This is a genomic window from Brumimicrobium sp. (assembly GCA_023957385.1).
GTDB lineage: Bacteria > Bacteroidota > Bacteroidia > Flavobacteriales_D > Crocinitomicaceae > Brumimicrobium.
On record JAMLGZ010000001.1, the window covers coordinates 1787814 to 1845484 of the forward strand.

At 33.2% G+C, this 57671-nt stretch carries 52 protein-coding genes (2 of these 52 cut by a window edge); 15 read left to right on the forward strand and 37 right to left on the reverse strand.

Going from position 1 to position 57671, the window contains the following annotated elements; genetic code table 11:
* From M9897_07855 to M9897_07865, 3 genes are all read right to left on the reverse strand, one after another.
* Window positions 1–616: the 5' portion of a ParB/RepB/Spo0J family partition protein gene (locus M9897_07855; protein ID MCO5268792.1), read on the reverse strand. 281 nt of this gene lie to the left of the window's left edge; 616 of the gene's 897 nt are visible here — the first part of the coding sequence; it begins with the start codon at window positions 614–616; the stop codon falls past the left edge of the window.
* The gene (locus tag M9897_07860; protein ID MCO5268793.1) at window positions 606–1418 is read right to left on the reverse strand and encodes an AAA family ATPase; all 813 of its coding nucleotides are present in this window, start codon (window positions 1416–1418) and stop codon (window positions 606–608) included. Before M9897_07860 ends, M9897_07855 begins: the two co-directional genes overlap by 11 nt.
* Before the next feature lie 113 nt (window positions 1419–1531).
* A complete protein-coding gene (locus tag M9897_07865) occupies window positions 1532–1870 on the reverse strand; it encodes a PUR family DNA/RNA-binding protein (protein MCO5268794.1) in 339 nt (112 codons plus the stop codon).
* A 116-nt stretch (window positions 1871–1986) separates the two neighbouring features.
* Between M9897_07865 and M9897_07870 the strand changes: the two genes are divergently transcribed.
* Window positions 1987–2736, forward strand: coding sequence for a M15 family metallopeptidase (locus M9897_07870; protein MCO5268795.1), 750 nt, complete (start codon window positions 1987–1989; stop codon window positions 2734–2736).
* 5 nt (window positions 2737–2741) lie between these two features.
* Here M9897_07870 and M9897_07875 read toward each other — a convergent pair whose 3' ends face one another.
* From M9897_07875 to M9897_07910, 8 genes are all read right to left on the reverse strand, one after another.
* Complete coding sequence (locus tag M9897_07875) at window positions 2742–3656, reverse strand: ribonuclease Z (GenBank protein ID MCO5268796.1); 915 nt, start codon at window positions 3654–3656, stop codon at window positions 2742–2744.
* Window positions 3656–4000, reverse strand: coding sequence for an STAS domain-containing protein (locus M9897_07880; protein ID MCO5268797.1), 345 nt, complete (start codon window positions 3998–4000; stop codon window positions 3656–3658). Before M9897_07880 ends, M9897_07875 begins: the two co-directional genes overlap by 1 nt.
* 8 nt (window positions 4001–4008) lie before the next feature.
* The gene (locus M9897_07885) at window positions 4009–4938 is read right to left on the reverse strand and encodes an aspartate carbamoyltransferase catalytic subunit (GenBank protein ID MCO5268798.1); all 930 of its coding nucleotides are present in this window, start codon (window positions 4936–4938) and stop codon (window positions 4009–4011) included.
* 11 nt (window positions 4939–4949) lie between these two features.
* Window positions 4950–5504 carry a bifunctional pyr operon transcriptional regulator/uracil phosphoribosyltransferase PyrR gene (gene pyrR, locus M9897_07890; protein MCO5268799.1) on the reverse strand — a complete coding sequence of 185 codons (555 nt, stop codon included), beginning with the start codon at window positions 5502–5504 and terminating at the stop codon, window positions 4950–4952.
* A 111-nt stretch (window positions 5505–5615) separates the two neighbouring features.
* Window positions 5616–7010 carry a sugar transferase gene (locus tag M9897_07895; GenBank protein ID MCO5268800.1) on the reverse strand — a complete coding sequence of 465 codons (1395 nt, stop codon included), beginning with the start codon at window positions 7008–7010 and terminating at the stop codon, window positions 5616–5618.
* A gap of 12 nt (window positions 7011–7022) precedes the next feature.
* Entirely contained in the window at window positions 7023–7892 is an 870-nt protein-coding gene (locus M9897_07900) for a hypothetical protein (protein ID MCO5268801.1), read from the reverse strand.
* Window positions 7893–7927: 35 nt separating this feature from the next.
* Window positions 7928–8914: a Gfo/Idh/MocA family oxidoreductase gene (locus tag M9897_07905; protein ID MCO5268802.1), complete on the reverse strand. Its 987-nt coding sequence runs from the start codon at window positions 8912–8914 to the stop codon at window positions 7928–7930.
* Between the two features lie 95 nt (window positions 8915–9009).
* On the reverse strand, window positions 9010–12450 hold the full coding sequence (locus tag M9897_07910; protein ID MCO5268803.1) for a pyruvate carboxylase: 3441 nt from the start codon (window positions 12448–12450) through the stop codon (window positions 9010–9012).
* Between the two features lie 502 nt (window positions 12451–12952).
* Between M9897_07910 and M9897_07915 the strand changes: the two genes are divergently transcribed.
* The 4 genes from M9897_07915 to M9897_07930 all read left to right on the forward strand — a co-directional run bounded on the left by M9897_07915 (window position 12953) and on the right by M9897_07930 (window position 16588).
* Entirely contained in the window at window positions 12953–14086 is a 1134-nt protein-coding gene (locus M9897_07915) for a glycosyltransferase (GenBank protein ID MCO5268804.1), read from the forward strand.
* A 264-nt stretch (window positions 14087–14350) separates the two neighbouring features.
* Entirely contained in the window at window positions 14351–14773 is a 423-nt protein-coding gene (locus M9897_07920; protein MCO5268805.1) for a hypothetical protein, read from the forward strand.
* Complete coding sequence (locus M9897_07925; protein MCO5268806.1) at window positions 14773–15699, forward strand: ABC transporter ATP-binding protein; 927 nt, start codon at window positions 14773–14775, stop codon at window positions 15697–15699. The genes M9897_07920 and M9897_07925 overlap by 1 nt, the downstream gene beginning before the upstream one ends.
* A complete protein-coding gene (locus tag M9897_07930) occupies window positions 15692–16588 on the forward strand; it encodes a YihY/virulence factor BrkB family protein (protein MCO5268807.1) in 897 nt (298 codons plus the stop codon). The genes M9897_07925 and M9897_07930 overlap by 8 nt, the downstream gene beginning before the upstream one ends.
* On the opposite strand, the gene M9897_07935 is transcribed toward M9897_07930, so the two are convergent.
* The 7 genes from M9897_07935 to M9897_07965 form a co-directional block, all read right to left on the reverse strand.
* On the reverse strand, window positions 16589–18886 hold the full coding sequence (locus M9897_07935) for a CAP domain-containing protein (GenBank protein ID MCO5268808.1): 2298 nt from the start codon (window positions 18884–18886) through the stop codon (window positions 16589–16591). It lies immediately after the preceding gene.
* Window positions 18887–19082: 196 nt separating this feature from the next.
* Window positions 19083–19730: an alpha/beta hydrolase gene (locus M9897_07940; GenBank protein ID MCO5268809.1), complete on the reverse strand. Its 648-nt coding sequence runs from the start codon at window positions 19728–19730 to the stop codon at window positions 19083–19085.
* A 16-nt stretch (window positions 19731–19746) separates the two neighbouring features.
* The gene (locus M9897_07945) at window positions 19747–21324 is read right to left on the reverse strand and encodes a hypothetical protein (GenBank protein MCO5268810.1); all 1578 of its coding nucleotides are present in this window, start codon (window positions 21322–21324) and stop codon (window positions 19747–19749) included.
* A gap of 24 nt (window positions 21325–21348) precedes the next feature.
* Window positions 21349–22623 (reverse strand): adenylosuccinate synthase, encoded by a 1275-nt coding sequence (locus M9897_07950; protein MCO5268811.1) that lies wholly within the window; start codon window positions 22621–22623, stop codon window positions 21349–21351.
* Window positions 22620–22976: an STAS domain-containing protein gene (locus M9897_07955; protein MCO5268812.1), complete on the reverse strand. Its 357-nt coding sequence runs from the start codon at window positions 22974–22976 to the stop codon at window positions 22620–22622. The genes M9897_07950 and M9897_07955 overlap by 4 nt, the downstream gene beginning before the upstream one ends.
* 6 nt (window positions 22977–22982) lie before the next feature.
* Window positions 22983–23441 (reverse strand): transcriptional repressor, encoded by a 459-nt coding sequence (locus M9897_07960; GenBank protein MCO5268813.1) that lies wholly within the window; start codon window positions 23439–23441, stop codon window positions 22983–22985.
* Between the two features lie 116 nt (window positions 23442–23557).
* On the reverse strand, window positions 23558–24346 hold the full coding sequence (locus tag M9897_07965) for a formate/nitrite transporter family protein (protein ID MCO5268814.1): 789 nt from the start codon (window positions 24344–24346) through the stop codon (window positions 23558–23560).
* 339 nt (window positions 24347–24685) lie between these two features.
* Here M9897_07965 and ychF point away from each other — a divergent pair, with 339 nt between their 5' ends.
* On the forward strand, window positions 24686–25783 hold the full coding sequence (ychF, locus tag M9897_07970; protein ID MCO5268815.1) for a redox-regulated ATPase YchF: 1098 nt from the start codon (window positions 24686–24688) through the stop codon (window positions 25781–25783).
* On the opposite strand, the gene M9897_07975 is transcribed toward ychF, so the two are convergent.
* The 5 genes from M9897_07975 to M9897_07995 form a co-directional block, all read right to left on the reverse strand.
* Complete coding sequence (locus M9897_07975; GenBank protein MCO5268816.1) at window positions 25784–26347, reverse strand: DUF4924 family protein; 564 nt, start codon at window positions 26345–26347, stop codon at window positions 25784–25786.
* Between the two features lie 16 nt (window positions 26348–26363).
* On the reverse strand, window positions 26364–27041 hold the full coding sequence (locus M9897_07980) for an OmpH family outer membrane protein (protein MCO5268817.1): 678 nt from the start codon (window positions 27039–27041) through the stop codon (window positions 26364–26366).
* 6 nt (window positions 27042–27047) lie between these two features.
* Window positions 27048–27308: a hypothetical protein gene (locus M9897_07985; protein MCO5268818.1), complete on the reverse strand. Its 261-nt coding sequence runs from the start codon at window positions 27306–27308 to the stop codon at window positions 27048–27050.
* Between the two features lie 126 nt (window positions 27309–27434).
* Window positions 27435–30158 carry an aconitate hydratase AcnA gene (acnA, locus tag M9897_07990; protein MCO5268819.1) on the reverse strand — a complete coding sequence of 908 codons (2724 nt, stop codon included), beginning with the start codon at window positions 30156–30158 and terminating at the stop codon, window positions 27435–27437.
* A 122-nt stretch (window positions 30159–30280) separates the two neighbouring features.
* On the reverse strand, window positions 30281–32821 hold the full coding sequence (locus M9897_07995) for an outer membrane protein assembly factor (GenBank protein MCO5268820.1): 2541 nt from the start codon (window positions 32819–32821) through the stop codon (window positions 30281–30283).
* A 261-nt stretch (window positions 32822–33082) separates the two neighbouring features.
* Here M9897_07995 and M9897_08000 point away from each other — a divergent pair, with 261 nt between their 5' ends.
* A complete protein-coding gene (locus tag M9897_08000; GenBank protein MCO5268821.1) occupies window positions 33083–33796 on the forward strand; it encodes an RNA methyltransferase in 714 nt (237 codons plus the stop codon).
* A 7-nt stretch (window positions 33797–33803) separates the two neighbouring features.
* On the opposite strand, the gene M9897_08005 is transcribed toward M9897_08000, so the two are convergent.
* From M9897_08005 to M9897_08030, 6 genes are all read right to left on the reverse strand, one after another.
* Window positions 33804–34529 (reverse strand): PorT family protein, encoded by a 726-nt coding sequence (locus tag M9897_08005; GenBank protein ID MCO5268822.1) that lies wholly within the window; start codon window positions 34527–34529, stop codon window positions 33804–33806.
* A gap of 29 nt (window positions 34530–34558) precedes the next feature.
* A complete protein-coding gene (gene ubiE, locus M9897_08010) occupies window positions 34559–35293 on the reverse strand; it encodes a bifunctional demethylmenaquinone methyltransferase/2-methoxy-6-polyprenyl-1,4-benzoquinol methylase UbiE (protein ID MCO5268823.1) in 735 nt (244 codons plus the stop codon).
* 1 nt (window position 35294) lies between these two features.
* Entirely contained in the window at window positions 35295–37124 is a 1830-nt protein-coding gene (locus tag M9897_08015) for a hypothetical protein (protein ID MCO5268824.1), read from the reverse strand.
* The gene (locus M9897_08020; GenBank protein MCO5268825.1) at window positions 37111–38109 is read right to left on the reverse strand and encodes a bifunctional ADP-heptose synthase; all 999 of its coding nucleotides are present in this window, start codon (window positions 38107–38109) and stop codon (window positions 37111–37113) included. The genes M9897_08015 and M9897_08020 overlap by 14 nt, the downstream gene beginning before the upstream one ends.
* Window positions 38109–39305, reverse strand: a complete 1197-nt coding sequence (locus M9897_08025; GenBank protein ID MCO5268826.1) for a pyridoxal phosphate-dependent aminotransferase — start codon at window positions 39303–39305, stop codon at window positions 38109–38111. The genes M9897_08020 and M9897_08025 overlap by 1 nt, the downstream gene beginning before the upstream one ends.
* Window positions 39306–39411: 106 nt before the next feature.
* Window positions 39412–39930, reverse strand: coding sequence for a transglutaminase-like domain-containing protein (locus M9897_08030; GenBank protein ID MCO5268827.1), 519 nt, complete (start codon window positions 39928–39930; stop codon window positions 39412–39414).
* 297 nt (window positions 39931–40227) lie between these two features.
* Between M9897_08030 and M9897_08035 the strand changes: the two genes are divergently transcribed.
* The 4 genes from M9897_08035 to M9897_08050 all read left to right on the forward strand — a co-directional run bounded on the left by M9897_08035 (window position 40228) and on the right by M9897_08050 (window position 44920).
* The gene (locus tag M9897_08035; protein ID MCO5268828.1) at window positions 40228–42771 is read left to right on the forward strand and encodes a hypothetical protein; all 2544 of its coding nucleotides are present in this window, start codon (window positions 40228–40230) and stop codon (window positions 42769–42771) included.
* Window positions 42772–42773: 2 nt separating this feature from the next.
* Complete coding sequence (locus tag M9897_08040) at window positions 42774–43769, forward strand: hypothetical protein (GenBank protein ID MCO5268829.1); 996 nt, start codon at window positions 42774–42776, stop codon at window positions 43767–43769.
* 35 nt (window positions 43770–43804) lie between these two features.
* Entirely contained in the window at window positions 43805–44371 is a 567-nt protein-coding gene (locus tag M9897_08045) for a hypothetical protein (protein ID MCO5268830.1), read from the forward strand.
* Window positions 44372–44479: 108 nt separating this feature from the next.
* Entirely contained in the window at window positions 44480–44920 is a 441-nt protein-coding gene (locus tag M9897_08050) for a hypothetical protein (protein MCO5268831.1), read from the forward strand.
* 250 nt (window positions 44921–45170) lie between these two features.
* Here the strand turns inward: M9897_08050 and pbpC are convergent, their stop codons facing one another.
* Entirely contained in the window at window positions 45171–47480 is a 2310-nt protein-coding gene (gene pbpC, locus M9897_08055) for a penicillin-binding protein 1C (GenBank protein ID MCO5268832.1), read from the reverse strand.
* Between the two features lie 97 nt (window positions 47481–47577).
* A complete protein-coding gene (locus M9897_08060) occupies window positions 47578–48786 on the reverse strand; it encodes an MFS transporter (protein MCO5268833.1) in 1209 nt (402 codons plus the stop codon).
* A gap of 283 nt (window positions 48787–49069) precedes the next feature.
* Here M9897_08060 and M9897_08065 point away from each other — a divergent pair, with 283 nt between their 5' ends.
* The 3 genes from M9897_08065 to M9897_08075 are packed head-to-tail and all read left to right on the forward strand — an operon-like array spanning window position 49070 to window position 51176.
* The gene (locus tag M9897_08065) at window positions 49070–49576 is read left to right on the forward strand and encodes a hypothetical protein (protein ID MCO5268834.1); all 507 of its coding nucleotides are present in this window, start codon (window positions 49070–49072) and stop codon (window positions 49574–49576) included.
* 20 nt (window positions 49577–49596) lie between these two features.
* Window positions 49597–50469 carry a hypothetical protein gene (locus tag M9897_08070; protein MCO5268835.1) on the forward strand — a complete coding sequence of 291 codons (873 nt, stop codon included), beginning with the start codon at window positions 49597–49599 and terminating at the stop codon, window positions 50467–50469.
* Window positions 50470–50507: 38 nt separating this feature from the next.
* The gene (locus tag M9897_08075) at window positions 50508–51176 is read left to right on the forward strand and encodes an acetyltransferase (GenBank protein ID MCO5268836.1); all 669 of its coding nucleotides are present in this window, start codon (window positions 50508–50510) and stop codon (window positions 51174–51176) included.
* A 6-nt stretch (window positions 51177–51182) separates the two neighbouring features.
* On the opposite strand, the gene M9897_08080 is transcribed toward M9897_08075, so the two are convergent.
* Both M9897_08080 and M9897_08085 read right to left on the reverse strand, forming a co-directional pair.
* The gene (locus tag M9897_08080) at window positions 51183–52778 is read right to left on the reverse strand and encodes a peptide chain release factor 3 (GenBank protein ID MCO5268837.1); all 1596 of its coding nucleotides are present in this window, start codon (window positions 52776–52778) and stop codon (window positions 51183–51185) included.
* A 438-nt stretch (window positions 52779–53216) separates the two neighbouring features.
* The gene (locus tag M9897_08085) at window positions 53217–54452 is read right to left on the reverse strand and encodes an IS4 family transposase (GenBank protein MCO5268838.1); all 1236 of its coding nucleotides are present in this window, start codon (window positions 54450–54452) and stop codon (window positions 53217–53219) included.
* 175 nt (window positions 54453–54627) lie between these two features.
* Between M9897_08085 and M9897_08090 the strand changes: the two genes are divergently transcribed.
* Window positions 54628–54822, forward strand: a complete 195-nt coding sequence (locus M9897_08090; GenBank protein MCO5268839.1) for a cold shock domain-containing protein — start codon at window positions 54628–54630, stop codon at window positions 54820–54822.
* 65 nt (window positions 54823–54887) lie between these two features.
* Here M9897_08090 and ric read toward each other — a convergent pair whose 3' ends face one another.
* The 4 genes from ric to M9897_08110 form a co-directional block, all read right to left on the reverse strand.
* Window positions 54888–55616: an iron-sulfur cluster repair di-iron protein gene (gene ric / locus M9897_08095; protein ID MCO5268840.1), complete on the reverse strand. Its 729-nt coding sequence runs from the start codon at window positions 55614–55616 to the stop codon at window positions 54888–54890.
* Window positions 55617–55737: 121 nt separating this feature from the next.
* The gene (locus tag M9897_08100; protein ID MCO5268841.1) at window positions 55738–56193 is read right to left on the reverse strand and encodes an FKBP-type peptidyl-prolyl cis-trans isomerase; all 456 of its coding nucleotides are present in this window, start codon (window positions 56191–56193) and stop codon (window positions 55738–55740) included.
* Between the two features lie 7 nt (window positions 56194–56200).
* Window positions 56201–57076, reverse strand: a complete 876-nt coding sequence (locus tag M9897_08105) for a TraB/GumN family protein (protein MCO5268842.1) — start codon at window positions 57074–57076, stop codon at window positions 56201–56203.
* Window positions 57073–57671, reverse strand: partial view of a class I SAM-dependent methyltransferase gene (locus M9897_08110; protein MCO5268843.1) — the 3' portion only. Its footprint extends 115 nt past the window's final position; only the last 599 of its 714 coding nucleotides appear in the window; its start codon lies beyond the right edge, outside the window; it ends in the stop codon at window positions 57073–57075. Before M9897_08110 ends, M9897_08105 begins: the two co-directional genes overlap by 4 nt.

Consider the following 57671-nt stretch of genomic DNA (forward strand, 5'->3'; position numbering starts at 1 on the left):
CATTTTCTATACCTACTAGAGCTCGTGCATGTCCCATAGAAATGTCTTGTTCCCTAACTGCTAGTTGAATTTCAGCCGGAAGTTTAAGAAGTCTAAGGTGATTTGTAATAGATGTTCTGCTTTTAGAAATTTGTTTAGATAATTGTTCTTGTGTAAGGCTACATTCTTGAATCAGTCGTTGGTATGAAAAAGCAACCTCCATAGCATTTAAATCTTGGCGTTGAATGTTTTCTACCAAAGCCATCTCTAACATAGATTGGTCATTAGCAACACGGATATAAGCAGGAATTTCTTTTAATTTAGCTATTTGAGAAGCTTTGAAACGACGTTCCCCAGAAATCAATTGATACTTATCTCTGCCTAGTTTTCTAACCGTTATAGGCTGAATAATTCCGTGAGTTGCAATAGATTCACTTAGTTCTTTCAATGCTTCTTCCTCAAAATTAGACCTTGGGTTAAAAGGATTTGCTTCAATAGAATCAATCGGCAAAAGTGCAACTGAACCTAATACAGAAGCATCTGAAATATCGTCAGAAGTTATATCAGTTAATGAACTTTCCAATAAAGCACTTAAACCTTTCCCAAGTGCAGGTCGTTTTTTTAAATTAGAGCTCATCATTCAATGAAATTTTTTGATTGTCGTTTGATAATTTTTCTATTTCCTCACGCTGGATTATTTCTCGAGCTAAGTTCAAGTAGTTGATAGCGCCTTTGCTAGCTGCATCATGCATAATAATCGTTGCGCCAAAAGAAGGAGCTTCTGCTAAGTTTGTATTTCGATGAATAACAGTGTCAAAAACCAAATCCTGAAAGTGAGTTTTCAATTCTTCAACTACGTGATTAGCAAGTCGTAAACGAGTGTCATATAAAGTAACTAATAAACCTTCAATACTTAAGTTTGGGTTTAATCTACCTTGAATAATTTTAATGGTATTGAGTAATTTCCCCAAACCTTCAAGGGAGTAATACTCCGATTGAACAGGAATGATAATAGAATCTGCTGCCGTAAGTGAATTTACTGTAATCAATCCTAAGGAAGGAGAGCAATCAATCAGGATATAATCATAATTGTCCTTTACTTTTTCGAGCATAGCCTTCATCATATACTCGCGTTTTGGCATATTAATCATTTCTAATTCAGCCCCCACAAGATCAATATGTGAAGGAAGAATGTCAAGATTAGGATTATCTGTAGAAAGTATAACTTCTGATGGATGGATGCCATCAATTAAACATTCATAGATATTTCTTGTTTTTTGAGGGTCAAAACCTACTCCTGAAGTAGCATTTGCCTGCGGGTCAGCATCAACAATTAATGTTTTATATTCCAACACCCCAAAGCTACCGCCTAAATTGACAGCCGTAGTAGTTTTCCCAACTCCTCCTTTCTGATTTGCTATGGCAATAATTTTCCCCATTTGAATAGAATAATTTGATGAATAATTCAACAAGATACTGAATTATATCGAATTTTATTGTTAAAAATTTAAAATAATATCAACAGTAAATTTACCTTGTGAACAGTTGTTCTTTATAAATCTTCGTAGTTGAGTGAAGTATAATCAGATAGACCTTTATTATTGCTTTCTTCTTCAATTGTAAAGCTTCCATCTGCCTTTAAATCGTCAATCTTTTGTAAGACATCTCGTAGGGCGTCAGAGAACTTTTCAAAATCTTCTTTATACAAGAAAATCTTATGTTTTTGGAATTCTGGTCTTCCGTTTTGAAATTGCTTTTTACTTTCAGTAACAGTAAGATAAAGGTCATTGTTGCGCGTTGCTTTGATATCAAAAAAGTAAGTGCGTTTTCCAGCACGAACTACCGTTGAGTGAACCTCACGACCATTTTCATTATTCTTCTCCTCATTCATGGCTCAATGTTTATTTTTTGAAGTACAAATATTTTATTTTTATTTTTGTCATGCAACAATTTTGTGCACTTGTTGAAAACTTTCGTTAAAATTAAGAAAAAAAATGAAATAACCGTATGAACTATCGAAAACTATACATTCTTTTTTTATTAGTTCTTTTTTCATGTAGAGAACATAGAGAAGAAGCTCCTCATTCGATAGAAATTAATGATTCTACTCAGCTAAAAACTGAGGTATCTGTTTCTGAAATTAGTGAAATTGAACAAGTTCTCATTCAATATGGATTAGTTGATATCCAGAAGATTGATAGTACAATTAGGATAGATGTGAAGTATGCAACTACGGAGAATTTCATGCATAAGGTATTGTATGCAAATTATAGCAGAGTATATTTACAAAAGGAAGTTGCAGAGCGTTTAAAAAAATGCCAATCGGCTCTCAAAAAGAAGGATTCAACCCTGTCTTTATTAGTTTATGATGGTGCGCGACCACTTTTTGTGCAACAAGAAATGTGGGATGGTATGGATACGATCCCGATACCAGAGCGTACCAAATTTTTAAGTAACCCAAAATCTGGAAGTTTACATAATTTTGGGTGTGCGGTTGATTTAACAATAGTAGATGTGAAGACAGGAAAGCCTTTAGACATGGGTGCTGGTTATGATGATATTCGTAAAATTGCTTATCCTCGATTCGAGACTTATTATTTACAACTTGGGGAGTTATCCCCGTATCAAATCAATAATAGAAAATTATTGAGAGAAGTTATGAAAGTAGGGGGATTTTGGGTAATTGAAACGGAATGGTGGCATTTCAATGCTTATTCAAGAGATAAAGCGAAAGAATTATTTGAAATAATTCCATAGTTTATTTACAAATTAAATATATCACCATCTTTTGCAACCACGGTATTATTAAAGTGTATTCTTGCTTCTTCGAGATGTTTAGAATCTGTGTTGTAGCGTGCAGACAGGTGTCCTAAAATTAATTTCCCAACTTTTGCTTCCTGTGCAATTTTAGCGGCATCAGATGCAGTAGAGTGATAAGTAACTTCAGCGCGACTTCTTTCTTTTTCTGCAAAAGTGGCTTCATGATATAGCAAATCAACTCCCTGAATATGCTCAACAATTGTAGGGTAGTAAGCAGTATCTGAACAATAAGCGTATGAAATAGTTGGTTTTGGAGGAAAGGTAACGTCTTCATACCTCACGTGTACACCGTTATTGTCGATTATGTCTTCTCCATTCTTTAATTTATCTATATATGCAATGCTTACTCCCGTTTTATCAAATGCTTCTTTATCTAGACCTCGTTTACCTGTCTTTTCATTTATTCGGTATCCAAATGTGGCAATTCTATGGTGTAAAGGAAAAGCCTTAATTTCAATGCTTTTATCTGAAAATACGGTTATAACTTCTTTCTTTGTTTCTAATTCTTTAAATTCAATAGGCATAACAACAGGGAGGCCAATTATTTCAAAGAGAGAAAGTAAAAAACTTTTCAATCCTTTAGGGCCAATAATCAATAAAGGAGAATTTCTACCTAATAACTGCATGGTTCCAATAAGACCGGGTAAACCAAAAATATGATCTCCATGTAAGTGTGAAATAAGGATAATCTGAACGTTTTGGAATTTGAGTCCGAATTTTCGCATTTGGAGTTGGGTACCCTCTCCACAATCAATTAATATTTGACGCTGATGGCATTGAATAAATTGTGCTGAATTCCCTCTTCTTAAAGTAGGAATAGCAGCTCCAGTTCCCAAGATGGTGATTTTAAAATCCATTATGCTTGATCCATCAACATCTCAGCTTCTTTACATGTTTCTGTAATAGTTAGTATGCGATGTAATTGTGAGATTTCTATGAGTTTTTTAACATTAGGCTGTAAATTACAAATGATGAACTTTCCATTATTGTCTTTACACATGCGATAGCAATATAAGATAGTATTTAGGCCAGTAGAATCGCAGTATAGAGTTTGTGATAAATCAATAATCACATTTACAACCTGCATTTCTTCTAGTTTCAGTACTTCAATTTTTAATTCAGGAGCAGAAATTCCATTTAACTTTTCTACGTAAGAAGTTATTAGGTGATAATTTGCGCTATGTTCTACCGAAAATATCATGCTTTCAATTATCTTTTAATTTTTGCAGCCAATAAATAAATTACTGCCATTCTGATTGCAACCCCATTTTCCACTTGTTGTAAGATGATAGACTGTTTACTATCCGCTACATCGCTTGAAATTTCAACACCTCTGTTAATTGGTCCAGGGTGCATAATAACAATATCCTTTTTTAAACTATCTAATAATTTCTTATCTAATCCGAACAACATAGTATATTCCCTCAAAGATGGAAAATATTGAATATCCTGGCGTTCTAATTGAATACGTAGCATATTGGCTACATCACACCATTCAAGGGCTTTGCGTAAATCGTGTTCCACCTTTACACCTAATTTGTGCATATCTTTTGGAATAAGGGTTGTTGGCCCACAAATCATTACCTCGGCGCCTAGCTTTTGAAGTACAAAAATATCAGAATTGGCAACACGAGAGTGAAGAATATCACCAATGATAGCTACTTTCTTTCCTTTTACTGTCCCTAATTTTTCACGTATAGAATAAGCATCCAATAATCCTTGAGTTGGGTGTTGATGTGTTCCATCTCCAGCATTTACGACCTTGGCATTTACGCGTTCTGATAAGAATTTAGCAGCTCCTGGATTGGGATGTCGCATGACTACCATATCTACTTTCATAGACAAGATATTATTTACCGTATCAACTAAAGTTTCACCTTTTTTTACCGAACTGCCAGAGGCGCTAAAGTTAACTACGTCAGCGCTCAAACGTTTTTCAGCTAGTTCGAAAGATAAACGAGTTCTGGTAGAGTTTTCAAAAAATACATTGGCAATAGTAATATCTCGAAGAGTAGGTACTTTTTTGATGGGGCGATTGATAACTTGTTTGAATTGATCAGCAGTTTCGAAAATCAATTCGATATCTCTAGTCGTAAGTTCTTCTGTTCCAGTTAAATGTTCAACGCTTAGATTATCCATACAGCTTTGTATTATTTTGATTCGTCTTTCACTAATGTGTACAAGACTACTTTATCTTTTCCTTCTGTCTCTTTCCATTCTACAGATACCTTTTCCGAAACAAGTGTATCAACTGATTTTCCAATATAATTAGCTTGAATAGGTAAATGTCTTTTGAATCTTCTGTCTATAAGTGTAAGTAATTCTACAGAATTAGGGCGACCAAAGGTGAGTAGTGCATCTAATCCTGCTCGGATGGTTCTACCTGTATATAATACATCATCAATCAGAACGATATCCTTATTTTCAATTGAAAAATCAATATTGGTTGTGCTAGGAATTAAAGGCCTTTCTCTTCTTCTAAAGTCATCACGGTGAAAAGTAATATCCAAGGTTCCGCACTGAATTTCTTTCTTTAATAATTTCTCAATAAGGGATTTAAGTCTATACAGTACTTGGATACCTCGTGGTTGTAAGCCAATTAATACTGTATTTGAGAAATCATCGTGATTTTCAATGAGTTGTCTACAAAGTCTATGCAATGTGAGTTCGACTTGTTTCTCGTTAAGAATTACTTGCGTTTCCATCGAGAACAAATATAAAGATTTAACTATGAAAAAAAGTCATGCAGCTACATATTAATATTAACAAGATACTAACGATAAAAAGAAAGAAAAATGAGGTAAAAAAGACAGGAATCATTTACCTGAACCTTTGAAAACTATTAAAACAGTGTATAATAATATTTTGATATCGAGTGCAATAGACATATTCTTTAAATAGAGTAAATCGTATTTCATTCGCTGTAGCATTTGTTGGATATTTTCTGCATATCCATACTTAACTTGGCCCCAAGATGTTATACCTGGTTTCACCTTGGTTAATTGTAAAAATTGTGGTTCAATTTCAGCGATTTGGTCAATATAGAATTGTCGTTCAGGTCGTGGTCCAACGAGCGACATATCCCCTTTGATTACATTGAAAAATTGAGGTATTTCATCCAACCTGTATTTTCGCATAGTTTTTCCAATAGGAGTGATTCTACTGTCTTTACTAGAGGATAATTGAGGACCATTTTTTTCAGCATTCACATACATTGTTCTGAATTTTATGATTTTAAATGGCTTTCCATTTTTGCCAATTCGTTCCTGTATGAAAAAGATAGGTCCGGGGGATGAAGATTTAACTAAAATGGAAAATATAATATATACGGGGAACAATAAAATTATAGCAATGAAGGAAGCGCTTAAATCCATGAGTCGTTTAACGATAAATTGCCAGTGTGGCATTAGCTCATCATTGATTTCAATGAGTAAAGCACCAAAAATATTGGTCATTTTTACATGTCCACTGAGTAAATCAAACATGTTGGAGGTAATTTTAATTGTTATATCTCTTCCTTGAAGTCGGTTAATTATACTCTTTAGTTTTTCTTGTTCGGATGTATCAAGCGCAATGATGACCTCTTCAATTTGATTTTTATCAATTATGCTTTCTAAATCATCCAAATGTCCTACGTGCGTGAGTAAAGAAGATAATTCATCATCTACTCCGTTTAAATTGACAAAACCGATAAAAATTGAACCATTTCCTTTTGGTTGAGATTCTAATTCTTTATAAATACTAATTGCTTTAGAACTCCCACCTATCAGGAGAGTGTGGAAACCTATTTTTCGTTTACTTGTTAATTGCACCACATAATTTGTGATGAATAACCTCGGGATTAAGGTGGAGATGGAGTGAATGAAAAATAGCATCAACACCAATTTGTAGTAATCTTTATAATTGATTACTTTGTCATCTAGCATAAGGAAAAAGAAAAGCCCTATGGTTCCCAATAAAAATGTTTTTAACGAAATCGAAATAATTGGAATGACATATAGTTTCTTAAAGTTGGTGTATGTGCCCATAGAAAAATAGAGTGTCAACCAGAAAAATGGAATAAGAAAAACGCCTAAAATAAAACGCTCGGAAACTTCAAACGGAATATTTTCAATGTAAACCTTTCTAAAATAGAAGAAAAGAGCCCAAGCAATTGCCGCAGTAATAAAATCAAATAAAATAAATATATTTCGAATTCGGTGTTGATTCATGTAAATTGCTGGCTATGGGTAAATTATCTTTAAGTTATCGATGTAGAAATACCTATCACTTCCTTTTTTATCTTTGATTAAGGTAAATTGTATCTCATTATTGGGAACATTCTGACGATAGGAGATATTTTCTTTTAAATTAATGTACATGTGTTTCCATACGGCTTTTCCTTCTGTTTGTGGATTTACCTGCAAATAATTGTCAACAAAGAAATCTCCATTTCCATAGGCTATGGTACTAATCAACGCAGAATTTGTATTCATATAGTCAAATTCTAGATATACGTTTGTTCCAAATTTAGGTAAAGATTCACCAAAATTGGTTACAAACATCACCAATGAGTCTTGATCAGTTAGTATGATTTCTCCATATTTATCGCCCCATTTTAATATAGTGGGATCGTTGTTTCTTCCAACTGTGCCAACAGATTCTGTGGATACGTCGATTTGCATGCTTGGGCTTTCAAAATCTTCAATTAAGAACTTTAGATTTGAATAATACCTTGTTTTTGGAGTATATGAAACTGTGTCATTCAACATCAAATCAATAGTAGTTGTTTGCTGCTCTGCAAAAGGATACCTTACTTTAGTTAAACTGATTCCATTTTCTATAATGCCTGGAATGAACACAAATTTGTGTTTTCCACTACCAATGACTGGTATTTTAACTGGTAACTCAAAAGTTCCTAGACTTTTTCCATCCATTGTGATAAATATTTGAGAAAGATTATGAGTCATTTCTCCTTGCGGATTAACTGCGTCTGTATTTTCTTCCAAAATCCATTTATCAATCTTTAACCAAGAAACCTTGGGTTGTTCTTTTGCACAAGCGCCAAGTAAGAGTATGGAAAAAAGAAAAATGGAGAAGGAAATTTGTTTCATGTTAATAGATATTAATTCAATAACGAAGCAGTTGTTTAAATATTACTTTCAACTGGTCTAAAGGAGTCTAAAATTCGTTCGGCAATTTCTAAAGCATATAAACCATCTTCAAGAGTAACGATAGGAGTGGTATCATTATTAATAGCATCCCCAAAGGTTTTTAGTTCTTCTTTAATCGCATTAACTTCATTAATTTGTGGCTTATTGAATAGAATTTTTTTAGCAGGTTTGTCTATTCCCATATCCAAAACCATATCAAAAGGCCCAGCTTCTCCTTGAAGTTCTTCCATTTGTACAATTTCCATTTCTTTATCAAGGAAATTCACACTGATATATGCATCTTTTTGGAAGAATCGAGATTTCCGCATATTTTTGAGAGAAATCCGAGAAGCAGTTAGGTTAGCTACACACCCATTGTTAAATTCTAATCGAACGTTCGCAATATCGGGAGTTTCCGAAACAACTGCAACACCTGATGCAGAGATCTTACGCACTGGGGAATTTACTACTTTCAAAATGATATCAATGTCGTGTATCATCAAATCCAATACTACAGGAACATCTGTTCCTCTCGGATTGAAAATAGATAAACGATGTGCTTCGATAAACATAGGTTGATTGAGATAGGGAAGAGCTGCTGTAAAGGCAGGATTAAATCGTTCTACATGTCCCACTTGAACTTTTACACCGGCTTCTTTTGCTAAAGCTAATAGCGTTCTAGCTTCTTGGGAAGTATGCGTAATAGGTTTTTCTATGAAAACATGCTTTGATTGTTTAATTGCTAAAGCCGCTAGTTCATAATGGGCAATAGTTGGGGTAACTATATCAATACAATCTACGGCTTGGAGTAACTCTTCTGGAGTGGAAAAACCTTGGCAGTTAAAATCTTCACAAACAGTTGCTAATTGTGTCGGACTACTATCATAAATTCCTACTAATTCAAATTGATCAGTTAGTTCTTTTATTAATTTTAAATGTATTTTACCTAAGTGTCCTGTACCAATTAACCCTATTTTCAACATGTTTTCTGTAATTTGTTACAAATATATGACATCTATACGAAGTTAATCCTTCCTAATTTTATTTTATCAACAGAATCTTGTCAAACTAACTTTTTCTATTCAACAATCAAAACCAAATCATCAGTGTTTACACGTGCTCCTCCTGTTAACTCTATATGACTAATTTTCATCTCTTTAGGAGCTACAATAGTTGTCTCCATTTTCATGGCCTCCACAATAAATAAAGGCTGATTTTGGGCTACTTTCTCTCCTTTCTTAACTAACACTTGTGACAGTAAGCCTTGTAATGGAGCACCAATTTGTTTATCATCGCTTTTATCTATTTTTTTATTTTCTTTTGATTCTACTTTAACAGATTTGTCTTGAATTCGAATATTACGCATTTGTCCATTTAGCTGGAAGAATACACGACGACTACCTTTATCATCTGCTGGACCTATAGAAAGTAGCTTTACAAGGAGCGTTTTTCCACGCGCAATTTCTACTGTTATTTCTTCCTCTAGTTTCATTCCAAAGAAAAAATTAGGAGTAGGAACAACAGAAACATCACCATATTGACGGTAAAAAGTTAAATAATCTGCAAAAACCTTTGGATAGAATTTGTAAGATAGGAAATCCTCAAAAGTTAAGTCCGTTCCAAATTCCTTCTGGAAGACTTTGAATTCTTTCTCGAAATCAATAGGAGGGAGGAGTTCACTTGCTCTTTTGGTAAATGGTTTCTCATCTTTTAAAATGATTTCTTGTAATTTTTCTGGGAATCCATGTGCGGGTTGCCCTAAATCCCCTTTAAAGAATTGCTTAACAGAATCGGGGAAAGAAATTTCATGCCCTTTTGCGTAAACATCATCCTTCGTATATCCGTTGGTTACCATGAAGAGAGCCATGTCACCAACTACTTTAGAACTTGGTGTAACTTTTACGATATCACCAAACATTTCATTTACTTCAGCATACGTTTTTTTAATATCTTCAAACTTATCATTTAATCCTAGTGCTACAGATTGGGACTTTAAGTTTGTGTACTGTCCACCTGGTATTTCATGTCTAAAAACTTCAGCAGAACCAGCTTTCATGTCTGATTCAAATGGATAGTAATATTCACGTGTCTTTTCCCAATAGTTTGAATATTGATTTAATGATTCGATATTCATTGGGTTTTCACGTTTATGGAAGCGCATCATTTCTGCAATGGCATTTAAATTAGGCTGTGAAGTATTTCCAGATAAAGCACCTAAAGCACAATCAACAACATCAACACCTGCTTCAATAGCTTGTAAGTACATGGCAGATTGTAAAGATGAAGTATCATGCGTATGTAAATGAATAGGGATTTTAACGGCATCCTTTAGCGCACTGACTAATTCCTTGGCAGCGTATGGTTTTAATAAACCTGACATATCTTTAATACCCAAAATATGTGCTCCTGCATTTTCAATGTCTTTTGCTAGTTGAATATAGTATTTTAAAGTATATGTCTTTTTAGAAGGATCCAATATATCACCTGTATAACAGAGAGAAGCTTCCGCTAATCCATTTGTTCTTTTACGCACCATTTCGATACTTGGTGCAATATTTCCCATCCAGTTTAAGGAATCAAAAATTCTAAAAACATCAACACCATTTTGCCAAGATTTCTCGATGAATTTTTCGATTAAGTTATCTGGATAAGAAGAGTATCCAACTCCATTGCTACTTCTGATTAGCATCTGAAGTAAAATATTAGGAATGGCTTGACGAATATCTTGTAAACGTTTCCAAGGACTTTCATTCAAGAATCGCATACATACATCAAAGGTAGCGCCACCCCATACTTCCATACTGAATAGTTCGGGGTTGTTTTTCACATAACCTTCAGCTACTTTTAGCATGTCATAAGTTCGCATTCGAGTTGTCAACAAAGATTGGTGTGCATCCCGGAATGTGGTGTCGGTATAATGAATTTTCTTTTCTTTTTTTAACCATTTAGAAAATTCATCAGGCCCCAATTCAGTTAACAAATCTTTAGTACCTTTTGGGTATGGGTCGTAATGATTAAACGAAGGAACGACTGGCTTTTCAAATACTACAGTTGGATTAATGATTTTCACATCTGGGTTCCCATTTACAGCAACATCTCCTAAGTATTTTAATAGGCGTGTTCCACGGTCAAATCTAATTTTAAAATTAAATAAGTCGGGATTTTGTTCAATAAAGTTTACAGTCGCATTTCCTTTGATAAACGTTTCATTGTTTACTAAATTTTCTAGGAATGGAATGTTGTTTCGTACACCACGGATACGGAATTCTCTGAGAGCACGATACATTTTACGAGTGGCATCCTCCATTGTATTTCCGTGAGCACTTACTTTTACCAACATGGAGTCGAAGAAAGGGCTGATTTTCATACCTGGATAGGTGCTTCCTTCATCCAAACGGACCCCAAATCCTGAAGCATTTCGATAAGTCACCATGGTTCCATAATCTGGCTTGAAATCATTGGCAGGATCTTCGGTGGTAATTCTACATTGTAAAGCGAAACCATTAGCCTTTATAAGCGATTGGTCAGGTAAATTAATTTCCCGATCCGAAAGTTTGTATCCATCAGCAATATGAATTTGAGCTTTGATTAAATCATGCCCCGTAATTAATTCAGTGATGGTATGCTCAACCTGTATTCTTGGGTTAACTTCAATGAAATAAATATTTTCTTCCTTGTCGACTAAAAATTCCACGGTCCCCAAGTTGCTATATTTCACTGAGGAGCATATTTTAACAGCATAATCGTGAATTTTCTTTCTTGTGGTTTCTTTTAAGTTGGCAGCAGGAGCCACTTCAACTACCTTCTGAAAACGTCTTTGTACGGAACAGTCACGTTCTAATAAATGTACAATATTTCCGTATTTGTCAGCAACTATCTGTACTTCAATATGTTTTGGATTATCTATGTATTTTTCAATAAAGATTGTATCATCACCAAAGGCATTTTTCGCTTCACTTTTAGCTTCTCTATATCCTTTTATTAAATCGTCATCATTTCTGACTACGCGCATTCCTCTTCCACCTCCTCCAGCTGCAGCTTTAATCATAACTGGATACCCAATCCTTTTTGCTTCTTTTAAAGCGATTTTATCATCTTTTAAATCTACTTTGTTACTTTCTATAATTGGAACTTTAGCTTTAATAGCAGCTTCTTTTGCAGCCACTTTATCGCCTAATGCAGCCATAACTTCTGGAGTGGGTCCTATGAAAACGATTCCATTTTCGGCACATTTTCTAGCAAATTCTTGATTTTCTGACAAGAATCCGTATCCAGGGTGTATAGCGTCAGCTTTACATTCTTTGGCGATTCCTATAATTTCTTCAATATCCAAATATGGTTTTAATGGTTCATTTTCCTCTCCAACCTGATAGGCTTCATCTGATTTATATCGATGAAGTGAATATCTGTCTTCATAGGTAAAAATGGCTACAGTTTCAATATTTAACTCATTACAGGCACGTGCTATACGTATAGCAATCTCACCACGGTTTGCAATTAGGATTTTTTTAATGGTCATTTTAAATGAAAGAATTTAAATAATTTCTAGAAGGAGTACAAAAGTATCTAATTATTCTACTTTAAATTTACTCGGAATGAGGTAGTTATTAACAAATTTTCAAGATATATATTTTCTGTATGAAGTACCCGTTGTGTATTTACAAAAGATAAGTAAAATCAATAATTTCTGCTATATTATGGATTGTATTGAATTTGTAGAAATATAAGAAATAGGATTTATCAAAAAAATAGGCCCCGAGCAACCAAGGTTCTTGGGGTGAAAATTGTGAGGGGAGACTATCGGTCGGCTTTGCCGACCGCCTTCCCATCTCTATGTATTGTCGTCCCGACGGACGAATTAGTGTCTGGGTCTATGATTTTAATCTGAGGTTTACTCTAAATGCACAACAGGTTATAAAGTATATATTTTAGAGTATAAATGGATTCTGCGGAAATAGTCTGCTCATATCCATCTCTTAGTTTTGTAAAACAATTATCTTTGACTTAATTTAATAAATAATATGAACATTGTAATTATCGGCCCAGCATATCCTTTTCGAGGTGGTTTAGCTTCCTTCAATGAAAGAATGGCAGTTGAACTCCAGAACGAAGGGCATCAGGTAGTTATCTATACATTTACGGTACAATATCCAGCTTTTCTTTTCCCTGGAAAAACACAATATTCCGAAGACCCAGCCCCTACAGATCTTAAAATTATAAGAAAAGTAAATACTGTGAATCCTTTCAATTGGATTAAAATAGGAAGAGAAATCAGAAAACAGCAGCCTGATTTAGTTTTGACAAGATATTGGTTGCCTTTTATGGGACCTTCTCTGGGAACGATTTTACGCTGTATCAAACGGAATAAAAAAACTAAAATAATTACACTATTAGATAACATCATTCCACACGAAAAACGTATCGGAGACAAGTTGTTAACAAGATATTTTGTGAAACCTATTGATGCATTCGTGTCTATGGCTTCGAGTGTACAAAATGACCTAAAACAATTTGATACAGTTAAACCTCGCGTTTTGACACCTCACCCTATTTTTGATAATTTTGGTTTACCTGTAAGTAGGGCTGAAGCGGCCGAATTTTTAAAGGTTGATAGTGAGGCAAAATATATGATGTTTTTTGGGCTTATTAGAGATTATAAAGGCTTAGATTTATTGCTCAAAGCTTTTGCACAATCAAAAGCTAAAGGTAGTGTACGATTGATTATTGCAGGAGAATATTATTCCAATCAAGAACAATATGAAAAATTGATTGATGAGTTGAATCTTAGAGAATTCATTTTTCAATACAGTTATTTTATTAAAAATTCAGAAGTAAAATATTTCTTCAGTTTAGCTAATCTGGTAGTTCAGCCTTATAAAGATGCAACGCAAAGTGGAGTGACTCAAATAGCTTATCAATTTGATGCTCCCATGGTGGTTACAAATGTGGGAGGACTCCCAGAAATGATACCTGATGGAAAAATAGGATTCGTTGTGGAACCAGAAATAGATGCCATTACTCAAGCTATAGACACCTATTTCAATGATGATTTAGAGCAAAAATTTAGAGTTAATTTTGAAGAAGAAAAAAAGAAATATTCATGGGCTCACTTGAATCGCTCTCTACTTGATTTATATAATCAAATAAAAGAATAAGTTGAGATATAAAGTATTGGAAGTAAATCCCTTTCGAATAGGTCAAGTGGGAGATAGTGATAGGCCCATTACTAATAGATATGGAGGTGTTATTTGTAAATACGCCTATTGAGTGTACGCCGATACTAGGATTTCAGAATGGAGTACTGGTAAAACCGATTTTTAATTCTCTTTTTCTAAATTAACATCTCCACGTTTAAAACACAACAGTCTCCCTTGTTGAGATAGTATTTTTAAATGTAATTTTGTTATAAATCTAGTAATATGAAATTTATTGCACATTTTTATAAGTTAAATCATGATTTTTCTCCTGAATTTGCAGAGGCACATCATGAAGGTAGAGAGTCTGAAAATAATCGTAGATATGATTGGGAAGATGAATTGAATATTAAAGGAGATTTCAAAGATATTAGAATTGAAAAAAATGCTACATACACCTTACAAGGAGAAAAAGATGGAAAGCAATTTAGTGAAGCTATTCCTCATATGATTTTGTTTCATTTTATTGATAATCAAGAACAGACTACTACTTTGGCATGTTCTGAAAGTCTGGTGAATGATTATACTATTGATAAAAACGAGAATGGAATCACCTTAAATGTCATTCTTGATGAATTAGAAACTCTTACAAATCCCGTTGCAGGGGTATATATTAATATTCTTGATTTCCCCAAATTTTTAATCTGATGTTGTTAACAGTTGATAATATCGGTTTTTCGTATGGAAACAAATCAGTTTTTGAGCAGGTTAGTTTTTCCCTCAAACCAGGAGAAATTATAAGTATTGTTGGACCAAGTGGAGCCGGTAAATCAACTTTATTGAAATGTTTAGCGGGGGTGCTTGACGTTCAAAATGGACGGATTCTACTTGAAAATAAGGAGGTTCATGGTCCCAAGGAAAACTTGATTCCTGGGCATCCTGAAATTGCATTGGTGAATCAAATTTTTAAAATGGATGATTTCTTCACAGTTCGTGAAAATATTGCCAATCAATTACATCATCTTACGTTAGAACTAAGAGAGCAATTTACGGATGAATTATTGTCCATATTTGAGTTAGATGATTTAGCATATATTCCATCTAAAGATATTTCTGGAGGAGAGCAGCAACGTTTAACTATGGCATGTGCATTGGCAAAAGAGCCCAAATGCTTATTGTTAGATGAACCTTTTGTTCATTTTGACGTGCATCTCAGTAAAAAGATAGGTGAGTACCTACGCAAATTAGCGATTATCCGAGGTATGGGTGTAGTTTTGGTTACACATAACGGAGTAGAAGCCTTGTCTTGGTCTGACAAGATTCTTTTTATGAAAAATGGAAAAATAATCCGAAAATATACAGCTCAACAAGCCTATAATCATCCAAAGAATTTGTATGAGGGGAGGTATTTTGGAGAACTCAATAGTGTGTATGTAGGGGATAAACAGATATTATTTAGACCAAATCATTATTCATTGGAATCTTCAGTAGATAAGGTTGAAATTGATGTAAAATGGACACATTCTTTATTTAAAGGTCCTTTTTATGCTAATTATTTTAAGTTGGATAATGGAAAAGAATTAGTTTTGTATGCAGATTCTGAATTAGAATCTGTACAAAAGGTTTATGTTTAGCAAAAATAAAGAAGAAGGAAGAAGTTTATCTTGGCAAGAATTATTTGAACTTGGCAAAGAAAGTATCCAACAGTTTTTATTAGGAGACAGTTTCATGCATGGAGCAGCTCTGGCATATTATGCCGTGTTTGCATTAATCCCGATTATTTATTTAGCTATCTCTTTCTTTGGACTCATTGTAGGGCAAGATAGGATTATAGAAATAGCAGGTGAGCTCATTAAAAATAATATGGGAATTGTTGATATTTCTACACTTACCGAATTAATGTATAAAGCAGGTTTAGGAGGAGGAAGCACCACATTTTATAGAGCAATTGGTATTATAGCGGTTATATTTACCTCTACAGCTATGTTTAATTCGCTTAGTAAGAGTATCAATGTGTTTTATGGAATTAAAATAACTAAGAAACACCGCGCTTTCTTAAACCAATTATTAAAGAGATTGATATCTTTTGGTGTAATGGCAGCACTAGCTTCTACAGTCATTATCCTTTATTTTGCACAATCGCTGCTGATAGCCTTCAGTACTGAATTGCTTTCCTACATTGGGATTGAAAAAGGTTTCGTTTCATCTTTAATAGAACATCTATCCATTATCTTTATCAATTTTATTGGATTTATGATGATATTTAAATATGTGCATGATGCTAGAGTATCATGGAAACTAGCTATGACTGGCGCCTTCTTTACAGCCATTCTACTATATTTTGGTCAGTTGCTCATCAACTATTATCTAATAAATTATTTTTATGCTAATAATATTGGTATTGCAGGAACTATTTTGATAATTCTTTCGTGGATATTTTATACTTCTCAGATTATTTTTATTGGAGCAACCTATACGTCGTTTTATGCGAAGAAATCGGGAAATCCTATCTTGCCCAAATAATTATTTGCATGTTTCGCAGTATAATCTCTTGATTAAAAAGTTACGCTTTACCTGAAAATCCTTATTTACCCATTCACACCAGCGAGTTGGATTTAAACTAACGGCTTTTTTATGTACATTTAAATAAATTTCTGAATCACTCTCGTAATTCGCATAATTCATTGTTTGTGCAAGGGTAAAAACTCCGTCTTCATTTAATTCATCTTTCTCAAAACGAGGAAGTAAAAATTCCACGGCTTCATTATAAGCACTCCAATAATTAAAGAAAAGAGCCAAATTAGCGTCATCTTCAGGAGTAAACGAAAGAAATTTAAAATAGCTAGTGATATATTGGAATGATTTAGAAGTGTTTTTTGAATCATTAATTTGTCCATAATACTGAATAAAAGCTAAATTTAAGTTCAATAAAACTTCATCTTTTATGTTCTGTGGAATGATTTTTTCAATTTTCTGAGGGTGAATTACATTAGATAAGCGTTGAGTTGAGATATCCCAGTTATCTATGTAATATTCACTAATAAGCGTGTACAAAATTAATAGGTTATTTTTCGCATCATCATCTAATTCATCAGAACGATCTAGCCAATTAAATAGAAATTCAGTAACAGCTTGAGAAGCATATCCATAATTCCTTGTCATTAAAGCTGCATAATTCGCCACAACTTCAGGATGAGTTCGGACGTACTCAACGATTTGTGCCTCAAACAATAAATCTGAATCATATCCAGACTCATTATAAAGCGTATATAAAGCTTTATTTACAAGATTTTGGTTATCCATAATAACTCCAGTTCTTAAATTGAAAGAAGCAAAGGATTCAGTCCCTTTTACGTCAGAATAAGTTCCGTAATAGTTTATAATAGCATCTGATTTTCGTTGGTTAAAAAACAATGAGTCCCATGGAATGATAGAGTCACGCTTTGGAAGGTATTTCCTAAATGCAGCATGGGATAATTTAGATAAATTATCCAACATATAGTAGTTTAATTGAAAAGCCATTAAATCCCAGTTTTCACGAGCAATAACCCTTATTTGATTGTCAGATACTCTTAATTCATTTTTCAAATGATTTTTAATAAACTGGGCGCGTGCATTATGAAGTTGAGCATTTTTAGCAGAGTCACCTTCTACAGAACTAAATGAATTGATTTGAATTGAATGAACTTTTTTTATGCTCTTGTCAATTTTGGGCAAGGAAATAGATGTAGCCTGGTCCGTGTTGAAGTTGTAACTCACAAGTGTAGAACGGATGATTCCAATATCTGTTAAATCTACCTCCACATCTTTGAGAATTGGGGTCAACCTCTTTAACGAGTAATCTTTTTTGGGAATGATGGCAGGGCAGAAGTATTTACAAGCCTTATTGTCTTTGATAACAATGAGAGATGGGGAATATTCTTTCCCATTCATTTTTGCAGGTATATCTCCTACCTTAGTAATAATTCTATATTCACTCTCTGCACGGTTGTTTTTTAACATTTCATCTCTGTAGTATGGTTTGAGTAAAATTCCATCATAGATAGGAGATGCATCTAGTTGATTGGCTGTACCACATTTAACTTGATTAGGAGAAACCAAGTCTATGGCAACTCCATCGTTTGGGCCAGAGAAAATTGCATTAAAAGTTTCAATATTGTGGTAGTACATTATCACCTCATTTCCTTCGATGACAAGACTATTTCCAAGATTCATCATAAGATTCGTGTACTCTTTACTATCACTTTCACAGCCATCTCCTGCTAATTCTAATCCAAAACTATTGTTCGAAAGTTGATTCTTAACAATATATCCTTTCTTTGCCATCAATAAGGTAACGAAAACAACACCTTTTGTTTCATTGGCTTTGAACCCAAAATCTCCCACATTAAATTCTGGTTCTACCAAACTAGCATAGTGTGGGATAGAATTATACCAGCCATTATATATAGAATTTACTATTTGTTCTAAATCTTTCTTTTTTAATGGGAATTTGTAAGAGGCAGTTTGAAATAAATTTTCTCCAACAGCTTGGTAACCTCTACCACCAAAAGCTTGAATTCTTTTTTCTGGAGTGGCAAACTTTCCAGATTTTTCTTCACTGCTTAAAATAAAGTTCTGTGCCATGTATTTACTGTGGTATTCAGCAGCTCTCCTTAATGTATCATTAAAATAGAGTGGACTTAATCCTTTGCTAACTCTTAGATTATTTATTTTAGCAGAAAGTTCTTTAATCAGATATTTCTTATCTTTAGAAGATACTTGTGAAAAGCCTATTACAGGCAAAATCACCAATAGGAGAACTAAGATTCTATTCTTCATAGAGGAAGTCAGTTATGTATTTAATTTGTTGTTTTTCATATATAATGATAAACAAATTTAAAATTAATTTAGAGAAAATAGGAGTGGAGGCGTAAATAGATATCAACCTTTATTCTTGTTTTGAAGAAAACGTACACATGTAATAATCTGTCGTACATTTATAAAGAACGTATAAATATCCAAGGAGTAGAGTAGACTATAATATTCTTTTCAATATTTCTGAAATTTCTTCTGCATGGGTTAAAACCATCATGTGACCACCTCCTTGAATGGTGTATGTGTATTTTTGAGATCGATAAGGGAAAATCTTATCTTGGGTTCCGTGGATGGTAATAACGTTTTCTTTTATTGTTTCATTTTTCCATTTAGAGATAGCACCAAACGCCCATCTTAGGAATGTTTTATCTGTAGCTCGAAGAATCTGATATAAAATCTCTTTGGATTTTTTGGAAGTCGCCCCAAACATATAATTCGTAAATGGATTGTGACTCGCTACGGGAGCTAAAGGTAAAATTTTACTGAGTCCTAGTTTTCCGATTACTTTCTGGAAAGTGGGAATCTCTTGTTTGGTTTGAATGGAAGAAATTTGAATAACTTTTTCTACTTCCCTGATTTTTGCAATCTCAAGTGCTATCATACCGCCAAAAGAAAGTCCAATAAGAATAGGTTTTTCAGAAGATGGGATTTTATCTATGGCTAATCTACGCGCATAAGACGCAAGTGATTCATTTGAAAAAGGAGGTATCCAATCTATAAAATGCGGGGTGATTTCCCCAAAATCTAACAACTGGAACGCTGTTTCATCTGCTCCAATACCGCTAATAATGTATATAGGATAGTTCATGGAGTAGAGATATTCATTAAAGAGGATAGAAATAGTTGAAATATAACTTTCGATAGTTTTTTTCTTCTTCCGGAGATAAAATTATTTGTTGCCAGCTCAGGGGACGTTTTTTAATTTCCCAACGAAAATACTCTACACGTTCTTCCGTTTTTTCGATTTGGTCCATAGGATAAATCTTCCCGTCAGGGTGATCATGATAGGTTGCTGTTTCAATGTCACCCTCTTTAAAACGCAGTGTAACATTGGATGCATAAATACGATTCATGCCTTTTCGTAATACAACAATCGTAGAATCATTTTCATCTTCTTGCTCAAGAAAATAAACTGTTTTAGCATTTGACTCAATATCTACTTTGCGGATTTCTGTAGAATCAAAATATGCATTCATAAAAGTTCCTGCAACTTGGTTGTAATAATTAGTAGAATCTACATGTGTGACGACTAAACCTTGTTTGCGTATATATGCCTGTTTGATGCGGTCATTTTCCTCAAAAATAGTAATAGAATCTCCTGTTAATTGTGCTTCTCGTGCCCATAGAATAGGTTCTTTATACATATTCATTTCGCCAATTTTTCGGTTGTAGGTAAGTGAATCGCAAACCCCTTGCATATCACCACGGAATAATTTCACATTGTTATAAGCCAACATTAATGTAGGTTCATTTAATGAATCGGTATAATTATGTAGCGTATCTGCATGTATGTAGAGTGTGTCTTTTTCATCAAAACGTTTAGCAAGCGCATGTCCCGTAATAAAAGCATATTTGGTTTTCCCATTATTTACTGCATAATCTCCCTGAAAACCGATGTTGTGAGAGGTATCTATAATCGAAACACGTTTTCTTCCAATGTATAGACTATCAATAGAGGAATAATATAAGCTATCGGCCTTGATAAATATATTCGGCTGATCTATATAGGCATTGTTCTCTAAAACCCCTATATCCTTATTGATATCATACCATCCTTTTTCACAATACATTTTAATACTATCACCTGTGATATAAGTAGGGCCAAAAAAATGAGCAATTTTATTTTTCCCATTAAACTGAAGAGTGTCAGTTGTTATAGTATAATCATCGTTCTTATAAATGACATCTTTTCGAAAGTTGAATTGTTCTTTTTTAGGGTAGAAATAGCCAACTATACTACTCAATTCATCATTAGAGGTGATACTGGAGATAACACCTTTGTTTTTATATATTCCAATACTTCGTTTTAAATCATAATCTAATGAGTCAGTTGTTAGTTTATACTCATTATTTCGAATCCTTACATTTCCAAACAACTTAGCATATTCCTTTTTTGTATCAAAATGAATGGAATCGCAAAACATATTGAGCGTATCTTGTTGATTAAGATGTATTTTACCAAAAGCTCGAATTTTATCGTTGACTAAATTGTAATATGCCGAATCACAATAAAGTTTTGAAGTTCCTTTTTTAAAAACAACGTTTCCTTTTATGATATAATCACCTGATTTCCCGTCTAATCTTATTTCATCAGACCCTTCCAAAAGCTCAATATATTCCTGACTCCATAATATAGGAGAAAAGAAAAAAAATGCGCCTCCAAGTAAAAGCGCAATTTTCAATATGTTGAACTTATTTTTCAATAACTATTTGTTTTCTAGCGTTTGTAAACGATCAGGTCCAACAGAAATTGTTTTAATTGGAATTTCTAGTAGTTTTTCTAAATAGTTCACATAATCTTTCAATGCCTGAGGAGCGTCTTTGAAAGAAGTCAATTTAGTGATGTCTGTTTTCCATCCCTTTAATGTTTCATATACAGGTTCTACTTTTAAATCTGATAAATCGAATGGAAGATAATCCACTTTTTTACCATCTATCAGATAGTGTGTACAGACTTTGATTTCATCAAAATCATCTAACACATCAGCCTTCATCATAGATAGTTCAGTTGCACCGTCAATCATGATGGCGTATTTTAAAGCTGGAAGGTCAATCCAACCACATCTTCTAGGTCTGCCAGTAGTTGCTCCAAATTCCCAACCTGCTTTTTGAATTTTGGCACCCACTTCATCATTTAACTCTGTAGGGAAGGGACCGGAGCCAACACGCGTGCAATATGCTTTAAAAATCCCTACAACATTACCTATTTTGTGTGGACTTACACCTAAACCAGTACAAGCGCCAGCTGTAATTGTATTTGAAGAGGTAACAAAAGGATAACTACCAAAATCAATATCGAGTAAAGTCCCTTGGGCGCCTTCTGCCAAAACTGTTTTCCCAGCCTTTAATGCATCGTTGATAAATTGCTCACTATCAATAACTGTAAGAGTTCTTAATAGCTCGATTCCTTCAAAGAAAGGAGTTTCTAATTCTTCTACATTGTATGAGAAACCAGGGTAATTATTTAGTATGTTTTTATGTTTATCAACAAGTGTGTTATATTTTTCTCTGAAATTATCGGTAAAAATATCTCCTACACGTAAACCATTTCTTCCAGTTTTATCCATATATGTAGGACCGATTCCTTTTAAAGTAGATCCAATTTTAGCAACTCCTTTAGCTTGTTCAGAAGCTTGGTCTAACAAACGATGAGAAGGTAAAATGAGGTGTGCCTTTTTTGAAATATATAAAGTTTCTTTAATAGGAAGATTATATGGTGCTAATTTATCTATCTCATTTTTAAAAATAACGGGGTCAATTACTACACCATTTCCGATAATATTGAGGATATTCTTTCTAAATATTCCTGAGGGGATAGTGTGTAAGACGTGTTTAATACCATCAAATTCTAGTGTATGTCCAGCATTTGGGCCACCTTGAAAACGTGCAATAATATCGTATTTTGGGGTTAAAACATCTACGATTTTACCTTTTCCTTCATCGCCCCATTGCATACCTAAAATTACATCTACTTTACTCATTTACTTAATTCATTAAATTGTTTAATAGCAGTTTGGTTATCTGCTGTAATATTAAAAATTGTATCTAGTTTTGAAATTTTTAAAAGATCGGCAACCATCTTATTGGGTTGTGTAATAACTAATTCGCCTCCACGATTTCGAATGTAAGTAAATACTTTTAACATTAAGTTTAAACCGCTGCTGTTAATATATTCGACACTACCAATATTTAAGATGAATTTTAATTGACCTTTATCCATTCTCTGTTTTACGTGTTCTATTAGTTCTTCATCCTTATCTTTAGATAAAATATCTCCAGAAAGTGAAATAATTCCAATGGATGATTCTATGTCAAAATCAAATGTAAAATTCAAGGCTTCTTATTTTTTAGTGGATTCATTTTTATCGTCCTTAACACGCTCTCCATAAAAATAAAGAGAATGATGGTTGATTTTCACACCGAAAAGTTCTTCAATGGTTGACTTTATATTTTGGATACGAGGGTCACAAAATTCAAGCAATTCCCCTGTATCTGTTAAGACTACGTGATCATGCTGTTTAAATCCATGAGATTTCTCAAATTGAGCTATATTTTTACCAAATTGATGTTTTCTAACTAGATTACATGCTAATAATAAATCGATGGTATTATATAACGTTGCACGCGAAACACGGTAGTTTTTGTTTTTCATTTTTATATATAGCGATTCTATATCAAAATGCCCTCCATAACTATATATTTCTTCCAAGATAGCAAAACGTTCAGGTGTCTTCCTATGTCCGTTCTTCTCCAGATATGCTGAAAATATGTTTTTTACAGTTTCTTGTACGTCTTCCATACGGCATCATCTTAAAAGACAAAATTAAGTATTTTGTAGTATGTGGAATCTTATTTTTTGTGAAAAATAAACAAGTTATGCACAAGATATGAAGATTGAAGTATTGTTTTAAAATACTACTTTTTTGTGATATAGTAAAGAGGGAATGCTGTGAAAATAACTCCAGCTGTTAGATTCCCTATAGTAACAACTATTTGATTCCATACCCACCAATCTGAAAATGATATATCGGCTCCTAGCATCATACCAGTAGGAATGACAAACATGTTAACTACTGCGTGCTCATATCCATGCGCAAAGAAGATGAAGATGGGTAACCAAATAGCTGCTATCTTCCCAATTGTTGATTTGGAGGTAAATGCCATAACAGCACCCATAGTAACCATCCAATTGCATAATAGCGCCTTAACAAACATAACTATGTATCCATCTCCTCCAAGCTCTTTATAAACTAGCGTTTTGCCTTCGGCTACTGCTATAATTTTTTGAGCAAGTAATGAAGTTGAAATATCAACATGACCATATTTGGTTATATATATCACAAACATAAACGCATAAAGCAAACTACCTAATAAATTACCTGTAAATCCCCACAAGAAGTTTCGAAACATTGGGAGCATCGCTGCTTTTTTTCTCATTACTGCAAGAGGAATCAGTGCAAAAGAACTGGTTACAAGTTCAAGATTTAATAAAAGTACCATAACAAATCCCGTAGGGAAAATTAATGCTCCAATAATATCCCATCCTGTTTGAGTGGCACCTGTGTAGGCAAGAGTTGTGGCATAACCAAGAAATGCACCCGATAAAATCCCTTTAATTAAGATTTTTAAAAGTTTTAATTCCGTTTTATTTTTACCTGCTTCTGATAGATTGTCAACAAGTTCGCTTGGGTTTACGTAATCCATAATGTAGTTTTATAGTTATTGTCATAATTAAGACAAATATGTCTTAAATTACAAAAAATCAGGGTTATTTTCTTAAAGAAATAGCGTAAAAAATGATATAAATCATTTTTAAAAATGATTTACTTATATGTTCTACTAGTTGGAAATGTTTGTTTGTGGAATACTGGTTAATCTGAAATCTGTTTTGTATTTATGAAAGAAGTTAATAATCAACTGAAAGTCGTCCTGTGTATACCGAAAGGTATAGGAGGGGGACAATTTTGAATAAAAATCAATCAATTTTCAGCACATTAGCCTAAGATTAAGTTAAAATGGCTATTTTTGCACAAATTTTAAGAAATGGCATTAAAGTGTGGAATAGTAGGATTACCAAATGTTGGAAAATCAACTTTATTTAATTGTTTATCAAATGCAAAAGCTCAATCTGCAAACTTTCCATTTTGCACGATTGAACCAAATGTAGGAACGATATCTGTTCCTGATCCAAGATTGGAGAAGTTGGAGTCCTTGGTAAACCCCGAACGTGTTGTTCCTACAAGCATGGAGATTGTTGATATTGCTGGTTTGGTTAAAGGAGCTTCTAAAGGAGAAGGTTTAGGTAATCAATTTCTGGCAAATATTCGTGAAACAGATGCTATTTTACATGTTGTCCGTTGTTTTGAAAATGATAATATTATTCATGTAGATGGTAGTGTCAATCCTGTAAGAGATAAGGAAGTTATTGATTTTGAATTGCAATTAAAAGATTTAGAAACAGTAGAGAAAAAACTACAAAGTGTTAACAGGGCAGCAAATACTGGGGATAAGGATGCTAAGAGATTGTATGATTTATTGGTACGCATTAAAAAACATTTAGAAGAAGGGAAATCTGTTCGTGCCTTGAATTTGGAAGAGGAAGAAATGCTAATGATCCGCGATATGCATTTAATTACTGTAAAGCCTGTTATGTATGTTTGCAATGTTGATGAGGCTTCAGTAAAGAATGGAAACAAATTCGTAGATCAGCTTAAAGAATCTGTTAAGGATGAAGATGCAGAAGTGCTTATAATTGGAGCGCAAATTGAAGCAGATATCATGGAATTAGAAACCTATGAAGAACGTCAAATGTTTTTGGAAGAACTAGGTTTAACTGAACCCGGAGTGAATCGTTTAATTCGTTCAGCATATAAATTATTAAAATTAGACACTTATTTTACAGCAGGAGTAAAAGAAGTACGTGCTTGGACTGTACATGCTGGTTCTACGGCACCACAAGCTGCAGGTGTAATCCACTCTGATTTTGAAAAGGGATTTATTCGTGCCGAAGTTATGAAGTATGAAGATTTTATTAAGTATGGTTCAGAAACTGCTGTAAAGGAAGCAGGGAAGTTTAACGTAGAAGGGAAGGAGTATATCGTGCAAGATGGAGATATTATGCACTTCCGATTTAATGTGTAATTAATCTTCTTTTTTCGGTTCAAACATACTCATATCACCTGATTTCATCATATGATATGCATTACTTAGATAAGCTAAAACTTCTCGCATTGTGTCAAGTGCTTTTTCAGTTTCTTTGCCAATTTCAGAGCCTTTTAATTTCAATAAAAGTTTTAGATAGAGTGCTTGGAAGCATATTTCCACCAAATGATTGTCTTTCAAATCACTTTTATCTCTGAAGGCTTTAACATTTTCTTCTGCATGACTTAAAAGATGTATATATTGTTCATCTTGAGCCACTTCCATTAACATTTTATGCAGATATATTAGTTCGGTCATAACTTCCCCCACTCGGTATAAATGACCTTTTTTTTGAAGTCCTCTAGAATTCATTTCCTCAATGATTTCCTCATACCAAGAAATTATGGGTTGAATATCTTCATCTTCTTTAACTTGAGGCTGAATAATGTTTTCTGTTATCTGGTCTAAATCAAAGGTATAAGCGCGCATTAAATCTTCGATTTGATACATGTAAATGATGTATTCTGCAATATTGCTTTCAAATCGTTCTTGTGCAATTAACATGTATAGAAGATGAGTTTTATTTTTTAATTCCTAATCCTTCTACTTCTTGTGATGCTTCCTTTTCAAGTGATTTCACTTCATTGTCAAATCCTGATTTTAATTCATCTTCACGTTGATTTAAGAAAGAAATAAACGCTGCTGTTACATTGTATGCATTATTGATATAGGTTATTTGTCCTCCTTTTTGGTAAAAGAATAATAAATCAATATTGTTTTCTTGAGAGAATTCTCTTCCTGCCTCAGATATTTTATTCATCATAGCTGTAGTATATTGATAGGATTCTTTTTGTAAGGCAGCTCCTTTTTCTTCTTGGAATTGTTGAATAGCTTGTTGTTTCTGCATCGCTGTTCGTTGAATATCTTCTAACTGATAACCTGTGATTTCATTGTTATCCATTCTTTTCTGAACATCGGCCTCAAAAGCTTGGTAAGCACGAATTTTCGTTTCTAATTCTTTTTGGAATACAAGTTCCTTAGCTTTCAGCATGGAATCTATTTCTCTATAAAAGTTGAATTGAGTAGTAATGCTATCTTGCACATAAAATGCCATTGCAATTGATCCCGTGTCAATTCTAGCAATATTCACTTCTCCGCTGTATGCCTCTTTTCCTTTATCTCCAGGTTTGTCCTTACAGCTTGTTATAGATAAAGTAATTACAGTAATTACGAGTAGTAAAGAAAGTACTTTTTTCATATTATATTAATCATTAATAGTTTTCGTATTTTTCCCTTCAAACGCTTTTCGCCAATCTTCTCTCATTTCTACAAAACGTTTTAAGCAATTATTTAAGAATTCGGTAGTAATCATAGCTTTTACCTCATCGATACCCATTACATCCATTTCTCCTATCTTATAGTGTTGTTCGAACTGTCCTAGTTCAATTTTTATAGTATATTTTGAATTATAGGAATATATTTGAATATTAAACCTTGGATGTGGAATGGAATCTATTACTCTCATTTATGTATCTTTCATAATTAATTAGGTGCAAAAATATCATTTCTAATAGGATTAACAATGATAATTTACATAAAAAAAATAAGGCTGTCAAATACGACAGCCTTATAACATTATGATTTGTGTATTTTAATTATCCATAAACTGACGAAGTACGTATTGAAGAATACCATCATTTTGATAGTAAGCAATCTCCACATCAGAGTCTAATCGTGCAATAGCTTGGAATTTGATTTCTGTACCATCTTCTTTAGTAGCCGTTACATCGAGCTTTTTGTGTGGTGTGATATTGCTTTCAATTCCATTGATGTTAAAAATCTCTCTTCCTGTTAATCCTAGGGTTTCAGCACTTTGTCCATCTATATATTGCAATGGTAAAACTCCCATCATTATCAAATTACTTCTGTGAATTCGTTCGTAGCTTTGAGCAATAACTGCTTTGATTCCTAGTAGATAAGTACCTTTAGCTGCCCAGTCACGAGAAGAACCACTTCCATATTCCTTACCTGCTAAGACAATTAAAGGGGTTCCATCTGCTTTGTATTTTTGTGCAGTTTCAAATACAGTAGATTCTTCGTTTTTAGGGAAGTAAACAGAATATCCACCTTCTTTAGTTGCTATTTGATTTTTGATACGAACATTAGCAAAAGTACCACGTACCATCACTTCATCGTTTCCACGGCGAGAACCATAACTGTTAAAATCAGCTAATTCAACGCCTCTTCCTTTTAAATATTTTCCTGCTGCAGATTCTTCTGTAAATGAACCAGCAGGGGAGATGTGGTCAGTTGTTACACTTTCTCCTAATTTCAATAAAGCACGTGCTCCTTTGATATCCGAAAGAGGTCTTGCATCTCTTGGTAAATTCTCAAAGAAAGGAACTTCTTTAATATAGGTTGAAGAATTATCCCATTGATATAATTGACCTTCTGGAATTTGTAAATGCTTCCAGCTATCGTTTCCATCAAAAATAGTGTCGTAATTCTTTTTGAAGTCGTCTTTTGATAATACTCTATTCATGATTTCTCGAATCTCTGTATCTGTTGGCCAGATATCTTTAAGATAGACAGGTCTATCATTTTTATCATAGCTAATAGGTTCCGTTGTCATATCTATATCCACTCGCCCTGCGATTGCAAAAGCAACTACTAACATTGGCGACATTAGATAATTCATCTTGATGTTATTATGGATACGCGCTTCAAAGTTTCTGTTTCCAGATAGCGTAGAAGCAACAACGAGATTATGCTCCTTAACAGCTTTGTCAATGATTGGAGGAAGTGGACCAGAGTTACCAATACACGTTGTGCAACCATATCCTACTAAATGGAAGCCTAAGGCTTCTAAATCTTCCATTACTTCGGCTTTTTCAAGATAATCAGTTACAACTTTAGAACCTGGTGCTAAAGAAGTTTTAACCCAAGGTTTGGTGTCAATACCTCTTTCTCTTGCTTTTCTTGCGACTAATCCTGCACCTAACATAACATAAGGATTAGAAGTATTAGTACAAGATGTAATCGCTGCAATAGCGACAGAACCATCAGATAATAAGTATTTTTCTGATCCGTGAGAAACCCAAACAGATTTTAGTCCATCAGATTCTTTTGTTTCAGCAGCGGTCTCTTGTTTTACTGTACCTCCTTCATTTTTCCATCTGTTAATATAATTCTCCCGTTCTTCAGGTTTGATATAATATCTTCCATGAATTTCTTTTTCAATTTCTACAAACTTGTCCTTAAGTGCAGAAAGTAAGATTTTATCTTGTGGGCGTTTTGGTCCTGCTACTGTTGGTTTAATTTGAGATAAATCTAATTCAATAACATCAGTATATTCAATTTTATCTTCATGCTCACGCCAAAACATATTGTCTTTGCTATATTTCTCAACAATTTCGATACGTTCAGGACTTCTATTACTTCCTCTCATGTATTCCAATGTCTTATCGTCGATAGGGAAGTATGTAATTGTACAACCAAATTCTGGAGACATATTTCCTATTGTTGCTCTGTCGGGAACAGATAAATTAGTTAATCCTGGTCCAAAAACCTCAACAAATTTCTCAACAACACCATATTTCCTTAATGTATTTGCAATAGTTAACACCAAATCCGTAGCTGTAGTTCCAGCTGGCAGATTACCAATTAATTTTAATCCAATAACATCTGGACTAATAAAATAAACTGGTTGCCCTAGAATTGCTGCTTCTGCTTCAATACCTCCAACTCCCCATGACATTACCCCGATACCATTTACCATAGGAGTATGGCTATCTGTACCAATTACTGTATCTGGAAATACATACCCATTTCGAGATGTAATACCTTTAGAAAGATACTCTAAGTTAACTTGGTGACAAATTCCCATTCCAGGAGGAACTACTCTAAAATTATGAAATGATTTTTGTGCCCATTTTAAGAATCTATAACGCTCATTGTTACGTTCATACTCTTTCTTCATGTTTTCGTCATAAGCATAAGGTGCAGCAAAATAATCTACTTGCACACTATGGTCTATGACTAAGTCAACTGGAATAAGTGGATTAATTTTAGAAGCATCTCCGCCTTTTCGTGCAACTTCAGCACGGATAGACGCAATATCAACTACAGCAGGAACTCCTGTAAAGTCTTGCATAAGAACACGTGCAGGTTTATAAGCGATATCTTTCCTTTCTCCTTTAGGTTTCCAGTTGAGGAGAATCTCAATATGATCTTTGGTTACAGTGAAACCATCGTAGTTTCGCAAAGCATTTTCAAGCAAAATTCGAATAGAAAAGGGAAGTTTATTTATGTTATAACCTTGTTTTTCAAGTTCTTTTAAACTGTAGTAGGACAAATCTCCTTTTGGAGAATTCATGGTTTTTTTGACATTATAGATATCTTGTTGCATGATAATTATTTTGAATTTATGATTTAAACAAGCGAGTACATTATATTGTTTGCTCGAGCAAATATAATTACTTAAAAATTAAAAGCAAATCAAAATGGATAGCCGATTGCAATATGAAATTGAGGTTTGAATGGATTAGGAACTCTATCTTTTGGATAACTACCTGTTTTAGGGTCGATTCCCCATTTAGCAATAGCTTCTTCTGTAAATTTTGTTCTACTTTGGAAAATCCATCTAGCTCCCTCTGGTAGCGCTGGATTCCGCATAGGTATTCCCATATCTAAACGTAGAATTAAATAGGTAAAATTCACACGCAGCCCTAAGCCAGTAGAAACGCTTAATTGCTTGTAGAAATCTTTTGAAATTTGACCACCTGGACGATTGGGGTCGTTATTCATAGTCCAAACATTTCCAGCATCTACAAAGAAAGCTCCTTCAAATAATTTACTCATTTTAAAACGGTATTCAAAAGAACCACTTAGGCGCATATCTCCCATCTGAGTGGAAGTTCTGATAGAATCTAAATAGTATTTATAAACTCCCGGTCCTAAGCTTCTTGCGCGAAAACCTCTGTTATCAACTGAACCACCAGCGAAAAAACTATAATCAAAAGGAAGGTTAATTCCATTATTTTTTAGAGGAATACCTGCGCCTAATTGTAATTTATAGTGAAGAGAATGTATTTTACTGAAATCATGGTGTAATTTAAATTCGTTATCTAAACGAATGAATTGAGAGTATCTTTGACCCAAGAATTCTTTAAATCCTTCTGCATTTGGTGCTTTCTTTTGAGTAATAGCACTCATAATCATACCAGCCATATCAAAATCAAAACCATAAGAGAAAACAATTTTTCCATCTTTTAATCTTGGGTTTGTAAAACTATATTCAATAGATAAATCTTTATAGATTGCTTGATTACTATATGCGTTTAATAAAAAAACATCATTTTGTGCTTCTAATTTCTTTTTAAATTCTTCTGTTTTGTTGATGTTTACAAATTGAATACCTCCAATCACAGGAATCCCAATTTTAAAATATTGCGTCTGATAGATGTCTTGAAAATACCATTGATATTTCCATTGTACTGTTTGTCGGTAAAAATCGGGTCTCTTTTGATATCCATAAGCAGCTGAAAATACTGTTCGTGCATTTTGACTCTTTGAAAGAGTGGTTAACCCAATAGGAACTAATCCAGGTACAGTTAATTCAAAAGAAGGGACAACTTCAAAGGTGTTAAAACTTCGTGTTCCATCTTTCAATACTGTTCCATTATCATTTTTTCCAAAAACTTCAGGTTGAGATTCAAAACCACCGCTCACACTGATTTTCAATTGTTGCCCTCTTCGAAATAAATTACGATTTATATAGCTAAGAGAAGAGGACAATCCTAGAAAACTATTGGAATGAGTTCCTTTAGGCTCAAAACTAAAGATGTTTGGTTTTTGCGGTGTAAGATAGTAATCCACATCTAAGGAGTTATCGTTATTCTCTTGTATATTTATTTTAACAGATTTAAATACACCTAAATTAAGCATACGACTATAGGAGTAATCCACTAAATAATCTTTGTATAAATTTGTTTCTTCAAGATAATTTTGAAATTCAATGAGTTCAGGTCGAGTAGTGGGGCGCCCGTTATAAAGAAAGGTTGATCTGTGAGCTTTTTTATTTCTACCTCTATACCAATCATATTGTAAAGTGTCAAATGTTGGAATCTCATCATACGATTTAAGTTTGATATTTCGTGTGTCAAGTTGTTCCTTTTTAAAATTTCCTTTATATGATATGGTATCTTGTAAATGGAAGTTGACTTGATTGATTTTGGTATAATTAAAAGGTTTCTCCTTTTCAATATCTCCTTCACCTACCAACCTTTTAGAAATGTCAATAGCCACCTTTATGTGTGTAGAACGATTTAAGGTATCCACTTCAAAGGAAATATAATTTTCTCTAAATCCAAAAATACCGTTATTACGCATGTGTCTGGCGAGAGATTTTCTTAGAGCACTTAGTTTATCAGAATCGAAACGGAAAGGAGGGATAAGTGCATCTTTAGATTCCTTTATAAACTTGTTGTATTCCTTTTCCAAAACCTTATTATCTGTTCGCAAATAAAAAGTATCAACAAAATAAACAAGTTTAGGAGTTATTCGATAAGTTACCTTAGCTCTTTTTCTTTTCAAATTTAGGCTAGGTTCTGTATCAACTTCTGCATGAAAGTATCCATTTTTTTGCATAAAAAGTTGAATCTGTTCTTTAGATATGCGAGTAAGCGAAGAATCATATATAACAGGAGCTTCGCCATAAACGTATTTTAATCTTTCACGAAATGTTGGAGAGGGATCTAACGTATCTTTTAAATCAATTTTCTTTGGCTTATAGGTTGTTTTTCCTCTCTTAAGTGCTTTCTGGATTCGCTTTTCGTTGATTTTATCTTGTCTAAGTATTCTTTTTTTATTCTTTTGGATGTAACGCTCATATTTTTGCTCTTTGTCTCTTTCTGTTTTGGTGGAATCCACAGCATTATAAACACGTAATCGAAGCCGAAACCCTAAGAAACGTCGATTAGGGCGCTGTTTTAATACGCTTTTTATATCTCCTTTATCTACATCTGTACCTTTTGGCATTTCAATTTTATTAGACACCAAGAGGTAGTGATCATTTGGAACATGGCGTTTTATATTACAGGATTGTAACATAGCCAGTAATATAAAAAATAATATATATGTAAACAAATTCTTCACAGCCTTCAAAAATACGAATGATTCGTAAATAGCATTTAAAACAAAGGTGAATTTTGAATGAAATAAAAAAAATCAGTGGATTGAATAGTAAAGTAACTACTACTATCTGAAATTAATCCTATTTTTGCTAAAGAAATTAGAGTTATGATTTCGAAAGAAAGAATTAAATACATACGTACGCTGCATCAGAAAAAATTTCGGGATCAACACCATCAATTTATTATTGAAGGAGCAAAATTATTGGAAGAAGCACTTATGTATGCGCCGCAAAGCATTCAACAAATATATTCCACTGAGGAACTCCCTTTTAAAAGTGGATTGCCTATCAATATCATCAGTGAAAAAGAACTCTCTCAAATTTCAATGTTACAACATCCTCAGAAGATAATTGCAGTCTGCGATTACTTGCCTATTCATCAGAAACGCCCTGATTTTTATGTCGTTTTAGATACTATTCAAGATCCGGGGAACTTAGGAACGATACTTAGACTATGTTCTTGGTTTGGAGTGTTTTATATATTGTCATCTAAAGAATCTGTTGATATATATAATCCAAAAGTTGTACAAGCATCTATGGGTGCAATTTTTAATGTTCAGATAGAATATTGTGATTTAAAAGAAGAATTAAAGCAAATAACATTGCCTATATATGGTGCACTTTTAGAAGGTGAAAATATTTATACTGTTCCAAAAGAAAGAAAAGGGGTATTAGTGATGGGGAATGAGGGAAATGGAATACATACAGATTTGCTTTCCTTCATATCACATCCTATAACGATTCCTAAATTTGGAAAAGGAGAATCTTTAAATGTGGCAATGGCAACAGCCATCCTTTTATCTGAGTTTTCTAGGAAATAGCGGAGTTTTATCCTTCAAAAGTGAACGATATCCACCAAACTCGATTATAGAGTTTGTCGATAGGAGTAGAAATACGCGTGTTATCTTGAAAAAGATTATTTTTAAAGCCATGAGAGAATTTTAATTCTATTCCAAATTTAAAGAAAACCAAGAAGAACTCTACACCAGCTCCTACTTGACCTTGGAAATCATTTTTATAAAGTTTCAGGAATGGGTCAGAAAATTTTTGCGCGGATTTCTCTTTAGACTGTAAATCTAGTGTGTATTGGGCTCCAGCGACAACGTATGCTGTAAAATTGTTGTAACGCAACGTTCTAAATTGGAGTAGTAAAGGGAAATCTAGATTTGTTGATCCAATTCGTTCGTCTTTTGTTTCAAATTTTTTATCAGGTTCGTCTGATAGATATGTATAGGTCAGGACACGCTCTATAAATGATAAAGAAGGGATAAAACGAAGACGTAAAATGGGAGTCCCCAATTTAACGGAACTAATTAATCCTAAATCAAAGCCTGGTTGCATTTTATTAGTGATTGAGTAGGTGTTATATTTGTCCAACATATTAGGCTTATATCTTGTCGTAAAATCTGCTGTATTGGCACCTAACATAAAACCAAAGTGAACCCATTTATTATCGAATTTACTATAGTTTAAAGTTTTAGGGTTTTTTTGGGAATAAAGAAGATTAGACCCTAAGATAAAGACAACAAATATGTATAAACCTTTTTTTATCATGCTTTTGTAGCAACGTTATTTATATATAATTATTTTATTCCTACATAAATTGTTGCAATGCCACCAGAAACAGGGATTGCCTTTGTATTACGGTATCCAACCTTTTCCAATATATTCAGGAAATCTTTTCCTTCTGGGAATATTGCGACAGATTCGGGTAAGTATGTATATGCAGCGTTATCTTTAGAAAATAACTTTCCAAAAAATGGAATCATATACTTTGAATAGATACCGAATAATTGTTTTAGAGGGAATCTTTTTGGTTTAGAAAATTCTAGAATAACTAAGGTTCCATTTGGTTTAACTACCCGTAACATTTCAGCTAATCCTTTTTCTAAATGCTCGTAATTACGAACGCCAAATCCAACTGTTAGCGCATCGAACTCGTCATTTTCGAATGGTAAATTCTCAGAATCCCCATGTATCATAGATATGATATTTTCTTGCTTCAACTTCTTTATTTTCTGCCTTCCAACTTCAAGCATTCCGTCAGAGATGTCAACTCCTATAATCTTTTTAGGGTTTAATTTTAAAGAAGCTATAGCAAAATCACCAGTTCCCGTAGCTAAATCAATAATATTTTTAGGTTGAGATTGCTTTAAAATACGTATAGCCTTTTTTCGCCATAGTTTATCGATACCAAGTGACAGAAAATGATTTAAAAAGTCATATTTTTTTGAAATGTTATTGAACATTTCTGACACCTCCTCTTTTTTGGCTTTGTTCCCTTGGTTATAAGGTTTTATACTAATTTCTTCACTCATCTTATCCTACAATTATATGCCCTTTAGGGTATTTATATCTTTTACTAATTAACTTTCTACTAAACAAATATGCTATGGACAGTGTACCAACCCTTCCAATGAACATGGCAAGTATAATGATTATTTTACCTGGATCTGTCAGAATGGGAGTGACGTTTAGAGTTAATCCAACTGTACAAGAAGCTGAAACATGCTCAAAAATAAGATCAAAGATACTGATTTGACCTGCAGTAATAGCGGCTTCTTCTGTAATCGTTAAAGCAAAGATCCCAATAATATTTCCTACGATAAAGAACATTAAAATGGAGTAAGCTTTTAAAACAAGGCTATTGTCTATACTTCTTTTAAATAATTCAACCTGGGTTTTACCTCGAATTGTGGCAATAACAGAGCTAAATAAAATAGCAAAAGTGGATACTCGGATACCACCGCCCGAGGAACCAGAACTGGCCCCGATAAACATGAGGAATAAAGTAAAAACTAAAAAAGGATACCCTAATGTAGAAAAATCTACAGATGAAATACCTGTATACCTAGGAATCATTGAATTATAAAAGGTAGTTACTAATTTTCCAAATGGTGATTTTCCTTCTAAAGTATTGTCATACTCAAATATAGCATATACTATAGCTCCTAAAACGATTAGTAGGAGAGTGGTGAAAAGAGTTACTTTTGTATCAAAACGTAAAGTTTTCCATGGGAATCGCATTCTTTTTCGTAAGCTTCTTATACCAAATAAATCAAATAGATAAACCATTCCGAATCCCCCTAAAAAGAAAAGGGTAATAATAATGAGTTGTAAAATATAATTATCTCTTAGGAGTTGGTGTTGAAATCCACCTGTTTCCATCATAATACCTGAGTTACAGAAACTTGAAACAGAGTTAAAAATGGCAAAATAAAGACGGGAAGATAAATCGTGAAATTCTCCTATCGGCTTCAATACAAGGAAAATTAAGATAAAGCCTATAAATTCAATTCCAATAACCCATTTGATGATTCGAAAAAACATAGATTCAGAATCTAGAAAAGATTCACTATTTACATAGTCTTCGATTATATCATGCTGTTTCAAGCCGATTCCAAATTTTGCTATTAAGAGATATAATGCTACAAAGGCGATTGTATTTAAAGCTCCTATTTGAATCAAAAAGAGAACAACTACTTGTCCTTTAAATGATAATACACTACCCATTCCTATTGCATCCATACCCGCACAACTCGTTGCTGAAGTGGATACAAATAAAGCATCTAAGAAAGACATGTCATAACCTTCAATAGACATTTCTGGAAGCATGAGCAATCCGGTTCCTATTAGGATAATAATCAATATGGAAAGCATAAAGAGCAATCCAGGGTGTACTTTAAAGTATTGTTTGAAATCTCTTTTACGAAATATTTCCATGAATATATAAATCATGAAAATGATTTGTATGGCAATATTAGAGAAATCGGTAAAATCATTAAAGCCAATAGTTTTAAAGAAATCAGAAGTCACTAATACTCCAAACATATTAAATGAGACACCCTCAAAAATTAAAAACACAACAACTAATGCTTCAAACCACCTTTCTTTTAAAAAGTTAATAGGGTTAAAATCATAGATTACTTTAACAAAAAAGCGAACGATATAGAATATGAAGCTAAATTCAATTATCCTATTCAGAAATACTTTGGATTCTGAGGTTTGTGGAAAACCATAATAGTAAACCAAGACACTTATCATTGATAAAGCAACTAATGCTTGTGTCCACCTAAAGAATAGTAGAACAAATCTTTTAGAATTGTATATAGAGAGATTTACTTTTTCTCTAAAATTACTCCACCACATCTATTTGAATTTGGTTAGATTCTTCTAATAAACGATCCGAGTTTATAGCGACAACACCACGGTACTCACATACAATTCCACCTGCTAGATTAGCAAATTCAGCAATGTTCTTAAGACTTAATCCACAAGCTAAGCAAAGTGTTGCAACGCTGATTACAGTATCTCCAGCACCTGAAACATCCGTGATATTCCTTATGTGGGCTGGTATGTGGTAATTTTCTTTCCCATTATCTATAAAAACCCCGTGAGCACTCATGGTTGTGAAAATGATTTCAGCATGTAATTGCGCTTGCAAAGTTTTGATAGCTAGTTCAAATGATTTTCGATCTTTTTCGAAATCTAATTTTGTGCGGGTTCCTTCTCCTAATTCTTTCAAGTTAGGTTTGAATAAGGTAACTCCCTTATAAGTCATGAAGTTTTTTAACTTCGGATCAACTGTAGTAACCACCTTGTATTTCTGTGCTAGAGCTATCGACTTTTCTATAAGAGATTGCGTTAATAATCCCTTATTATAATCTTGGAAGATGATAGCATCATATCCTTGCTGAAGAAGATTTTCCAATTTTTTTAAGACAGCCTCTTCTTCTTTTTTTGAAATATCATGCGTATGTTCTTGATCGATACGAAGTAATTGCTGATGATTACCAAGTACCCTTGTTTTTATGGTTGTAATTCTTTCAGAGGACTGAATAAGTCCTTCAGTAGAAATATGATTATCGTTTAAAAGGTGTTGCAATATGGATGCTTCTTTGTCTGTTCCTATGATTGCATTAATAGTAACTTTAGCTCCAAGACTAACTAGATTAAGTGCTACGTTTGCAGCGCCTCCTAGGCGATTTTCACTTTTCGTAAAATTCACAATTGGGACAGGAGCCTCAGGACTGACACGTTCTACATTCCCATGGATGTATGCATCAATCATAATATCGCCTAAAACGATAATTTTCTTTTGTGAGAATTGATTAAAAAGTGCCTCAGGTGTCATTATTTTAATTTTTCAATGGCTATTTTTATTCTACGTAAAGCCTCTGTTAAAGTTGCTTCATCTGTAGCGTATGAAATTCGAATACTATTTGGATTTCCAAATGCTTCTCCTGGAACTAAGGCAACTAATACTTCATCCAAGATATAAGTGGATAAATCATTAGATGTTTGAATCACTTGCCCCTTAGGAGTTGTTTTTCCAAACAAATCAGATATGTCAGGGAAGAAATAAAAAGCGGCTTTTGGTAAATTGACATGCAAACCTTTAATTTCCAACAAACCTTTATATACTATATCTCTACGATTTTTAAAAGCAGAAATCATCTCTTTCAAATAGGAAGTTTCTTTTCGTAAAGCAGCAATAGCGGCACGTTGTGCGATGGAATTAGCTCCGCTTGTGAATTGACCTTGCATTTTAGTGCATGCAGCTGCGATTTCTTTGGGAGCACCTATATAACCTAATCTCCAACCAGTCATTGCCCATGCTTTGGATAATCCGTTAACTACTACAGTTTGATTATATACTTCTGGAAATTGAGCAATACTTTCATGTTTGCCTGAAAAATTAATGTGCTCATATATTTCATCAGAAATAATGACAATATCTTTATATTTTGCAAAGACATTAGCTAATTCTTTTAGTTCTTCTTTTGAGTATAAAGATCCCGTTGGATTACAAGGAGTTGAGAAGATAAATAATTTTGTTTTATTACTTATTTTTTCTTCTACTTGTTTGCCAGTTACCTTGTAGTCGTTCTCAATAGATGATGGAATACTAATAGGGATGCCTCCAGCTAGTTTTACAATTTCAATATATGAAACCCAATAAGGAGCTGGTACAAGTACTTCATCTCCTGGATTTATGATACTTAATACCACATTTGCAATAGATTGTTTTGCTCCTGTAGAAACCACAACTTGATTTATTTCATAATGCAAATTATTATCTCTCTGGAATTTGTCACAGATAGCTTGTCTTAAGTCATCATATCCTGGTACAGGTGGGTATTTTGTGTATCCTTCCTTCATTCCTTCAATAGCAGCATCTTCAATAAAGCTAGGCGTTGCAAAATCAGGCTCACCTAAACTTAAGGAAATCACATCTTTACCCTGTTGCTTTAATTCACGACTCAATCTTGACATAGCCAAGGTAGCCGATTCTTCCATATTGTTTAAACGATCTGAAAACTTTATCATGTGCTGTAAATTACAAGACAAATTTAAAATTATTTTAAGCTTTTATATGCTTTATAGCATAAAAGAAATAGAAATCTTGCACTGTTGCAAGTGATAAATTTAATAACTATATATGAAAGAAAGAAAAACTTTTGGAATTATATGTGTTTTCAAATAAGTGAGGATAATACTTTTTCATTTCATCATTCATTAGTTGAATAGGTACATCATCAAATTCTCCATAAAAATGTGTATATTCCATAAATTTATTTTCCCCTTGATATGCTTGTAAAAGTGCATCGTGCTCTCCATCCCAATCGAGTGGAGCTACCTTAGAAATTCGGCATACCTTTTTATCAAATGCAGGAGTTGTTTTCACCCACTTATCATCGAGATATGCTGAAACATAGCCATGAAAAACTATCTCAGGGCGACGTAACTCCTTGGTAAGTCGTTCAACACCAATATGATTGACGACAATACCATAACCAAGTTTACTAGGGATTCCCAGAGCTCTCAAGCCAGTTGCCAACATAATAGATTTTTCAACACACCAAGCACGAGATTTATGTGATATCACACTCGACCTAAGCGCATTGGGACGCAAATCTAAATGGTATGGATCGTATAAGAAAGTATCTCTAATTTTATAATAGAGTAATACAGCTTGATCTTTAGGAGAAATATGAGGAGGGATGTCTGCAATAAGTTTATGTGTACTCTCGTGATTGACTTCTAGAAAAGAAGTAGAAGCGAGATATAGGCAATTCCCCTACCATGGAAGAACAGTTGAGTACGATCGCTAACGAAAAGTATAAATAATTGATAATAAAGGTATTAAATTTACGTTAGTCAGAACCTTAAAGAACAACACAATAAAAGATAAAATTATCGTTCTTAGAAAATTAACAAAGTAGAAAAACAACTTAAAAAACTAAAAAATATGGCAATACCAAAAATCAAAACGAATTTGTTTAGTTTCAAAACATTTCGTTCCCCCGACAAAATTGATATTAATGAAATAAACGAATTTTTCATTCAACATCCCGATATTACTAGAAGTCAGTTTAACCAATGCCCTATCCGCAATGAAGATGGCAGTAATGAAAAAGAATACAACGAATTTTTAGGGAGATTCAAACCTGCCAGCAGTTACAAGGAAATAAGAAACTTAAATCCTGAATTTTATGATTTTTCAAGTTTGTTGATGCAACAAAAGAGAAATGACAGTTCTAAGAAACCATTAGACGTAGAACTGCCAAGACCTTTGACCAGTGAGATTCATTTAAAAATATGGGAAGAACTTTTTGTTCAAACCGCCACACAAAAATCAAAAACAGCAAGACAAGCCTGTTTGCAAATGCTTATTGCACAGTTTTATGTAGAAAACATAAAACGTATTGAACTTAAAAACATTGGCAAATTAGTTATTGTAATCCCTCAAGTTGTTACAAACTGTTTTAGACCGTGGCAATATGCCAATTGCGGAGGAAAATTATTTGGTGTACATAATCTTGGCATACAAGAATATAGAAGGGTTGAACAAACCTTGTGTTGTTATGTTCCGGGAGAAGTTTCTCACATTGAAAATGTGATGGCACGTGAATTCAAAGAAAAAAGTACAAGAAATCTATTACGAACCGAACAAACTACTGAACTAACAACCGAAACAACCATTGAAAACATCAATGACACTACTACAACCGAAAGGAACGAATTGAGTTCGGAAATTGCAAAACTCTTACAAAAAGACAAATCATTCGACATAAGCGGTTCTGTAACTGTTTCAAAAGACTCAAAAGTTTTTGGAAGTATTTCAGCTAATGTCAGCACAGGTTATAACAGTAGTAGTTCGTCATCACTTTCAAATACTGAAGCAAAAAATTTCGCAAAAGAAAAAACCGAGCAAGTTTTAGAAAGAATTGAACAAAAAACAACCGAAAGACGAACTTATAAAATCATTAAAGAATTTGAAGAAAATAACAAACACGGTTTCGACAACAGAAAAGGCACTAAACACGTTACGGGTGTTTATCGTTGGGTTGACAAAATTTACGACAATGAACTTGTAAATTACGGCAAAAGACTCGTTTTAGAAGTTGAAGTTCCTACCCCCGCTTTGCTTTATAAAAAAGCAATGGAGTGGAAAAGTAAGAAAAAAGAGGAACAACAAGCTACTTTAACTCCACCTAAAACATTGTCCGATTTTGGAATTGAAAATGCGAATGACATCAACAGTAATAATGCAAGTCAAGCAGCTAGTGCTTACGGAACGAGCATACAAAACTATGAGTCAGAAACACAATATCTGACAGTTGATATTCCTGTAAAGGGAGTTGAAAATAAAAGTTTTTCTCAAAGTCAAACATTAAGCAGTATTATTATACCTACTGGTTTTGTTGCCGAAAGAATTGATGGCGTTGGCTCATTTAATTACAAAACTCCTACGGGGTCTGCTTACATTGAGTTTGATTTTAGTGGTTACAAAAAATATGTTGGCGATTTTAAAGATAAAGGAACAAGAAATTTTGATTATCATTTTGTTCTAACACCCAATTTATCAGGCTCTATTTCATTTGTAGTTAGATACAGAAGAACAGATAGTTATAGTGCTTCGCTAAAAGTAAAATGTGTTTCAGACCCTATATTATTTAAAGAGTGGCAGGAAAACACTTTAATTGCTTTGCAAGAAGCATATCAAAAAAAGTTAGACGAGTACAACGAAGCATTGCAGTTACAACAAGAGGCGTTAGCAGCCCAAGCCGACCAAGAAGGAAGTGAAAATTTTAGCAATGCAGCCTTCAACCGACTTATTGAAGAAAGAGAATTAAAACGAGCCTGTATTGAAATGTTGAGCAAACCTTATTGTTATGAAATGGGGAAACGTTTCTATAATTGCAAACCGTACAAATGCACTTCGTGTGAAGATGAAGAAGAGGAAATTGAAGCTATCATTCCAGAAACAATTCAAAATCAACAGTTAGAAAAATATGCCGAGTTTATCAAATTCTTTGAAACGGCATTTCAATGGGAAATTTTTAGTTATATCTTTTATCCATACTACTATAACGAAAAATGTACGTGGTACGAACTGTTACAAACCAAAAATCCTGACCCGATTTTTGAAGCATTTTTACAAAGTGGGATGGCAAAGGTTTTAGTTCCCGTTCGCCCTCAATTTGAAAAAGCCATTATGTGGTATTTAGACACAGGCGAAATTTATACCGAAGGAGATTTAATACCTGAAACCGCTGATGACAGATACGAATCATTGTTGAAAGATCTGTATGGACAAGACGAAGTAAGAGTAGAAGGCACTTGGCAAATACGTGTGCCGTCAATGCTTACCATTATTCAGGCAAAATCTACTTATTTAGAAGATGAACAAGGTTTGCCTTGTTGCGAAGAAGAAGATGAAACATTTGGCAGTGACGACCGTCTTTTGGAGGGATTAGACAATATTGATGACCCAATAATTGAGGAATAGTTATGGCAGAAGAATATTGGAAAAGTAGCCCTTTTGGGGAGGATAGTATTTTTCACCCAAGTTGGGAGGAGAAGCAAAAGCAATTAAAATTACAAAGCAAACAATTGCTTGCTTCTCCTAAAATTTCAATAAAATGTACTGGCACTGAACGATTAAAAATTAAAACTGATTGTGTTGTAAGTATTAATTTTATTTTGGGCGGAAAGGATAATAATTGGTTTGGTTTTGAACATCATTTAGAGCTAAGTTCTAATGATACAAATTTAAAAATCTATAATGATAAGTTTGATGTAGATAATGAATGGACTTTTATCACAAATATTAGCAACTCCAAAACAGGTACGTCTAATTTAGATATTAAATCCGCAAACAATTCTGTTACAACTTTCAAGTTTGACTTCGTCAATGAAAAAAGTGTTTTTGACAGAAAGGCTAAAGATATTTTACTGACGGAAAATGAAAAATTAGTTCAGGAAGATAAAGTTTGTTTTCGTGTAGCCGACAAAGAATTGGCGCTGTTAGTTAATGACAAGAGTTTAATTCTGAATAATTACGAAAATTTATCGGGGTTTTCACGAATGGATGATTATGAGAAGAAAGGATATATATATAAATGGAAAAAATTTCTACAAAATGTTATTTGGAGAAGACATACCGAGGGAAAATACGAACTTAAACCGTATGATTTCGCTGATGGACAAAAGACTTGTTTTTCTGACTTTATAAAGGAAACAATGCCTTGTATGGGTATTCACGTATATCATTTTATACTACTTGATGGTTATCACGTCTTAGTTTTAATTGTCGATAATTCAAACAATTGTTACCCTAAGTTTAAAATCATTGACCAATTAAAATTCAGAGAATGGGAAGATTTTTCTAAGCTGGACAATGAATTATTAACAATGACAAGAAATAATTATGAAGGTGCCTGTAATGCTTCTAAGAGAACTGACATCAATTCATCAATAAATCTATGCAAAATAAAAATAAAATAATTTTATTGGTATTTCTTATTACAGTATCCTCTGTTATGATTATATCTTGTAACAGTAAAGTTGAAAATGATGTCTTTTACAGATATTATTCTAATAACTCGGATAGTATTGTTTTATTTAGCAAAGACTCCGAAATGTTACTTGTAAAGGATAATTTGTACTTTTCTAACAACAATATTTACATAGGATTGCCATTATTTGAAGATAATATAGACAATCAGGATAAAATTATTTCAATTAGAAAAGGAATAGTTTTGATTGACCCACTTAATAAATACAACCTATCAATAGATACGTCAACTTACCATTTCATCATTAAGGAACTAATAGCTTGTGATAAAAACAATGTAATAGCATATCCTCGTGGAATTTACAAACTTCCTTTTCTCGAAGTATTAGAATTAAATCCAAGTAAAACTATTCTATGTGACAGCAATGGCACTTATTTAAAAGATGATAGTTTAGTCTATTGTATTCCCACAAATACATATCTTGAAATAAGTTCAAAAGATTTTGATATGCTTTATAAAGATAATGTATATTACGGTAAGCATAAAAATATAGTTTATTATTTGGATTCACCTATTGATACATTACGTTGAGAGAAATTGATAACTATCAAAAAATGGTTTAAAATGGAGACCAAAAACCGATCAAAAAAGGCGAAACCGAAAAGCCATACGAGTAGGAGTAACATAAAAACAAAAAAAATGAAAAGAATTAATTTTTTACTAATTGTGTTTCTGATAGCAGGAGCAGCAGTATTCACTTCTTGCAAAAAAGAAACAAAAATCGAAAAAAACCTTTGGAAAAAAGGCGGAGAATGGAATGTTGAAAGCTTATATGCAAAGCAGATTAGCACAAATAGTGCTGATAATTTTGAAGAAACCATTTACAACTATGGTACTTTTACGTTTAAAGAAAACGGTAGTGGAAATTATACCATAACTGTTGACGGAGATTTTGAAGCAGGTGCTTTCACCTATTCCAACACAGAAGACAAATTAACACTGATTATCGACAATCAAGCTCGTATTTTTGACATTGTTGACTGGGAGAAAAATAAAATGAAAATTTCCATCACCGAAAATTTCACATCAAGCGGAGAATCCATTACCTACACAGAGACAATGAATTTAAAGAAAAAATAATTCTGACTGTAAAAAGTTGTGTATAGCAGACCATGCCATTAATAGACATTGAAAGATTGAACGACAAGAATAAAGGCAGCCTATAACCGCACCTACACGCAAGCAGGGGTTTTGTGTTTCGTATGACAGGAAAGTGTTAAAATTGAAGTTTGGTTCTTCGTAGTAAATTCATTGCTAAAAATCCCTGCCAGCGTGTAGCTGCCAACCGATATGTTTGTAGATTTAAGTTCATAGAACAAAGATAAATAACTCATTGTAAGATTTCAAATAGTATCTTTTTTTGATTTCCATTAGAATCTAGCACACTTAGAACATGTTTTCCTGGGGTAGGAAAGTATTTGATAGTATGAGAGCCGGATGTTTCTCCTAAATATTCATTATCTACATGCCAAAAGAGAGTTTCATTAGCTCGTATAGAAGATGCTTCAAAAACGATAGGCTTCTTTTTTCCATCTAACCCAACTGTACCAATAATTTTATTGTTATACTTTGGATAAATAATAGAGAAATTTTCTTCTAAAGTTGAACTGCAGTCGGGATGAATAGGTGGGATTAATTTATATTCAGGATGGTTCTTTTTATAAAAATAAGCTTGTAAAGGAGGAAGTTCAAACCAGGATACAGTTTTCGTTCTCTTACCTTGTGTACAATTTTGATAATATCTATAATTCTCATCTAAATCAGTTAAAATAGTTCGATGAAAATGACATGCATCTTCTCGTTCCACATTACGATGCGCCCAAACGCTATCAACTTTTACACAATCTAAGGTACTTCTATGTCCACTTTCTTTGCATATACCTATTTTTTCAAGCTCGTCATAAGGCATGTTAAACCATTTTTTTGATTTTTTTAAACGAGAGAAAATATCAAACATAATTGCCCCAGCTGTAGTAGTGCCTATAATAGAAGGTCTTCCTTCTCCTGTTGCATTACCTGCCCAAACAGCTACTACATAATCAGGGGTGCACCCTACAGCCCACGCATCTCTATTCCCATAACTTGTTCCTGTTTTCCATGCAATTCTATGTGAAGATGAAAACTTCTTCCAAGATGATTCCATATACGGTCTATTTACCTCAAGTAATATTTCAAATACTTCATATATTGCACCTGCATCTATGCGAGATGAGGTTTTCATATCTTTTTCATCAATTTTTGATAATTGTGTTTGATATAATTGTATCGTATTCCATGTGGTTGGATTATAAAGGTTAGTTTGATTGTAATAATTTAATGTTTTTACCATTCCTGCATATGCATTAGCAATGTCCCAAAGAGAAGATTCAGCTCCTCCTAATATTAAAGATAGGCCGTAATAATCAGCATTTTTGTTAATTTTATTCTGACCTAAAGCGTGTAATAATTGTAGGAATTTTTCAACACCATACTGTTTTAACAGATATACTGCAGGAACATTTAAGGATTGCGATAGTGCTTCTGCTACACTAATAGCTCCTTTATAACTTTTGTCATAGTTCTGCGGAGAGAATTGATCAAAATACATCGGGATATCTGGTATAAGTTGTTGGTTATGTATCATTCCTTCTTGCATCATTGCGCTATATAGAAAAGGTTTAAGAATGCTTCCTGTACTACGAGGCGCCTGAATAATATCTACATATTTTTGATGGTGATTAGTTTCGGCAGTATTGCCGATATATGTAATGACCTCATTAGACTTTACATCGATGATTAATAAGGAAGCATTATGAATAAAATTCTGATTTAAATTCTTTTGATGTCTTTGCATTAGTTCTGAAAATTCGACCTGTCTTTGATAGAGGAGTGTTGTGTGGATTCGACTACCTTTTTTACCCTCTTGTATAGCCTTTTGAATTAAGTGAGGAGCAAAAGAAGGTAGTTTTTTAGGAGGACCAATAAGTGGTTCTTCCAAACTCAATTCATAAGTAACTTCATCTATTTTACCATAATTGAGTAGGGTTTTCAATACTTTATTTCTCTTTTGAAGTAGTATTTCTTGATTTTTTCCAGGACGTACCAGAGAAGGAGAATTTGGAAGAACTGCTAGGGTAGCCATTTGCGACCAAGATAAATCTTCTGGAGCCTGACCATAATACCTCCATGCTGCAGCTTCTATACCAACAATATTTCCTCCAAAAGGAGCATGAGAAGCGTAGATATTGAGTAATTCTTTTTTTGAATACTTGAATTCAAGGCGAAGTGCCCATATTGCTTCTATAAGTTTATTCCAGAAGTTTCGCTTACCACCACGAGATAGTCGTGCAATCTGCATGGTAATGGTACTTCCTCCACTAACGATTTTTTTGGCTGTATAATTTTCTTTAATTGCTCTTCCTATAGCTTTTACGCTGACTCCCCAATGAGTATAAAAATTGTGATCTTCAAATGCAATAATAGCATCTTTAAATTTTTGTGGAGTTTTCTCTACATCGGGAAAACGCCATTGACCATCATCGGCAATTTTAGCATTGAGTAATTTCCCTTCTTTACTTAGTAAAATGGTACTATGAGGTGCTTTAAATAGGGTTGAAGGTAAACAAAATAAAAAATAGATAAAAAAAGTTAGGAATAACAATAAAAGAATCTTTCTTTTTCGAGATATTTTAAACTTTTTATAAAGATAATATATATTGTTTTTGAGTGACAAAACAGTTTTATAAGTTTAATTATACTTATTGAATTGGCATTTTTAATTGAGCTATACGAAATCCTAAGATAACAAATATTAATATAAGCAGATTTATTAGCCACAATACAGTGTATGAAAAATAACTAATGATATGGGTAGCAACAAATGGCATAACTACAAAAGCCAGCGCTATACTTAATCCTTGGAGGCCCATGTAGGAACCTCTATTTTTTTCTGTAGATCTTTTGGCAGCAACAGTTGACATATAGGGCAAAACCAAAATTTCAGATATACTTAGCATAGCCATTGATATAAAGCAAGAAATGAGGGAAGTATCCCATAAAAACCAAGCAAAGGAAATAAAAAGAGCAATAGTTCCAAATATTAGATTAATATAAACATTGAATTTTTTATCCGTCCAGTGAATAATGGGCATTTCTGTAATAAAAACAACAATTCCATTCGAAGCTAGTATCATTCCAATAATTGCTTGGTTAAATTCCAGATGTTCATAGAACATAGGAAGAATGATTAGAAGTTGAAAAAATACACATGCGTATAGAAAACAGAAGAAACTAAACACTATATACCATTTATCTTTGTATGGAGATCCTTCATTCTCGATGCCAATTAGCTCTTCTTGTTTGAAAATGCTTACATTTCTTGCTTTCCGTTTGAAAAAATACCAGAAAAATACAAATGCTGCTATTAAGCTAGTTAGAGAGTTTCCATAAAACAACCATGTATAGGAGATAGTAGCAAGAAATCCTCCTAAAGCAGGACCAAATGAAAATCCCAAATTGATAGCCATTCTGTTTAAAGAAAAAGAACGGGTAAGGTTTCCTTTTTTTGCATAAGCTACAATGGCAGCAGAGTTTGCAGGGCGGAAACATTCATTTACAAAGCTTAGAATAGTTACTGTTACAGCTACTCCAGAGATACTTGTTAAGGAAGATAGTAAAATAAAAATGGGAGCAGTGAGAAGTAAGCTAAAAAACTGCATATAGAAAGAACCAATTTTATCCGTAAGCCAACCTCCTACAACAGAACCTAATAAACCGCCAATACCAAAACAACTCATGATAATTCCAGCTTGATCTGTTGAAAAATGTAATACAGTAATTAAATATACAGTAAGAAATGGAATAACCATTCCGCCCATTCTATTTAGCAACATTACTAAGGATAACATCCAAGATTCAGATGAGAGTCCTTCAAAAGATGCTTTATATGTAGAAATGATTTGTTTCATAAAAAAAACACAAATATACGTACTCTGTAGCATGGATACTATAGAGATTCTAATTAAATAAATCAGAAGTTGTTATTAAGTGTTATATACAAAAATCGTCAGGTTATTAACAATGTTTTGTTATAAATTTATTCATTCATAATTAACTAATAATCAATTGATTATCTTGTTGTTTTTATAAATATATTCAATTAGGAAAAATAGAGGAGAATTTTAACAAATAAGATAATAATGGTAAGGTGTAATACTATATTTTTGCAGAAATCAATTAATTTAATTTATTATGAAAAAAACAATTTTGAGTTTCGTAGTAGTTGGCTTAGCTATAGCAATTGCTACAGGATGTAAGAAAAAAGAAGGAGATGCTCCTGTATTAACTGGAGAGGCTACAGTTGAGGGGTACATTAAAGCAAATCTAAATTATCGTAATGATACCTTACCTGATGGTACTCCACAAATCATTCGTGAAGGTATTCCAACTAATGTGGTAATCACTTTTGCGATTGATTCTTATGATTTGGAGAAAAACCCTGACCCTTCATTTAATTATGAATGGATTAACAAAACAGTTACTGTAAATGCAGACGGTTTCTATTCTATTAAATTACCAACACCTGCATCTACATACCCAATTCAGGCTATGGTTAAAATTAGTGATTTTGATTATCAACCAATCATAACATCATCTCAAGATACTGATTCTTTGGCTGAGAGACAAGTTTATACTTTCCCTGATCAACCAATTACCATCATAAATGGAGTTAAAACTATTTTTGATTATAATTATTAATAATTAAAGAATAAAATATTATGAAAAAAATAGGATTAATAATACTAACTCTTCCTTTTATGCTGGCTAGCGTTTTTGGACAAGATGAGCAATTCTTGGACAAAAAGGGGAGAGTAGTTTTGCCTGAATCAGGTGATTGGGCATTAGGATTCAATGCCGTTCCAATATTTACTTTTATTGGAAACACATTCAATGGAAGTACGAGTAACAACCACATGGGTAATGATAAATTTGCTGGATTTACTGAAAATACTATATTAGGAAAGTATTTTTTAAGTGATAAAAAAGCAATTCGAGTTAATTTCCGTTTTGGTGTTCATAATAAGAACGTTACTAATGACATCGTTAATGATTTCTTGAACAACCCAGATTCATTAGTGCTCGATAGAGCAAAGTTCAAAACTTCAAATTTTAATTTAGGTTTAGGACACGAATGGAGATTAGGTAAAGGTCGTTTACAAGGAGTTGTTGGGGGAGAGGTATTCTTCCAATATACTTCCTCAGTAAAATCCCAATTTGAATATGGAAATGCTTTTGCTGCTGGAAATGTAACTCCATTAACAACTCTATGGGACCCAAGTGGATTTGCTATTACAGCGAATAGTGTAGGTGAGCGTATTCTTTCTTCCAAAGGAGGAGGGAAATGTGGATTTGGCGCTAGATTATTTGCAGGAGTTGAGTATTTTGTTGCTCCTAAAATCTCTTTAGGTGCTGAATTTGGATGGTATTTAGGCTATTCTCAACAAAGCAAATCTACAGTTACTTATGAAAGATGGAGTACTTTAGACAATGCTAGTTATGAGGTAACTAGAGAAAAATCAGGAAATAAATATTTCGATGCTGATACTGATAACTTTGGTGGAGGTATTTATTTGATTTTCCATTTCCAATAGGAATAAATTTAATTTTAATCAAAAACCACATCGATTCGGTGTGGTTTTTTTTATATTTAACCATTGAATTATTGAATAGCATCATGGGGAACAATCAAAAGAAGATATGTATTGTGGGGGCTGGTGGGTTTGGAAGAGAAGTATATAGTAGTTTTAAAGAGATATATAATCGTGAATTCACCTTTATGGATGATAACCCCGATTTATTAGGGAAAACTATCATGGGAGTACCTGTGATTTCCTTTTCTGAATTTGATGTAAAATTGTATGATGTTGTTATAGCTGTAGGTAATCCTAAGACTAGAGAAGCCATAACAGAGAAACTTCCTTCAAACACAAATTATATAACACTTATTCATTCTACGGCTATTATAATGAATGATAGTGAAATAGGAGAGGGAAGTATTATCACTGCCGGTTGTATTGTTACATGTAATGTTAAAATTGGTAAGCACAGTCACTTAAATCTTCATTCATCAGTAGGGCATGATTGCAGGATAGGTGAGTTTTTTACAACTGCTCCTGGAGCAAGAATCAGTGGAGAATGTGTTATAGGGAATAATGTCTATTTTGGAACAAATGCATGTGTTCGACAAGGTGTGACTATTACGGATGAAACGACCGTTGGAATGGGAGGCATTGTTGTAAAAAACATTGAAAAACAGGGGATATATATTGGTAACCCATTGAAAAGACTAGAAAAATAATTCCTTTTAATCTTTCTTTACTTTAAATTCAGAAGTCTTATGAAATGTGATATCTGGATAATCTTTTTCCGCCATTTGCAATAAAAAAGAGGTTTCTGCTAGAAATACCAAATTACCTTCTTTGTCTTTTGCAATATTCCCCGTTTTAGCTTTCATAAAAGTTTCAATTGCTTGAGGTTTATCTGAAGTTATCCAGCATGCCTTGTGGTAATTGATTGGCATGAAAGAGCATTTAGCACCATATTCATGAATAAGTCGGTATAGTAATACGTCAAACTGCAATTGTCCCACAGTTCCTACAATCTTCCTGCTTCCAGGTTCTTGAAAGAATAATTGAGCTACACCTTCGTCTATTAATTGACGGATTCCTTTGTCTAATTGCTTTGATTTCATAGGATCATCATTCCTTAATTCTTGGAAAAATTCTGGAGAGAAAGAAGGAATACCTATATAATTAAAATCTTTTCCTTCGGTTAAGGTATCACCAATTTTAAAATTACCCGTGTCGTATAATCCAATAACATCGCCCGGATAAGCTTCTTCAACCACACTTTTGTCTTGAGCCATAAAAGAAGTCGGGTTAGAAAACCTCATCTTTTTATCGTGACGTACATGTTTGTAAAATGTATTTCTTTCAAATTTTCCAGAAACAATACGTAAAAATGCTATTCTATCTCTGTGATTTGGGTCTAAGTTTGCATGAATTTTAAAAACAAATCCTGAAAAATTAGGATCACTTGGTTCAATAAATCCTTTATCAGTCTCTCTTTTCTGTGGAAATGGAGAGATTTCTGTAAATGTATCCAGTAATTCCTTTACTCCAAAATTATTCACAGCACTTCCAAAAAAAACGGGTGCAATTTCACCACTTAAATAATCAGTTCTTTGAAATGGATCGTAAACACCATCCACTAAATCTACATCTTCTCGCAACTGATCGGCAAACTTTTCTCCTATAATATTATTTAATGAAAGGTCATTTAGATCTTTGAATTGAACAACATCTTCACTGATTTTAGTTTTACTAGCTTGAAAAAGATTTAATTCTTTTTTATACATATTATAAACCCCTTTGAATTCATCTCCCATACCGATAGGCCAGGTGAGGGGTCTCACTTTAATATCTAGTTTGGATTCAATTTCATCTAATAATTCAAACGCGTCCTTACCGTAACGATCCATTTTATTGATGTAAACAATTACGGGTGTATCACGCATTCGACAAACTTCCATAAGTTTTTCTGTTTGACTTTCAACACCATTCGCACTATCTATAACTAGAATAACGCTATCAACTGCTGTAAGTGTTCTATAAGTATCTTCTGCAAAGTCTTTATGTCCAGGGGTATCTAGGATATTGATATGTAATCCATTGTAATCAAAAGCCATTACAGATGTTGCTACAGAAATTCCACGTTGTTTTTCAATTTCCATGAAATCTGATGTGGCTGTTTTTTTAATTTTATTGCTTTTAACAGCTCCTGCGGATTGAATAGCACCACCAAATAGTAATAATTTCTCTGTTAGTGTGGTTTTACCTGCATCGGGGTGAGCAATAATCCCAAACGTTCTTCTTCTCTCAATTTCTTGTTGGACTGTCATATCAATTTCCTTCTTCTAAAAATGACGACAAAGATAATGAGTTTTTGTAGAGTTAACCCGTTGTGCATTTACAAAAATTAATTAAATCAATAATCTCTACTATATATGAATTATGCTTAATCTGAAAGGATGTAAGAAAATAGGAATTATTTATAAAAAAGACCCCGAGCAACCAAGGTTCTCGGGGTGACAATTGTTAGGGACTACTATCGGTCGGCTTTGCCGACCGCCCTGTCCTATCTATATATTGTCACCCCGACGGACGAAGGAGTGTCGGGGCCTAAGATTTTATCCTGCATTTTAGCTAAATGCACAACGGGTTGTAGAGTTAATAAATAGTTCTGTTTAGATATTGAATTTTTACACATTCATCCGAAAGTTTTTAAAAATCTTGATAATTCCTTCTATATCTTAGTAAAATCGTCATTATATCGGGTTTTATTGAGAAAATAAGTCATATTGATCAAATATTTTAGGAGGTTTATCTCTTTTAATTTTCTTAGCGCCTTCAGAAATTGAGTCACACACATAATTCAAGGAGAGATAAAAAGGTAAACAAATTCTGATTTTTTCGACAAAATTAGAGAATGACTGTACTTTCTTTTTTGTGGTTCTACGAATCAATTCAAGTATAAGATATGAAATTAGAGCAATGTAAATTTGTGATTTTACAGCATTTTCACTCGTTCCAATAAATGTCTTTAATTGTAGATTTTGTTTAATTGCTTTGAAAAAGAGTTCAATATCCCATCGTTTCTTATACAAATCAGCGATTGTCCTAGCTTTCCATTCTAATTGATTTGTTATAATTTCAATTACTTTGTTTTCATCTGGTTTGTAAACATGTACTAATCTCAAATAATGCTGGTCGATACCACAATCTTTCGATTTCTGACCAGAAAGTTTGATAATTTCATCTTTTAAGATATCTTGATCATCGACTTCGGGTAATTCTATTTCTTGAATGGTTTCATAAACAGTGTTGTTTTTTATTCTTGTAACAAAAACATTTTCTGCTTGTATTCGATTTAACATTAATTGAAAATCAAAATAGCCTCTGTCCTCAACGATTATGGTGTTTTTTGGAAAAATAAGTTGAGATAAACCATAGCGATCATGCATTTTGGCTTCAGTTATATTTATCATATCAGGAATCATTAAATAATCATCCCAACAAGTGTGGATTTTAATTCCTCCTTTAGCTGTCCGAAATTTTGCCCAATCAAACATCGATAAACAGAGGCTAATTGTGGTGCTATCAATGAGTTTAATTTTTTGGTCTTTAATTTCCTCAATGATTTTGCTTTGATGTTTAGTTGCTAAAATGCGTTCATAGTGTTTTAAGAGTCTAAAATATAGCGTTTCATAGATTTTCCAATTCCGCTTTTTATTACCGTCGCTCATTGTTGAACGTGCAGGACTTTGTAATAAGCCTAAGTCCTTAATATACGTCTCATTCACACCTAAACCAATAGAAATATCGCTTAATGTTAAACATTTATTCAGCTGTCCGAAAGTCATTGCCACAAACTGGTCGTAAGTTTTATATTTACTACAGCCTTTGTCACCTTGAAACTGTTTGGAGCAAGCCTCCAACATCCAACGAGGTACGAAATCTATTATTTGGCGAATTAAAGGTTTGTTATTATTTTTGCATCGTCTGAAAAGTCCCATAAAATTTGTTTTTTAGTCGAAACCAAAAATAAAGGATTTTTCAGACATTTTTTTAAATTTCAAACTTTCGGATAGTTGTGGAATTTTTATTAAAAGCCATGAAATATTTTGTGAAAATATCCTCATATTCAATATTTAAGTTTACATTTACATCTTTAATTTTTAAATATTTATTATGCCAACAGGAAAAGTGAAATTTTTCAATAATGAAAAAGGCTTTGGTTTTATTACTTCAGATCAAGACGGAAGTGATGTTTTCGTTCATATCAGCGGATTAACTGATAAAATTCGTGAAAATGATCAAGTTGAATTTGAAGTTTCAGAAGGAAAGAAAGGATTGAATGCTGTTAATGTAAAGGTTATCAAGTAATATTTTTTCAGTACAAAATAAAGGCTGCCAATTGGCAGCCTTTATTGTTTAATAGAATTAAACTTCTAATTATTTAGCATTTCTCTAGCTGTTGCTATAGATTTAGGAAAAAGTATATTATTCTCTAAATGTATATGTAGATGTAAATCTTCTTCAAATTCCTGTATCATAGCTAAAGTAACTCTGTATGTGTTACATCCGTCTTCTGGAACAGTGAACCCATTGGTAAGAGCTGATATTTGTCTGAAATGTTCTCCTTCATCATCATGCTCTTTTAAGAATGTTTCAATTTGAGTCTTAACAGAGGCTAAAACTTGTGCATCCATTTTTTCCCCTTTTCGCTCAGCATCAACCATTTTTCTAATTTTTGGAAAATAAGTAAGCTCTTCTTTTTTCATGTGCATAGCTAAATTACCTGCTGAAAGGTTAAATAATTCATTCACTTTTGCTAATTCAGGGTGTCTTTCACCATGCACTCTAGTAATCTTGTCTAAATAAGGCTTAATCTCTAAACTCTTTGTTTCCACATAACGATGGTGAGTCTTTTCAATATAGTCAGCCAATAAATCCAATGGCCATGTGGTGTAGTCAATAGTTCTACCACCTGCTTGATTAGGCACGTCTTTTAGTTGCGTTAGTAATTCGTCTGTATTAATATTGTCTTTCGCACAAGCATCACCAATACTACGATTTCCATTACAACAAAAATCAATTCCAAATTTTTTAAATACTGAAGCGGCTTTGTAATCAGCTGTAACTACATCTCCAATAATTGTGTCTTTTGTTATTTCCATATCTTTATTATTGATTTATTATTTCCACCTTATTTGCTACAAAATTAGTAAATAAAAGATGATCGTATCCTTATTACAATTGAAAATGAGATTTGTTTACAAAAGAGACAAATCAACAGATTTAATTTATAGATAAAATCTTAATATCGTACACTAGAATACTATTCTCAGGAATTAATTCTGTATGTTTTTTTCCGTATGCTAATTGAGGTGGTAAGATAATTTGTATAATACCTTGCGATTTAAGCATCATTAAAGCATCCTGCCAACCTGCGATGAGTTGATTTACCTTTAAATTTAACGGATCACTTTCATCAACTACTTGAAAGGTATTTCCATCTAAAAAATATCCCTTGTAGGCAAAAGAAACCTGGTCTTGGTATTGAATAAACTCCTCTCCAACTCCTTCATTTAAGATGTTGTAATACATTCCTGATTCATTCTTTTCAAAATGCAATCCATTTTTTTGAATATAATGTTGAATTTGTTGGTCGAAGTTCTGTAATTCTTTTTCAGAATATGTCCCACAGCTTGTTAGCAAGATAAAAGTCAACAGAAATAAGAACCAGATTCTCATACGATATTTACATTTTAATAGGAGTAAGCGTATATCCTGCATTTTTTAGTAATTGAATAACTCCTTTTTCTCCTCCTAAATGTCCAGCACCGACAGCAATAAATGCTTTTTTATTTTTAATTATTTTTTGTATTGGTTTAATCCAATTAGCATTACGCTTATTTAAAAAGGTTTCTTCAAATTCTTCTGAATTTGTATCTGATTTTGCAATAAAATCGTGAATTTCATCGATATTTTGACCAAGATAAATCTCAATTAATTTTCGAGAATTATATGCACTATCATCGTTGTTACTTCCTCTAATTGTACTCATAATCATTTTTACTTGTTGATCATTAGCCATATTATTAATAAATCCCAGTTGTTCTTCGATAGTTTCTAATCCGTCAACTGGAATTTGATTTTGTTTAGCTAATGTTTCAAATGTTAGTTCATAACTTTCAGGATTCTCGCCAAATTCATTTTTTGACAACAATTGTAGCAATACAAACGGTTTCATGCCGCTTAATGATTTTCTCATTTTTGTTTCATCCATACCTAAATTGGCTTGTGCATATTGAAATAAGGTATCCAACTGTTCTTTACTAAAGAAGTCGTCAAACAAATTTCCAGAATCCAGCATCATTAAGTTCATACCTTTCATTTGTTCAGAAATACCACCAATTTCCATAACTAATAATTCAGAATGTAGCAGTTTTTCTTTGAGGGATTCAGGGAAATAAAAATCTTCTTTTGGCATCATGTGCATAGTTCCAAAAATATAGCAAGGTGACTTCACCTTTTTTCCTGAAATTTCCCAAAGTAGGGAAGATGTGATTTCGTTTTGTGCAAAAGAAGAAAATCCGAATACAATAAATAATGTAACAACAAATAATTTTTTCATACTAACTTTTTTAATTCCATTAAGAATGAAGGTCCGTCCTTTCCTATGATTTTATGATCTAAACCAGCATCTTTAGCGCATTTTTTAAAATTTTCAGCATCTAAATATATCCAGTCAAACCAACCGCTTTCTATTTCTTTATAATGCATATTAAACTTGAATTCTCCGTAATACTGGGCATTTAAATCAAACCACGTTCCACCTTCATCGTCTTCATAAAAATATTTAACATCTGTGGATTCACAAAGGATTTTTCCATTAGGTGTTAAAAGCCCTGATAAATGACGTAAAAATGGGGTTATTTGGACAAGCGTACCTGCAATCCCAATCCCATTCATAAGCAAAAGTATGGTGTCATACTTTCCATGATTGAAGTTTAAAATAGGAGAGAGGTAATGATGCGCTTGAGGTAAAGTTTCTTTTAAGTAGGTGTGGGCGCCTTGACTTACTTCTACAGTTGTTACCTCATATCCTTGAGAGGCAAGGTGTTTAGCGTGTGGACCAGCAGCCGCGCCAATATCTAAAACGTGTCCAACACAATTCTTTATAGCTAATTTCTCTAATTTTGGAAAAGAAGTAAATCCTCTAAATAAAT

What these genes read in the sequence shown, in the direction of transcription:
- M9897_07860 (MCO5268793.1), bottom strand. Translation starts at nt 1,418, where the DNA reads ATGGGGAAAATTATTGCCATAGCAAATCAGAAAGGAGGAGTTGGGAAA.
- M9897_07865 (MCO5268794.1), bottom strand. Translation starts at nt 1,870, where the DNA reads ATGAATGAGGAGAAGAATAATGAAAATGGTCGTGAGGTTCACTCAACG.
- M9897_07870 (MCO5268795.1), top strand. Translation starts at nt 1,987, where the DNA reads ATGAACTATCGAAAACTATACATTCTTTTTTTATTAGTTCTTTTTTCA.
- M9897_07875 (MCO5268796.1), bottom strand. Translation starts at nt 3,656, where the DNA reads ATGGATTTTAAAATCACCATCTTGGGAACTGGAGCTGCTATTCCTACT.
- M9897_07880 (MCO5268797.1), bottom strand. Translation starts at nt 4,000, where the DNA reads ATGATATTTTCGGTAGAACATAGCGCAAATTATCACCTAATAACTTCT.
- M9897_07885 (MCO5268798.1), bottom strand. Translation starts at nt 4,938, where the DNA reads ATGGATAATCTAAGCGTTGAACATTTAACTGGAACAGAAGAACTTACG.
- pyrR (MCO5268799.1), bottom strand. Translation starts at nt 5,504, where the DNA reads ATGGAAACGCAAGTAATTCTTAACGAGAAACAAGTCGAACTCACATTG.
- M9897_07895 (MCO5268800.1), bottom strand. Translation starts at nt 7,010, where the DNA reads ATGAATCAACACCGAATTCGAAATATATTTATTTTATTTGATTTTATT.
- M9897_07900 (MCO5268801.1), bottom strand. Translation starts at nt 7,892, where the DNA reads ATGAAACAAATTTCCTTCTCCATTTTTCTTTTTTCCATACTCTTACTT.
- M9897_07905 (MCO5268802.1), bottom strand. Translation starts at nt 8,914, where the DNA reads ATGTTGAAAATAGGGTTAATTGGTACAGGACACTTAGGTAAAATACAT.
- M9897_07910 (MCO5268803.1), bottom strand. Translation starts at nt 12,450, where the DNA reads ATGACCATTAAAAAAATCCTAATTGCAAACCGTGGTGAGATTGCTATA.
- M9897_07915 (MCO5268804.1), top strand. Translation starts at nt 12,953, where the DNA reads ATGAACATTGTAATTATCGGCCCAGCATATCCTTTTCGAGGTGGTTTA.
- M9897_07920 (MCO5268805.1), top strand. Translation starts at nt 14,351, where the DNA reads ATGAAATTTATTGCACATTTTTATAAGTTAAATCATGATTTTTCTCCT.
- M9897_07925 (MCO5268806.1), top strand. Translation starts at nt 14,773, where the DNA reads ATGTTGTTAACAGTTGATAATATCGGTTTTTCGTATGGAAACAAATCA.
- M9897_07930 (MCO5268807.1), top strand. Translation starts at nt 15,692, where the DNA reads ATGTTTAGCAAAAATAAAGAAGAAGGAAGAAGTTTATCTTGGCAAGAA.
- M9897_07935 (MCO5268808.1), bottom strand. Translation starts at nt 18,886, where the DNA reads ATGAAGAATAGAATCTTAGTTCTCCTATTGGTGATTTTGCCTGTAATA.
- M9897_07940 (MCO5268809.1), bottom strand. Translation starts at nt 19,730, where the DNA reads ATGAACTATCCTATATACATTATTAGCGGTATTGGAGCAGATGAAACA.
- M9897_07950 (MCO5268811.1), bottom strand. Translation starts at nt 22,623, where the DNA reads ATGAGTAAAGTAGATGTAATTTTAGGTATGCAATGGGGCGATGAAGGA.
- M9897_07960 (MCO5268813.1), bottom strand. Translation starts at nt 23,441, where the DNA reads ATGGAAGACGTACAAGAAACTGTAAAAAACATATTTTCAGCATATCTG.
- M9897_07965 (MCO5268814.1), bottom strand. Translation starts at nt 24,346, where the DNA reads ATGGATTACGTAAACCCAAGCGAACTTGTTGACAATCTATCAGAAGCA.
- ychF (MCO5268815.1), top strand. Translation starts at nt 24,686, where the DNA reads ATGGCATTAAAGTGTGGAATAGTAGGATTACCAAATGTTGGAAAATCA.
- M9897_07975 (MCO5268816.1), bottom strand. Translation starts at nt 26,347, where the DNA reads ATGTTAATTGCACAAGAACGATTTGAAAGCAATATTGCAGAATACATC.
- M9897_07980 (MCO5268817.1), bottom strand. Translation starts at nt 27,041, where the DNA reads ATGAAAAAAGTACTTTCTTTACTACTCGTAATTACTGTAATTACTTTA.
- M9897_07985 (MCO5268818.1), bottom strand. Translation starts at nt 27,308, where the DNA reads ATGAGAGTAATAGATTCCATTCCACATCCAAGGTTTAATATTCAAATA.
- acnA (MCO5268819.1), bottom strand. Translation starts at nt 30,158, where the DNA reads ATGAATTCTCCAAAAGGAGATTTGTCCTACTACAGTTTAAAAGAACTT.
- M9897_07995 (MCO5268820.1), bottom strand. Translation starts at nt 32,821, where the DNA reads ATGCCAAAAGGTACAGATGTAGATAAAGGAGATATAAAAAGCGTATTA.
- M9897_08000 (MCO5268821.1), top strand. Translation starts at nt 33,083, where the DNA reads ATGATTTCGAAAGAAAGAATTAAATACATACGTACGCTGCATCAGAAA.
- M9897_08005 (MCO5268822.1), bottom strand. Translation starts at nt 34,529, where the DNA reads ATGATAAAAAAAGGTTTATACATATTTGTTGTCTTTATCTTAGGGTCT.
- ubiE (MCO5268823.1), bottom strand. Translation starts at nt 35,293, where the DNA reads ATGAGTGAAGAAATTAGTATAAAACCTTATAACCAAGGGAACAAAGCC.
- M9897_08015 (MCO5268824.1), bottom strand. Translation starts at nt 37,124, where the DNA reads ATGTGGTGGAGTAATTTTAGAGAAAAAGTAAATCTCTCTATATACAAT.
- M9897_08020 (MCO5268825.1), bottom strand. Translation starts at nt 38,109, where the DNA reads ATGACACCTGAGGCACTTTTTAATCAATTCTCACAAAAGAAAATTATC.
- M9897_08025 (MCO5268826.1), bottom strand. Translation starts at nt 39,305, where the DNA reads ATGATAAAGTTTTCAGATCGTTTAAACAATATGGAAGAATCGGCTACC.
- M9897_08035 (MCO5268828.1), top strand. Translation starts at nt 40,228, where the DNA reads ATGGCAATACCAAAAATCAAAACGAATTTGTTTAGTTTCAAAACATTT.
- M9897_08040 (MCO5268829.1), top strand. Translation starts at nt 42,774, where the DNA reads ATGGCAGAAGAATATTGGAAAAGTAGCCCTTTTGGGGAGGATAGTATT.
- M9897_08045 (MCO5268830.1), top strand. Translation starts at nt 43,805, where the DNA reads ATGATTATATCTTGTAACAGTAAAGTTGAAAATGATGTCTTTTACAGA.
- M9897_08050 (MCO5268831.1), top strand. Translation starts at nt 44,480, where the DNA reads ATGAAAAGAATTAATTTTTTACTAATTGTGTTTCTGATAGCAGGAGCA.
- M9897_08060 (MCO5268833.1), bottom strand. Translation starts at nt 48,786, where the DNA reads ATGAAACAAATCATTTCTACATATAAAGCATCTTTTGAAGGACTCTCA.
- M9897_08065 (MCO5268834.1), top strand. Translation starts at nt 49,070, where the DNA reads ATGAAAAAAACAATTTTGAGTTTCGTAGTAGTTGGCTTAGCTATAGCA.
- M9897_08070 (MCO5268835.1), top strand. Translation starts at nt 49,597, where the DNA reads ATGAAAAAAATAGGATTAATAATACTAACTCTTCCTTTTATGCTGGCT.
- M9897_08080 (MCO5268837.1), bottom strand. Translation starts at nt 52,778, where the DNA reads ATGACAGTCCAACAAGAAATTGAGAGAAGAAGAACGTTTGGGATTATT.
- M9897_08085 (MCO5268838.1), bottom strand. Translation starts at nt 54,452, where the DNA reads ATGGGACTTTTCAGACGATGCAAAAATAATAACAAACCTTTAATTCGC.
- M9897_08090 (MCO5268839.1), top strand. Translation starts at nt 54,628, where the DNA reads ATGCCAACAGGAAAAGTGAAATTTTTCAATAATGAAAAAGGCTTTGGT.
- ric (MCO5268840.1), bottom strand. Translation starts at nt 55,616, where the DNA reads ATGGAAATAACAAAAGACACAATTATTGGAGATGTAGTTACAGCTGAT.
- M9897_08100 (MCO5268841.1), bottom strand. Translation starts at nt 56,193, where the DNA reads ATGAGAATCTGGTTCTTATTTCTGTTGACTTTTATCTTGCTAACAAGC.
- M9897_08105 (MCO5268842.1), bottom strand. Translation starts at nt 57,076, where the DNA reads ATGAAAAAATTATTTGTTGTTACATTATTTATTGTATTCGGATTTTCT.